The sequence below is a fragment of the Rhizobium deserti genome, from assembly GCF_004358025.1.
GTDB classification, from domain to species: Bacteria; Pseudomonadota; Alphaproteobacteria; order Rhizobiales; family Rhizobiaceae; genus Neorhizobium; species Neorhizobium deserti.
Genome location: NZ_SMTL01000001.1, coordinates 1,298,185 through 1,341,936, shown reverse-complemented (window position 1 = coordinate 1,341,936; position 43,752 = coordinate 1,298,185). Strand labels below are relative to the sequence as shown.

General features: G+C 59.1%; 36 protein-coding genes, 1 tRNA gene, 2 pseudogenes and 1 riboswitch (1 of these 40 only partly in view). Of the genes and pseudogenes, 12 read left to right on the top strand and 27 right to left on the bottom strand.

Annotation, left to right across the window (positions count from 1 at the left end; translation table 11 throughout):
* The first annotated feature begins 41 nt into the window (after nucleotides 1–41).
* Nucleotides 42–118: transfer RNA gene (locus E2F50_RS06385), tRNA-Met, on the top strand.
* A 339-nt stretch (nucleotides 119–457) separates the two neighbouring features.
* Here E2F50_RS06385 and E2F50_RS23355 read toward each other — a convergent pair.
* Nucleotides 458–562, bottom strand: a pseudogene (locus tag E2F50_RS23355) (LysR family transcriptional regulator); the annotation flags it as partial.
* Nucleotides 563–733: 171 nt separating this feature from the next.
* Here E2F50_RS23355 and E2F50_RS06375 point away from each other — a divergent pair.
* From E2F50_RS06375 to E2F50_RS06355, 5 genes are all read left to right on the top strand, one after another.
* Entirely contained in the window at nucleotides 734–2,710 is a 1,977-nt protein-coding gene (locus tag E2F50_RS06375) for a hybrid sensor histidine kinase/response regulator (protein WP_133315166.1), read from the top strand.
* Between the two features lie 747 nt (nucleotides 2,711–3,457).
* Nucleotides 3,458–3,835, top strand: coding sequence for a DUF982 domain-containing protein (locus tag E2F50_RS23645; protein WP_133315165.1), 378 nt, complete (start codon nucleotides 3,458–3,460; stop codon nucleotides 3,833–3,835).
* A gap of 11 nt (nucleotides 3,836–3,846) precedes the next feature.
* Entirely contained in the window at nucleotides 3,847–4,629 is a 783-nt protein-coding gene (locus E2F50_RS06365) for an SGNH/GDSL hydrolase family protein (protein WP_245515306.1), read from the top strand.
* Between the two features lie 407 nt (nucleotides 4,630–5,036).
* Nucleotides 5,037–5,420: a hypothetical protein gene (locus E2F50_RS06360; protein WP_342635708.1), complete on the top strand. Its 384-nt coding sequence runs from the start codon at nucleotides 5,037–5,039 to the stop codon at nucleotides 5,418–5,420.
* A gap of 26 nt (nucleotides 5,421–5,446) precedes the next feature.
* Nucleotides 5,447–5,917: a response regulator gene (locus E2F50_RS06355; protein WP_133315164.1), complete on the top strand. Its 471-nt coding sequence runs from the start codon at nucleotides 5,447–5,449 to the stop codon at nucleotides 5,915–5,917.
* 189 nt (nucleotides 5,918–6,106) lie between these two features.
* Here the strand turns inward: E2F50_RS06355 and E2F50_RS06350 are convergent, their stop codons facing one another.
* From E2F50_RS06350 to E2F50_RS06335, 4 genes are all read right to left on the bottom strand, one after another.
* Complete coding sequence (locus E2F50_RS06350) at nucleotides 6,107–7,177, bottom strand: ABC transporter ATP-binding protein (protein WP_133315163.1); 1,071 nt, start codon at nucleotides 7,175–7,177, stop codon at nucleotides 6,107–6,109.
* Between the two features lie 21 nt (nucleotides 7,178–7,198).
* Nucleotides 7,199–8,008 (bottom strand): carbohydrate ABC transporter permease, encoded by an 810-nt coding sequence (locus E2F50_RS06345; protein WP_133315268.1) that lies wholly within the window; start codon nucleotides 8,006–8,008, stop codon nucleotides 7,199–7,201.
* 67 nt (nucleotides 8,009–8,075) lie between these two features.
* A complete protein-coding gene (locus E2F50_RS06340) occupies nucleotides 8,076–8,975 on the bottom strand; it encodes a carbohydrate ABC transporter permease (RefSeq protein WP_425375367.1) in 900 nt (299 codons plus the stop codon).
* A gap of 140 nt (nucleotides 8,976–9,115) precedes the next feature.
* Nucleotides 9,116–10,411: an extracellular solute-binding protein gene (locus tag E2F50_RS06335; RefSeq protein ID WP_133315161.1), complete on the bottom strand. Its 1,296-nt coding sequence runs from the start codon at nucleotides 10,409–10,411 to the stop codon at nucleotides 9,116–9,118.
* A gap of 227 nt (nucleotides 10,412–10,638) precedes the next feature.
* Between E2F50_RS06335 and E2F50_RS06330 the strand changes: the two genes are divergently transcribed.
* From E2F50_RS06330 to E2F50_RS06320, 3 genes are read left to right on the top strand one after another with little or no spacing between them, the layout of a single operon-like run.
* Nucleotides 10,639–11,838, top strand: coding sequence for an ROK family transcriptional regulator (locus tag E2F50_RS06330; RefSeq protein ID WP_133315160.1), 1,200 nt, complete (start codon nucleotides 10,639–10,641; stop codon nucleotides 11,836–11,838).
* 33 nt (nucleotides 11,839–11,871) lie between these two features.
* Nucleotides 11,872–12,975, top strand: coding sequence for a Gfo/Idh/MocA family protein (locus tag E2F50_RS06325; RefSeq protein WP_133315159.1), 1,104 nt, complete (start codon nucleotides 11,872–11,874; stop codon nucleotides 12,973–12,975).
* 17 nt (nucleotides 12,976–12,992) lie between these two features.
* Nucleotides 12,993–13,634 (top strand): ThuA domain-containing protein, encoded by a 642-nt coding sequence (locus E2F50_RS06320; RefSeq protein ID WP_133315158.1) that lies wholly within the window; start codon nucleotides 12,993–12,995, stop codon nucleotides 13,632–13,634.
* Between the two features lie 54 nt (nucleotides 13,635–13,688).
* Here the strand turns inward: E2F50_RS06320 and E2F50_RS06315 are convergent.
* Both E2F50_RS06315 and E2F50_RS06310 read right to left on the bottom strand, forming a co-directional pair.
* Nucleotides 13,689–14,471, bottom strand: a pseudogene (locus tag E2F50_RS06315) (AAA family ATPase).
* A 127-nt stretch (nucleotides 14,472–14,598) separates the two neighbouring features.
* Complete coding sequence (locus tag E2F50_RS06310; RefSeq protein WP_133315157.1) at nucleotides 14,599–15,036, bottom strand: ester cyclase; 438 nt, start codon at nucleotides 15,034–15,036, stop codon at nucleotides 14,599–14,601.
* 132 nt (nucleotides 15,037–15,168) lie between these two features.
* On the opposite strand from E2F50_RS06310, the gene E2F50_RS06305 reads away from it, so the two are divergent.
* The gene (locus tag E2F50_RS06305; RefSeq protein WP_133315156.1) at nucleotides 15,169–15,486 is read left to right on the top strand and encodes a winged helix-turn-helix transcriptional regulator; all 318 of its coding nucleotides are present in this window, start codon (nucleotides 15,169–15,171) and stop codon (nucleotides 15,484–15,486) included.
* Between the two features lie 405 nt (nucleotides 15,487–15,891).
* Here the strand turns inward: E2F50_RS06305 and E2F50_RS06300 are convergent, their stop codons facing one another.
* From E2F50_RS06300 to E2F50_RS06285, 4 genes are all read right to left on the bottom strand, one after another.
* Nucleotides 15,892–16,887, bottom strand: coding sequence for a TRAP transporter substrate-binding protein (locus E2F50_RS06300; RefSeq protein WP_133315155.1), 996 nt, complete (start codon nucleotides 16,885–16,887; stop codon nucleotides 15,892–15,894).
* Between the two features lie 21 nt (nucleotides 16,888–16,908).
* Complete coding sequence (locus E2F50_RS06295) at nucleotides 16,909–18,711, bottom strand: TRAP transporter large permease (protein WP_245515305.1); 1,803 nt, start codon at nucleotides 18,709–18,711, stop codon at nucleotides 16,909–16,911.
* Nucleotides 18,712–18,847: 136 nt separating this feature from the next.
* Nucleotides 18,848–19,792: an ABC transporter substrate-binding protein gene (locus E2F50_RS06290; protein WP_161974012.1), complete on the bottom strand. Its 945-nt coding sequence runs from the start codon at nucleotides 19,790–19,792 to the stop codon at nucleotides 18,848–18,850.
* On the bottom strand, nucleotides 19,789–20,568 hold the full coding sequence (locus E2F50_RS06285) for an ABC transporter permease (RefSeq protein WP_133315153.1): 780 nt from the start codon (nucleotides 20,566–20,568) through the stop codon (nucleotides 19,789–19,791). The genes E2F50_RS06290 and E2F50_RS06285 overlap by 4 nt, the downstream gene beginning before the upstream one ends.
* 131 nt (nucleotides 20,569–20,699) lie before the next feature.
* A riboswitch (TPP riboswitch) is annotated at nucleotides 20,700–20,802 on the bottom strand.
* A gap of 324 nt (nucleotides 20,803–21,126) precedes the next feature.
* Between E2F50_RS06285 and E2F50_RS06280 the strand changes: the two genes are divergently transcribed.
* Nucleotides 21,127–23,226, top strand: coding sequence for a carboxy terminal-processing peptidase (locus E2F50_RS06280; RefSeq protein ID WP_133315152.1), 2,100 nt, complete (start codon nucleotides 21,127–21,129; stop codon nucleotides 23,224–23,226).
* Between the two features lie 325 nt (nucleotides 23,227–23,551).
* Here E2F50_RS06280 and E2F50_RS06275 read toward each other — a convergent pair whose 3' ends face one another.
* From E2F50_RS06275 to E2F50_RS06260, 4 genes are all read right to left on the bottom strand, one after another.
* The gene (locus E2F50_RS06275) at nucleotides 23,552–24,184 is read right to left on the bottom strand and encodes a hypothetical protein (RefSeq protein WP_133315266.1); all 633 of its coding nucleotides are present in this window, start codon (nucleotides 24,182–24,184) and stop codon (nucleotides 23,552–23,554) included.
* Nucleotides 24,185–24,315: 131 nt separating this feature from the next.
* Nucleotides 24,316–24,834, bottom strand: coding sequence for a 2'-5' RNA ligase family protein (locus tag E2F50_RS06270; RefSeq protein WP_133315151.1), 519 nt, complete (start codon nucleotides 24,832–24,834; stop codon nucleotides 24,316–24,318).
* Nucleotides 24,835–24,876: 42 nt separating this feature from the next.
* On the bottom strand, nucleotides 24,877–25,302 hold the full coding sequence (locus tag E2F50_RS06265) for a hypothetical protein (RefSeq protein WP_425375360.1): 426 nt from the start codon (nucleotides 25,300–25,302) through the stop codon (nucleotides 24,877–24,879).
* Nucleotides 25,205–25,930 carry a DNA polymerase III subunit epsilon gene (locus E2F50_RS06260; RefSeq protein ID WP_245515326.1) on the bottom strand — a complete coding sequence of 242 codons (726 nt, stop codon included), beginning with the start codon at nucleotides 25,928–25,930 and terminating at the stop codon, nucleotides 25,205–25,207. The genes E2F50_RS06265 and E2F50_RS06260 overlap by 98 nt, the downstream gene beginning before the upstream one ends.
* Nucleotides 25,931–26,263: 333 nt before the next feature.
* On the opposite strand from E2F50_RS06260, the gene E2F50_RS06255 reads away from it, so the two are divergent.
* Nucleotides 26,264–27,403, top strand: coding sequence for a polysaccharide biosynthesis/export family protein (locus E2F50_RS06255; protein WP_133315149.1), 1,140 nt, complete (start codon nucleotides 26,264–26,266; stop codon nucleotides 27,401–27,403).
* 14 nt (nucleotides 27,404–27,417) lie between these two features.
* Here the strand turns inward: E2F50_RS06255 and E2F50_RS06250 are convergent, their stop codons facing one another.
* The 12 genes from E2F50_RS06250 to tssC (E2F50_RS06195) all read right to left on the bottom strand — a co-directional run.
* A complete protein-coding gene (locus E2F50_RS06250) occupies nucleotides 27,418–28,224 on the bottom strand; it encodes a serine/threonine-protein kinase (RefSeq protein WP_133315148.1) in 807 nt (268 codons plus the stop codon).
* Between the two features lie 103 nt (nucleotides 28,225–28,327).
* Nucleotides 28,328–29,740 (bottom strand): type VI secretion system-associated protein TagF, encoded by a 1,413-nt coding sequence (gene tagF / locus E2F50_RS06245; protein ID WP_133315147.1) that lies wholly within the window; start codon nucleotides 29,738–29,740, stop codon nucleotides 28,328–28,330.
* Nucleotides 29,741–29,750: 10 nt separating this feature from the next.
* Nucleotides 29,751–33,230, bottom strand: a complete 3,480-nt coding sequence (gene tssM / locus E2F50_RS06240; RefSeq protein WP_133315146.1) for a type VI secretion system membrane subunit TssM — start codon at nucleotides 33,228–33,230, stop codon at nucleotides 29,751–29,753.
* Entirely contained in the window at nucleotides 33,227–34,765 is a 1,539-nt protein-coding gene (tssL, locus tag E2F50_RS06235; protein ID WP_133315145.1) for a type VI secretion system protein TssL, long form, read from the bottom strand. The genes tssM and tssL overlap by 4 nt, the downstream gene beginning before the upstream one ends.
* Nucleotides 34,762–36,102, bottom strand: coding sequence for a type VI secretion system baseplate subunit TssK (gene tssK / locus E2F50_RS06230; protein ID WP_133315144.1), 1,341 nt, complete (start codon nucleotides 36,100–36,102; stop codon nucleotides 34,762–34,764). The genes tssL and tssK overlap by 4 nt, the downstream gene beginning before the upstream one ends.
* Before the next feature lie 12 nt (nucleotides 36,103–36,114).
* A complete protein-coding gene (locus E2F50_RS06225; protein ID WP_133315143.1) occupies nucleotides 36,115–37,335 on the bottom strand; it encodes an FHA domain-containing protein in 1,221 nt (406 codons plus the stop codon).
* Nucleotides 37,325–38,368, bottom strand: coding sequence for a type VI secretion system baseplate subunit TssG (tssG, locus tag E2F50_RS06220; protein WP_133315142.1), 1,044 nt, complete (start codon nucleotides 38,366–38,368; stop codon nucleotides 37,325–37,327). The genes E2F50_RS06225 and tssG overlap by 11 nt, the downstream gene beginning before the upstream one ends.
* 18 nt (nucleotides 38,369–38,386) lie before the next feature.
* Complete coding sequence (gene tssF, locus E2F50_RS06215; protein WP_133315141.1) at nucleotides 38,387–40,168, bottom strand: type VI secretion system baseplate subunit TssF; 1,782 nt, start codon at nucleotides 40,166–40,168, stop codon at nucleotides 38,387–38,389.
* Nucleotides 40,161–40,670 carry a type VI secretion system baseplate subunit TssE gene (tssE, locus tag E2F50_RS06210; RefSeq protein ID WP_133315140.1) on the bottom strand — a complete coding sequence of 170 codons (510 nt, stop codon included), beginning with the start codon at nucleotides 40,668–40,670 and terminating at the stop codon, nucleotides 40,161–40,163. Before tssE ends, tssF begins: the two co-directional genes overlap by 8 nt.
* Nucleotides 40,663–41,493 (bottom strand): type VI secretion system accessory protein TagJ, encoded by an 831-nt coding sequence (locus E2F50_RS06205; protein WP_133315139.1) that lies wholly within the window; start codon nucleotides 41,491–41,493, stop codon nucleotides 40,663–40,665. The genes tssE and E2F50_RS06205 overlap by 8 nt, the downstream gene beginning before the upstream one ends.
* Nucleotides 41,490–42,875: a type VI secretion system contractile sheath large subunit gene (gene tssC / locus E2F50_RS06200; protein WP_133315138.1), complete on the bottom strand. Its 1,386-nt coding sequence runs from the start codon at nucleotides 42,873–42,875 to the stop codon at nucleotides 41,490–41,492. Before tssC (E2F50_RS06200) ends, E2F50_RS06205 begins: the two co-directional genes overlap by 4 nt.
* A 151-nt stretch (nucleotides 42,876–43,026) precedes the next feature.
* A protein-coding gene (gene tssC, locus E2F50_RS06195) for a type VI secretion system contractile sheath large subunit (RefSeq protein ID WP_133315137.1) crosses the window boundary here: on the bottom strand, nucleotides 43,027–43,752 show its final stretch. Its footprint extends 756 nt past the window's final position; 726 of the gene's 1,482 nt are visible here — the last part of the coding sequence; its start codon lies beyond the right edge, outside the window; its stop codon occupies nucleotides 43,027–43,029.

Sequence of the window (43,752 nt, the reverse complement as noted above, 5' to 3'; positions counted from 1 at the left end):
GTGCACCAAACAACTAAACTGCGTCGCAGTTACATCAATAACGCGGGGTGGAGCAGCCCGGTAGCTCGTCAGGCTCATAACCTGAAGGCCGCAGGTTCAAATCCTGCCCCCGCAACCAACAAAACTTGTAAATTCGACAAGTCCAGCTTCTTCATTCCAAGCTCCTCTGCATAACGCTCGAGGAGCTTTTTGCGTTAGGGCCTGCGTGTAATCCGCCGACCGCAGCCAAGCCACGAATGCTTTCTGCCCAGGCGAAAGGAACTGCTCCACGCCTCCTTGTTGGTTATAGCGGCAGATCATCGGGCTGCGTGGACGGGAACACGTTGTCAAAATAACATCGTCGGCGCGAAAGCAAAGAAAATGTTAGGCATCCGCCTCCGGCACCGGCTTATCCTCAACCATGACAACTAAGAGCGGACGAGCTTTGCTAGCCGTCAAAGGACGGCTGGTACAGACATTAGGAAGCCATCTGCGCACGTAGGCGCGGGGCGATCCAGTCGAGGAGGCAGCGAACCTTCAGCGGCAGCGGATTGGCTGGTAGGTAAATAACGTTCACCGGCAGAACCATGTTGTTGAAAAAGTCTTCTTGATCTTCGTCGCCTTTGCGTCACATGAACGAGAAGGCATGCTATCTTGGCGTATCTGATCTTGCAGGTGTCATTTGAATAAAGCGCGTCCGGCCCTTCTTCTTCTCCTCGTAGCCTTGATTCCAGTCGTCGCACTGGTGGGAGTCATGGGGCGCTACTTCATACAAGAAAGGCAGCATTTCCTGGACAGCGAGGTCCAAAGCAAGGCGCAGCTCCTTGCAAACGCTTTGCAGCGTGAACTGGAATCGCAGATCAAGCTTCTGACCATCATTGCGGAATCCCCCCGGCTCGATCCACCCATATCAGTACCGGCCTTCAGCGAGATCGTACGGCGCTTGCGGGATCGAGTGCCCGAGTGGGAGCAGGTTCGGGTAACAAACGCTGAAGGGGTGATCGTTATTTCGATGCCCAGTGGTGACGATAAGGGCCAGCAGGTCACTGACACAGCAAGCCACAACCACGTCGTGAAAACGGGTCATCCAACCGTCGGGAACGTGATGTTGGGGCCAAAAGGAAGGGCTGCCTTCGCGGTGAGGGTGCCCATTGAGAGGAAGGATAAATTACGCGCCGTCCTATCTGTCGTCATTCGCCCTGCGATCCTAACCAATCTTCTTCATGCAAATGGTCTTCCATCCACCTGGTCCGCCTGGGTGGTCGATGGCCAGGATCGGCTGGTTGCTTCAACAGGCAATCCGAACCTGGCTGGCGGTGAAGCCGCTATGTTTGCCAATTTTAACGGGAGCGACTTCGGGCGCGGTGAAATGAAAGACGGGTCCGAACTGCGGGTTGCCCAAGCATCACTCAAGGACGTCCCCTGGCGCGTCAGAGTGGGGCTTCCGCTTGCGGAATATCAAGCTCTTTCCCGGAAGGCGTCGCTGCTGTTCATTGGCGCAAGCTGTCTCACGCTGCTTCTGGCCGCGTCAGCCGTCTACCTATTTCTGCGGGAGGTTCGGGCGAGGAACCGGGAACTTGAGTCCATCGCGAATTGGCAGCGAATGGATGCCTTGGGAAAGCTCACTGGCCAGGCAGCACATGAGTTCAACAATCTCCTGATGGTTTTCCAGTCGGGTGTCGAAGGCATCAAGCGGCGACGGGACGATGAGCAGAGGGTCAGCAAGATGCTCGCTCATATGACCGACGGAATAGCGAGGGGAAAGGCAGTCACTCAGCGTCTGCTTTCGTTCTCGCGACGGTCGAATCAGGGAGCTGAGCGGATAGACCTAGACCTAAAGCTACCGGAAATTGTTCCTCTCCTTCGACAGGCCGCCAACGACAGCCTCGTCGTCACTCTGGAGATACCTGCGGACATATGGTCCGTTCATGCAGACCCGGCAGGACTTGAGATCGCACTGATCAATCTGGTGACCAATGCCAAGGACGCGATGCCCAATGGTGGTGAGATCCGGATCTCAGCACGCAATGTCAAAGAAGCTGGTCTTGAAGAGCCGGGACTGTCGGGCGAAGTCGTGGCGCTGGCTGTCGCAGATACGGGCAAAGGCATTGCACAAGACGATCTAAGACGCGTCTTCGAACCGTTTTTCACCGGCAAGGACGGCCGATCCGGTCTCGGACTGACGCAGGTTCACAGCTTCGCGAAAGGGAGCGGTGGCTCGGTTCGGGTAGCGAGCCTCGTGGGTCGCGGCAGTGCGTTTACCCTGTTCCTTCCTCGGTCAAAGGAGGAGCGTCAGCAACAAATTCAGGACAGGTCGGCTCAGCAGTTTCCGCGTTCCATCCTGATCGTTGATGACACGCCGGAGTCGTTGGAATCCGTTCGGATGTTGCTAGAGCCGCATATCTCAAACATCCTGGTTGCTTCGAGTGGGGATGAGGCTTTGAACCGTCTGCAGCATTCGCCGGATGTCGAGATGGTTCTCAGCGACATCATGATGCCGGGAATGTCGGGGATCGATCTGGCAAGCAGATTAGACGACATGAAGCCTAAGCTGCCGGTCGTATTGATGACTGGCTACAGCGACAAGATGGAGCAGGGGGCGGATTTAGGGCGTCCGGTCGTTGCCAAGCCATTCACAATCGAGGCCCTTATCGATGGGTTCGTCCAGGCAAGGCAAGCTGCGGATCTAAACAATGTCGTGCCGTTCAACGGGGCGGCAAAGGCGCCTTAACCCGAATGCGTGTCCTGGTAATCGGAAGACCCTGTCCGATCAACCGCCCTGGTGCAGCAGCAGAGCCAGGAAGGCTGCCAGCCGATTCGACAACCTTGCGATCCTCTTAAGCAGATTTCCGTTTGGGCTAGGGGCTTGCGATCTGTATCTTGCCACTTCAGTTTGCTAGCCCGTATCCACACATGAACCCTTTGCAGCCGAGCGGCCATGGCTAGCATCCCCTTCCCTTGTCGAGCGGCGTGATGGCCGACAGGATCAGGAATTCCCATGGGAGACAATCAGCCTCGGGCCAATCGAGATGTGGGATAGTGCTTTGAGGATCATGTTGATGCCATAGTGGCGTCGAAATTTCCTCAGTGTCTTTTCTGGGGCGCGGATCTTATTGCCATCTACAATGAAGAGTTCCTCCCGATCCTGGGGCCAAGCACGAAGCGCTGGGCCAGCCGCTACCTGTGACTGGAGCGAAATATGGAATTCACTGGGGCTTTATCGCTGGACGGGCGCTGGGAGTGAAGCGTCATCTACGAGCGGGAATGCTACCGTCAGATGTTCGAAAATGCTCCTGGTCTCATGGTGATGCTGAGTAGGACAGACTTGCTAATCGACTATGCCGATCCCTGCAATCGGACATCTCATCCTTGAAGCATCATCAGCCACAAATATGCTGTGACCTTCGTCTGCAATCGTACCGAGCGGGAACGCCACCGGCAGGAGCCTGTTTCCTTTGTCTAAGGAGACAGGGATAGGATGCATTTTCGAAAAACTCCAAGTCGTATTGAGCCACATTGGAAGACACCCGTTCGGGTGAAGGTTGCGAGATGGAGGCTGGAGACAATCGCAAGTCCCGCGCAGGCGCTTGAAAAACTTGCCAATTGCTGGCCCTCGGCACGAGGAAGGCACTACCGAAGCGCTGTCACCAATTGCGAAGCCGCTGTGAGCTGCCAGTATTCCTCTGAGCTTGCAAGAGAGGCCTTCGTTCGTGCGGCACTCGAAGCCGCTATCCTGTTAGAGGGAGACCGACCAGACCCACCCCAACGGGATGCCATCCGCGGGCGGGCGGGCCGCCATTCCCTGCCCGTAAGGCTGACGGCCGATGAGCGAGCGTACAAAGCCCACGCTCCATAAGGATGCTGTCCATGAGCTTGTCCGAAAGCGGTTTCCGCGAACCTTGTAACCCGATCCTGCTGAACAGGCGGTCTCTTCTTCTGGGTTTTTCCGCGACAACTTTGCTCAATGGAGTGCGCCCAGTGCAGGCGTATAAAGGAGAGAGGATGATTAAAGTCGCTTTAATCGGTGATTCAATCTTCGACAACGGAGCCTATGTTGCCGCCGGCGGTGAGGTCATAACCCACCTGAAGCATGAGCTTGGCGGCAAAGGTGACGCCATTCTCGTAGCGCGCGACGGTGCTGTCGTCGCGGACGTGCCTAAGCAACTGTCGGCGCTGCCTGACGATGTGACCCATCTCGCTGTCAGCGTCGGTGGAAATGACGCCCTCAGGAATATCGATGTTCTTGCCAGACCTGCGCGCTCGATAGCTGAAGCCCTTTCAACGGTTGCAGATGTGCGCGATGACTTTCTGTCCGCATACGCCCAGATGCTCGATAAGGTCGCGGAATTGGGCATCCCAACAATACTTTGCACCATATATGACGTGCAGCTACCAGATCCGGCACAGCGGCGGGCCGCCAACCTCGCTCTGGTTGTCTTCAACGACAGTATCTTACGTGAAGCCTCATCTCGAAAGCTGCCTGTCGTCGATCTGCGCGTGATATTCGATGAGCCTGATGATTACGCCAACGCGATTGAACCCTCCGGACGCGGGGCTGCCAAGATCGCTTCGGTGATCAATCAGATTTCTACGGAACACGAATTTCGAGGATCAGCATCCCTCTACAGCAAGCAGGGGAAGAGAACTTGACCACGGTTTACAAGCTCGTGAAGTTCGATAGAGCGCGGGCCGACAAGCGTTAAAGGCGTCTTCTCCGAAGCGTTCGCCCCACAGGAGGTGTTGGAATTTCCGCAAGCACAGGACATCGGCTGCCTTGAGCAGTCACGGAAAATTTGCGTTCTTGAACACGACGATACAGAGCCGGTGAACATGACGATAAGACGATCAGGTGGCGCCTTTTTCTGCACTCTGCTCGTCCTCATCAACCAGCCGAGGTACGTGCTATCGCCGTATTATGGAGATGATCTTGCCATTTCTAACAAAGATGCGGATCCTCTTCAGCTGCCGTAGCATGCTTATTCGGCAAACAGCCAAGGTTGGCAACACTTTCAAATCGTTGCGCACCCGTCTAGAGGCAGCCGCTGGTGTCGTGGAGCATGAAAATTTGCAACAAGGGGCTGGTGACCGGAAACATGAAATGCCAGATGAGGGATATCCGAGCAGAGGAGATCCGGATGAGTAGTGAATGTGGCCCGTACCTGCAGATGGGAAAGCTTGCTCAGCAATTGGCTAACCACTTCCAGAAGGATCCGAACTTGGCACTCGAGCCTCTTCTGGCCCATTTCATGGAAGAGGTGGAAGTGAACCTGGCTGCAGACACCTTTGACCACGCGGGCTTCATCCAAAGGATACAGAACCCCCTGAAGATAGCGGCCAATGCGACTGGCAAGCCGAGGCGTAAGCAGTTCCTGCTGGCGATGGTGGATGCTCTGAATGGTCGCATGGAAGAGGTGCAGGGCGGACAAGAGCTAAATGTTTAGCTGTTGTGGGGCCTGCGGCTTGACGGATGGAACAGAAGAAATCAGCTCTGCGTTCTCCGATGATGAAGAAGCAATCGCGCATGCCCTACAAGGTTCTCGTCATCGAGGATCATTTCCTCATAGCCGCGGCGGCCGAACAGGCCATCGCTGACCTCGGCTATGAAGTCATAGGTGCTGCTGCGAGCCGTAGTCACGCGCTCGACTATCTGGGTGAGGCGGATATCGCGCTGATAGACCTAAATTTGCTTGACGGTGCGAGCGGATTAGACATCGCTCGAGACTTCTCCAAACATGGGACTGCTGTCGTGATCGTGACCGCCAATCCGGAAGCGGTTCCACCGAACACTGACGTTGCTATAGGCGTCTTGGCCAAACCCGTCGATGATGCGTCTCTGTCCAGGGTCCTCAAGTATTTGGTGTCCAGGATCGAGGGTCGCGAGAGCCGCTGCCCTCGCGAGTTACATCTTCTAGCAGGCGCACCCATGTCGGAGGCTTGACGCACAAAGGCTGCGCGTGGCGACGGTTATCGGTCAACGGCCCCTGACAAGTTATGCCCCTATTGTCGGAGCCGGACGGGTTCCAGAAGCCTGGCCCTGAAGCTGCAGAGAAAGTGGCTGCGGCCAGGAGGTGCGGCAGGTTCATCCCAACTCTTTAACAGCCGTTTCTCCATATCTCATTGCAACTCGCTAAAGAGACATTCCGCTTTCCCGGTCAAAAACATACACCTGTTCAGGCGGAATAGATGCCTCAAACTGGACACCATAGCGAGCCGGATATTCGCCGTCGACAATTGCCGTTACAGACTGCCCTGCAAGATCGAAGACGACATGCGTCTGTGCGCCGGTCGGCTCCACCAAGAGCGTTTGACCAGCAAGCGTCGTGCCGCCCCTACCGGGGCTTAAGTGTTCAGGCCGCAAGCCGATTTTAATCGCTTGGCCACGCTTGACCTGGCGATTAGGTGCGATCCGGATCGCCGTACCGTCGCCAAGCCGGGCTGCCGCATATCCATCCTCGCCATCAACCATGCCGTCGAGGAGGTTCATCGCAGGTGAACCGATGAAGGCAGCAACGAATAGGTTGGCCGGCTTGCGGTAAAGCTCCATCGGCGTGCCTTCCTGCTCAACGCGGCCCTGGTTCAACACCACAATCCTGTCAGCCAGGGTCATTGCCTCGATTTGGTCATGGGTGACATAGACGGAAGTCGTTCCGACCTTCTGATGCAATTGCTTGATCTCAGAGCGCATCTGCACTCGAAGCTTGGCATCGAGGTTGGACAATGGCTCATCAAATAGAAACACAGCGGGATTTCGCACGATTGCGCGCCCCATGGCCACGCGCTGCCTTTGCCCGCCGGACAGATGCGCAGGTTTGCGGTCAAGTAGCGGCAGCAGGTCCAGCATGCGCGCAGCCTCGTTGACGCGTTCGGCGATCACCGGCTTGGGCGTGCCCGCAAGCCTCAGGTTGAAGCCCATGTTTTCCGCGACCGTCATATGCGGGTAAAGCGCATAGGACTGGAAGACCATGGCGATGTTGCGCTCGCGTGGCGTCAGATCGTTGACGACCGTGTTGCCGATAATGATGTCGCCGCCACTGATCTCTTCAAGTCCGGCGATCATGCGCAGCAGAGTGGATTTGCCGCAGCCGGAGGGACCGACGAGCGCAACGAACTCGCCGTCCTCGATCGACAGAGACACGCCATGGATGACTTCAAGTGCGCCATAGAACTTGCGGACTTGTTTCAGTTCGACGGATGCCATTGGGGATACTCCGGGTCGGGCTCAGGATTTCACTGCGCCGGCCGTCAGGCCTGCAATGATATGCTTCTGGGCCAGGAAAAAGGCGATGATGGTGGGCAGGATGGTGAGGGTGATGAAGGCGAGCACCAGCTGCCATTCCGTGCTGAACTCACCCCGGTAGATCATGATGCCGAGGGGCCATGGGTAGCGGCTTTCAGAATTCAGCATGATCAGCGGAACGATGTAGTTGTTCCAGCTGCTGACAAAGGAGATAATGCCAACCGTCGCAATGATCGGCCGCGAGAGCGGCAGGGTAACGTGCCAGAAGAAGCGCATATAGCCGCAGCCGTCCACAAAGGCTGCATCGAAAAGCTCGGAAGGCAGATTTCGGAAGTAATTGCGGAACAGCATGATGCTCATGCCCATGCCAAACGCCACCTGCGGAAGCACCACGCCCCAATAGGTATCGATAAGTCCGAGATCACGGATGCGGATATAGAGCGGCAGGATCGCAGTGGCCGCTGGAAACATCAACCCGATCAGGAAATAGTTCAACAGATAGCTCGAGCCGAAGAATCGGATATGGGCAAAGCAGAAGGCGGCCATGGCTCCAAAGGCAAGCGTCAGAAACACCGTCAACAGCGCTATGATCAGTGAATTGCTCATTTGCAGCCAGTAGCGCTTGCTGAAAATTATGTCGGTATAGTTCGACCACTGCCACTCTGTCGGAAGCCCGAACGGGTTGCCACGAAGGTCGCCGAGGGTCTTGAAGCCGCCGAGCGCGGTACTGGCTAAAGGGATGATGACGATCGCTGCCACCAAGATCAGCGACACGTACATATAGAGCTGCATGCTGGTGCGGACGCGCTGACCAGAGGTGGGAGCGCTGGCGGCATCGATCGGCTGTGCGGCAGAAAGTTCAGTCATGGCGCATGAATATCCGCTTGTAGCTGAAGGCGAGGGTCACGCAGAGCACAAAAAGCACGACGCCGACGGCGCTGCCGAAGCCGATCTGCATGCGGGTCACGCCGAAGTTGTAAAGGAAGGTTACCATGGTCTGCGTCGAGTTCGAAGGTCCGCCGCCGGTAAGCGGCATGATCATGTCGAAGAGCTGCAGAGAACCGACGACGCCGAAGAAGACGGAAAGCCGTACTGTCGAGCCAAGCAGAGGCAGCGTTACCAGCCGGAATTTTTGGAAGCCTGTGGCACCGTCAATATCGGCTGCTTCGAGCACGCTCTTGTCGATTGCCTGCAGTCCGGCAATGAACAGCATCATGTGAAATCCGAAATATTTCCAGACCACGACGCCAAGGATGGCATACATGGCGACGTCCCGGTCGGCGAGCCAGAACGGCGGGTCCGCCGCAAAGAAGCTGGCAATGCCGCCGACAAGCCCGAAATCTCCATCGTAAACGAAGCGCCAGATCATGCCGGCCGCGACATCCGCCAGAACATAAGGCAGGAAGAAAATGAGCCGAAAGACAAGCGCGCCCTTGATCCGGCTCGAGATCATCGTGGCCAACCAGAGAGCCAGGGGGATCTGGATGCAGATGGAGGCCAGCACGATCAAACCATTATTGATCAGCGCCTGCGTGAAGGCGGCATTTCGGAAAATGAGCTGGTAGTTGCGCAGACCGATCCACTGCGTCGGGCTGCCATAGCCGTTCCAGTTGTAGAAGGAATACCAGGCGGCTTCGCCCATCGGCAGGATGACAAGCACGGTGAACAGAAGAAGCGCCGGTGGCAGGAAAAGGATCAAAACCGGCCATTTACTGTGGGCGAGCGAACGTCGGCCACGTTTGGGAAGCGCGAGCGGCATGGCGGAGGACGCGGCATTGGTGGACATCAGCACATTGCTCATCGAATTTCAGGCCCCTCAGAAGCACCCAAGCTGCAGCGGGCGCTAAAACGAGTGGCGCTCCCCAAGCCGAAGCTCAGGCACGGGGAGCACCATGAGGTTTATTTGCGCTCGAGGGAGTAGGCATCCTCTATCTGCTGCGCGGCATCGGCAGGCTCCACACCGCCTGAAACGATCTCGACGCTGACATCGTTGACGATGGCACCCACATTGGGGCCGAGATCCTGATCGAGAAAATTCTGGTGCCAGGTTTCCTTTGCAAGCGCGTCGGCAACCTCTCTCAGCAGCGGCCTGGCCACTGCCTCACTGGCTCCCCTGGTCACCGGCATAATCTGTGTTTCCTTGGCGAGCGCCTTTTGGACGTCGAGGCTTCCCATGTAGCGAAGAAATTCCTCAGTTTCCGGCGGAGCATTCTTTGTCACCGCCCAGCCATTGAGACCGCCCAGGCTGTCCGTAACCACGCCGGGCGCACCTTTCACTACTGGGAAAGCGAAGCGTCCGATATTGTCGTCAGCCAGACCCTTGCGGGTCGTAGAGTTTGTGGCCTGGGTAGCCGGAGTATTCTCGAAACTCAGAATAAGCGCTGCACGCCCGTCGCCGAAAGCAGCAAGCGCATCATTCCAAGTGGCGCCGAGATAGCCGTTCTGGAAGGGCTCAAGCTTGCCGAGTTCGGCCAGATGCTGTCCTGCCTTAACGAAAGCTTCGCCTGCGAAACCTTCATTATTTCCCGACTTTGCGTCTGCGAATCCTTTTTGGCCCGCCTCGCGCATGGCAAGATAGCTCCAATAAAAATGCAGAGGCCACTTGTCGCGACCGCCACCGGCGATCGGCGTGATACCCGCCTGCTTTAGCGTCTTTACGGCGCTCAAGAACTCATCCCAAGTGGCAATCTTGTTGGCATCGATATTGGCTTTCTTGAAAAGGTCCTTGTTGTAATAGAAGGAAATAAGGCCACTCTTGGAAGGTGCCGCCCATAGCTTGCCGTCGAAGGTCAGCCCTTCGATCGCCGACGGGTTGGTCGACTTACGCCACTCGCCCTCATTCGCATCCATGGTGGCATCGAGAGGCCGCAGAGCACCGGTGACCGATTGCGCCTGAAGAACGCCGCCGCCCCAGGTGTAGAACATGCCGGGCGCATCTTGCGACTGCAGCAGCGTCGGCAGCTTTGCCTTGAAAGCCTGGTTTTCCAGGAACTGCAGTTCAATCTTGACGCCAGGGTGCTTCGCCTCGAAATCCTTGGCTATCTTATTCCACAAGGCGATTGTCGACGGCACCTGCTCGACATGCATCCAGCGGATGATGTTGTCAGCCGAGGCTGTGCCTGCCATCATCAGCACGCTGGCAAGGCCGAGGGCACTCGCTGCAAGCAAATTTTTCTTGTTCGTCGTGCTGGACATTAATTACGCTCCTCCCAAAGCTTTAATTCAGTATCCGGATTAAATATCTCGCATGACTGCGTATCCTGTCAAGGCTGATCCGCCAAACGGCTCAGAATGTGTGACCGAGACCACTGAACTGTTATCTTTATCATTGCGGATCCAGTTGAAAATGTCTTAAAGAAGCTCTTATTAATACGCGTCGCAAATTAAATCGGGCTTCGACGTCGAAGATACCGCAGGTGGAAATGAAGACTGCCGACCCAGAACTCATGCGCGCAATGAACCGTTTCAGCGTTTTGGACAGCATCCGGCGCCATGGTCCGATTTCGCGGGTGGAGATCACTGAGCGTACTGAGCTTTCCCCGACCACCGTATCGGCGATTACCGGCTCTCTTCTGGACGACGGGCTTATCCTGACGCGCCACGAGGGCGACATTCGCAGTGAAAGCGTTCGTGGACGGCCGCGGGTGATGCTGGAGCTTAATCCAGCCGCCGCCCGTGTTGTTGGCGCGAAAATTGCTGCCAACCGCATGGTCTTCGTAGTCACTGATTTCTGCGGCAGTGTGCTGGCCGCTCTCACCCTGCCGATCCGCATTGACCGCCAACCGATCAGTGTCATTGCCGATATCGTCGAGGATGGGGTTCGGCGCTGTGTGCTGGATGCAGGCTTGGCGCTGAGCGAAATACACAGCATCTGCCTAGGTTTGCCCGGCGTGATCGAACATCGCAGCGGACACATTCGCTCAAGCCCGATCCTTCGGGACGCCAATGTCGATTTTGCCGCCGAAATGTCTGCCCGCTTAAAGACCACGACGATTGTCGAAAGCGATGCGACCGCTATTACCCTTGCCCATCACTGGTTCGGCCAAGCCCGCGATCTGGAGGACATGGTGCTGGTATCGCTCGAACAAACACTTGGGCTCGGTGTCCTGCACAACAACCGCCTTTTCCGCGGCGCCGGGGGCCTTAGCCACAATCTCGGTGACCTGGTGCTTGGGATGAGCAAGGATGGCGTTATGCGGCTCGCAAGCCAAGCTGGCGAAAATGCAATTCTCGGATCCGAACAGGCGGATGGGCGTTTTGCTGAAGCCGTTCGGCTTGGCCGCGGCATGGCCCATGCACAGGCGCTGATCGAGGCCGATGACAGTCCACTGATCGGTGCGGCGATAAGAGCCGGCGAGACGATCGGCTTCACCATAGCCAATATCGTTACCCTGTTTGCACCGCCGAGAGTCATCGTGGTGGGTTCCTCGCTTGCGCTCGGCGAGCCTTTCCTCACAAGCCTTCGCAAAGCTTACGCGCTGGCCATACCACCTTCGCTACAGGACGTCAGCGAAATCGTTTTCGACGACTCTAACGACGATTTATGGGCTCGGGGTGCGGCGGCCGTAGCGCTTTATGAACTCTACGAGTCACCATGGAATACAACAGGGCCTGCGCTCTGAGACATCAAGACAAATACCATCGGGAGGAGAATGATGGAAAAGGTCGGCATCGGCATCATCGGATGCGGCAATATTTCGGGCGCCTATCTGAAGGCGATGACAAGCGATTTTCCAATCCTCGATATTCGTGGACTGGGGGACCTCAACATCGAGCTCGCAGAAGCGAGAGCGACGGAATTCGGCTTGCGGGCCAAGTCCATAGATGAACTGCTGGCCGACCCCAAGATCGAAATCATCGTCAATCTCACAATCCCTAAAGCGCATGTTGCCGTTGCCCTGCAGGCCCTGGATGCCGGCAAGAATACCTATTCGGAAAAGCCGCTCGGCATCAATTTCGCCGAAGGCAAGAAGCTTGCAGAAGTCGCGCGGGCAAGAAAGCTACGCATTGGTGCAGCACCCGATACCTTCCTGGGCGGCGGCCACCAGACTGCGCGCACGCTGATTGACAAGGGGCTTATAGGCCAGCCCGTTGGTGGCACCGCCACCTTCATGTGCCCCGGCCACGAGCGCTGGCACCCGAACCCGGCCTTCTACTACGAAGTGGGCGGTGGGCCCATGCTCGACATGGGACCTTACTACATCACCGATCTTGTGAACCTGCTTGGCCCTGTCTCGCAGGTGGCCGGATTTGCCATCACACCAAGAGCCGAGCGCATCATTACCAGCGAACCGCGCAATGGAGAGCATATCCCGGTGCATGTGCCCACCCATGTCGCGGGCGTCATGGCCTTCGATAACGGCGCCGTCGTGCAGATCGGCATGAGCTTCGACGTGGCCGGCCACAAGCATGTGCCGCTCGAAGTCTACGGAACCGAAGGCACGCTGATCGTGCCGGACCCGAACCGTTTCGGCGGTCAGGTAGAATATCTGAAGAAGGGCGGACAGTTCGAAGAGCAGTCGCTGACGTCGCCTTACTCCGACGGCAATTTCCGGTCGATCGGGGTTGCAGATATGGCCCATGCGATCCGTTCTGATCGCCCCCACCGGGCGAGTGGAGAGCTGGCCTTGCATGTACTCGAGGTCATGGAAGCCTTTCACACGGCGTCCGAAGAGGGTCGCACCATTAAGATCACCACAACCGTTGGGCGACCGGCGCCTTTGGCCGACTCGCTTGTTGATGGACGTTTAGCCAAGTAATTCCGAAGGAGGATAAAATGCGGGAAGCACTGATCGTATGGGGTGGTTGGAGCGGCCACGAACCGCAGGAATGCGCCGAGGTCATCAAGCACATGCTCGAAGGTGACGGGTTCAAGGTCTACGTGGAGCATTCCACCGAGGCCTTCGCTGATCCCTCCATCCACGACCTGAGCCTCATCGTGCCGATCATGACCATGTCGAAGATAGAGAAGGAAGAAGTGAAGAACCTTGCCGCTGCCATCGAGGGCGGCGTCGGCATCGCAGGTTACCACGGCGGCGCCGGCGATGCATTTCGGGAGTCAGTGGATTACCAGTTTATCATCGGCGGCCAGTGGGTGGCCCATCCGGGTAATATCATCGACTATACGGTCAACATCACGAAGCCGGACGATCCGCTGATGGAAGGGATTGCCGATTTTCCCTACACGTCCGAGCAGTACTACATGCATGTCGATCCGTCGAACGAAGTACTCGCAACCACCACCTTCACCGGAGAGCATGCCTACTGGATAGACGGCGTCGTAATGCCCGTGGTTTGGAAGCGTAAATACGGCAAGGGCCGCGTTTTCTATTCCGCGCTTGGCCACGTGGCCAAGGAATTTGACGTGCCGGAAATGAACGCCATCTTTCGTCGAGGCGCCAACTGGGCCGCACGATAGGCACTTAGCATTCAAGATACTCTGACATCTCGCAGCGGATGTTCGACGCTGCGATCATTCCATTAGCAGATTATCGCTTTGCTCCCGCAGCGCACGGTCCACGAAGTCATCTGGATCGACGGTGAAGTCTTGATACAGCTTGAAATGCCGCGTATCGCGCAACTCTACTCCCGCAAGGCCGGCAGGGGTGATCTCCAGCAGCCGAGCCCCAGGAAGGGCCATTAGGATAGGCGAATACGTGGCCATGATGATCTGAGCATTCGCCGATCCCTGAATGGCATGAAGAAGGCGAAGCAGTTCCAGTTGGCGCTTTGGGGAAAGCGCGCTTTCCGGTTCGTCCAGGAGATAGATCCCCTGTCTCGACATTCGTTCTTGAAAAAAGCGGACGAAGCCTTCGCCATGGCTCCATGACAAGAAATCCGGCGGTGCGGCATTGGCGTCTCGAGCGGCTTCATCGAGAAAACGTGCGACCGAAAAGAAGGATTCGGCGCGAAAAAACCAGCCTGCCGTGACCTTCGGCAACCATGCTGCGCGCAACACGCTGGCGAGAAGAGCGCCGCTGCGGTCCACCGCACGGGAATGATCGACCGGCATATAGCCCTTGCCGCCCCCGGCCTCGTCAAATCCTCACAAGGCTGCCACAGCCTCAATCAACGTTGATTTCCCGGTGCCGTTCTCCCCCACGATAATCGTTACCGGTGTCGAGAAATCGAGGACGAAATCCCGGTCCATCCAAGGCAGGTTGAATGGATACTGCTCGCTCAGGCTCGCATCCTCCCGCACCCAGAGGCGCTTCAGATATGGGGCTGGCAGGCTCGTCAATCTTGTCTTTCGCATCGCAGACACGCGTCCCTGACAATCGGTCGGAGTTCATGACATGAGAGACGCGGCCGCGCCAGGACCAGCCCTGCTGGATAAAGTGGAAGCGGCTGGGAACGTCACCCGCTCAGGATTTGTCGCCGTATCAAGCAGCCGTTGCGCTATCGGCAAGACCCAGTTGGCGCTGCAGGATGGACGCCGCGTTGTAGCAATGAAAGGAGACGACCTTTCCCTCCCGCATATGAAAGACATCGCAGCAAGGAACATCGATGGTCCTACCGGTCGGACTGACTGTGCCCATCGGCGTCACGAATGGTCCTCTGTGGGTGCCTCGAATGGCGAGTTCGACCACGATGACATCTTCCATGGCGTAGATGTCGAAGAGCTCCCGATGAATGTCTGGAAAGGCCTGAGCCATGCCGCCCGCGACCATTGCGATATCCTTGCCACGAAACTCCATGTCAGTCGGGATATCCCGCACATAGGCATCTTCGGAGAAGAAGGAGACGAATTTGCCGACATCCAGTCGGTCTCCCTCTGCTGCGGCGTATAACTCTTTGATCGTCTCAATGTTACTTCTCATTGACAGCTCCTTATCTGAACTTCCGACTATTCCGACCTCTGCCGACCGACGGACAGGAAGCATGTAGACACCCACCCACTCCATGGGTAGAACATACCAAAAGGTAAGCGCCATCTTTCTCAGGACAGACTGATGACCCAATGTGGCCTGGACGTTTCGTTGTCGATCATCGGCGGTAAGTGGAAGCCATTGATCCTTTACCATCTCCAGGATGGTCCCACGCGATTTTCCGAGATCAGAAGGCGCGTCGGAGGCATCAGCGAAAAAGTGTTGATCCAGCAGCTACGGGAGTTGGTCGCAATGAACGTTCTTGTACGCCATGATCACCAACAGGTGCCTCCCGTGGTCGATTATACGCTGACACCATTCGGTGGAACGCTCGTTCAGGCGCTGGTCCCGCTCTGCGAGTGGGGCAATCAGAACCGTGCACGGGTGGCGGACATGCTGTAGCCATTGTTGACATAAGGTGGACTGGCAGCAACGGGACAGTACGGAGGTCTTCGGCTTTACGCTCCCGTCTCAGTCATAGAAGCCGCAACGGGGCGCAGACGAAAGCAGACATCGCGGCCGCGTTATGTGGCCTGCGCGCCCTCCGCAGTTACTCTTCCTCAAGCTTGCATGCTTGATCAACGCCCAGAGGAACGCTCTCGCGGCCACGAGTTCAAAGTTGTCAGGATTGGTTGAAGCAGGCTCAAGAAGGACCGTCTAAACGGTACGCTTATCAGTCATGTTCTTTTGGCGGTCGGCCGGTGTGTTATCGGGTTGTTGCTTGGACCTTCGCATCACTAACGGCGAGCACTGTGGATCCTGCTTGATGTGTCCCTATCGCTTCCCGCTTCCGACCCACTCTGCCAGTCATATTCGCTGCACATCATTGATACGGCTCATTCCGCCAACAACGGGGGCGAAATCCTCCCAGACAAGTTGGGCGCCCTTTTGCCACGCATCGAAGGCTTCAGGCTTCAGCACCTCGCCACCGTTCCCGATCGACTGCTCAACTGACTTCGCCTCGTCCTCGACGATTAACTCGTTGAAGTAAGCTGCACCCTCACGAGAAGCTTGTTTGAACACCGTCTGTTGTTCAGTGTCCAAATGTGCCCAGAATGCGGATGCGAAGAAAATCACCCCGGAGGCCCATATATGTTGGGTTTCCGTCAGATAAGGTACTACCTCGTAAAGCTTGAAGCCGGCATAGGCGGATTTCGTCAGGTCCATCGCGTCGGCAACGCCAGTGGAGAGGGCGTTATAGGTTTCCGTAATCGGTATGCCGACCGGGGTGCTGCCGTAGGCGCTCCAAAGCTTGGCATGCAGCGGGCTCTGGATTGTCCGCATCTTCTTGCCGATCAACTGTTCAGGACGTGTAACCGGCTCCTTGGTGAGCAGATGGCGGGCACCGTAGTTGATGAAGTCGCCGATCACAAACCGCTGGGCTGCGAGCTTCTGCTTCAGGTCTTCGCCTATCGGCCCATCCAGGGTTCTGTGAACATGCGCCGCATCGCGAAACAAGAACGGCAAGTCGAGGATCTCCAGTTCAGGTACCCAGCCCGAAAGCGACGAAACCGTCGAAAGGCTGGCCTGGATCGAGCCGAGACGTGCGCCTTCCGCAACTTCCTTCTCGCCGCCGAGGGAACCATTCTTGACGATGTTGAACTTGAATCGACCCGGAAACTTGGCATCAACCAGCTCGGCAATTTTCAGCCAAACCTTAGTCTCCGGTTTGTCCGCTCCAAACAGGGAAGCAACCGTGATGGTGGTGCGTGCCGATGCAGGGCGGATGAAGGCGGGCGCCGCGTGCGCCAGTCCGGTGCCGGCGGCTGTCTTCAAGAAGCTGCGTCGATTGAAGTTCTCCATGAAATGAATCCTGACCAGGAGTTAGACGATTACCGCCAAGGCGCACATGATCGCCAGGGACAGCAATAAAGAGACGAGATAAGGGATGACGGCCCGAAACAGCAGCGTGGCTGGGATCTTCGTTACACCGCTGACCACAAAAATCAGCACGCCGAGCGGTGGCGTGAGGCCGTGGATCATGAGATTGACCACGAGGATGACGCCAAAGTGAATTGGATCGATCCCAGCCGTCACGGCTGCCGGCAAAAGAATGGGTCCCAAAAGCAAGATTGCCGCACCAATATCAAGCACAAGGCCAACAATAAGCAGGATGACGTTCGAGAGAATCAATACAGCAATCGCGCTGCCCCCAAACAGTGTGACAACCTGGGTGACAAGCACCGACACGCCGTCTACCGCCAGCAGGAAGGCAAAGGGGCTGGCGGCGCCGATTAGGAGCCCTATGGCAGCCGCTTCGGAGGCTGCCTGCTGGAAGGCGAAATAGGTTGCCGTGAAGCCGAGCCCAGACCAGATCGCCAGACCGACGGTATAGAGCGCGGCCAGCGCTGCGGCCTCCGTCGTCGTGACAATGCCGAAGCGGATGCCAGCGATGACGATGAGGCCAAGACCAAAAGCTGGGATGGCGGAAATCGCGGCCTGGAGGCGCTCCTTTCGGGTGGCGCGGCCCTGCGTCACCTTTTGGCAGACCGTCAGCTGAATGGCGATCGACAGGCAGACCGCCATAAGTGCTCCAGCAAGGAAACCGCCGACCAACAGCGAGCCGACTGAAAGATTGGTCGCAGCAGCAAGGATCAGAAATGCAATAGAAGGCGGGATGACATTGTCCAGGATGGAAGTCGCTGCGATGATCGCGCCGGCTTGTGCTGGCGGGTAACCGCGTTTGACGAGCTCCGGCTGAAAGGTCGAGGCGCCGAATGCTGCGTTGGCGACGGACGAACCGGACGTACCGGAAAACAACACGCTGGTGAGCAGAGTCGTCTGCGCCAGTCCCGCGCGGCGATGCCCGACCATGGATGCAGCAAACTGCACAAGCCGGTCTGCGCCACCGGAAGCGGTCAACAGTCCGCCGACGAGAAGGAAAAACGGAACGGCGAGCAGCAGGAACTTCGACATGCCGGACACCGTCGTTGATACAATCGCTGGTTCTGGCAGGCTGCTGCCGAAGGCAATTGCCACATATGCGGCGGCTATGAAAGAATGTGCCAGCGGCGCTGCCAGCACCACACCAACCGCGGCCGTGAGCGCTAGGAAAAGGCTCGGTGGAAAGACTGTCTCGATGCTAGTTTCCGGCACGCTTATGTAGAGGGCCGCACCGGCGATGCTTGAAGCGACCAACCCGGCGAGGCGGCCCTCGCTTATACGCTGGAGGAACAAAACGAGCAGGACGAGGCCACCACCCGCTCCTAGAAAGCCGAAGCGGACCCATTCGGGGGCGCCCAGGGTCGGCGAGACCCCGCCGAGCATGCTCATAATTTCTCTACCGCCAAACAGCAGGATCAGAGCCGTGAGCACACTGAAGACATCCCCAAGCGCTAGCGTTGCCGGCAAAAGCCGCTCGGGCAACAGCTTCACAAACACGTCAAGTCGCATGGCAAGTGCGCTGCCGAGGCTGAGGGGAGCGCCAATGGAAATCATGGCCACATGCAGCCAGATGGCTAAATCCTCTGTCCCAATGAGCCCAGATCGAAAAAGATAGCGCAAGTACACATCGGCTATGACCAAAGCCAACAAAGCCAGCAGGATCGCGGCTGCGACTGCACCGATGACCGCTTCAACCGATCGAAGCCATTGTGCCGCTGCAGATCTCGGCGTCAACGCGTCCACCGCCGATGGACGTGCGTTGCCAATATCTCGAGTGCCGTCGTATTGACGTCCGCACCGCGAAGAGGCACTCGATCGACCTTCTCCGCCAAGTCACGCCTGTGCCACGACCTCGACGCTGGTCTCGTTCGATCCGGTTTCACCGGATTTCTACTGCGATATCGTCGACCGCGGGGGCCGACTTGATCAGCCCGCTTTCCTTCATAAAGGCCCCGAAGCGTGTGTACCGCCCGCTATCAAGTGCCGCCGGGCGTTTGGTAAAACGCGGTATCGTGTCGAAAAAGGCCGTCTTGTTCAGCTCGTCGTTGAGAGCGGGATAGGCAGATATGAAAAGTTCCCAAGCTTGCTGTGGATGATTGGTCATGAAGATCGTGGCTTGTTCAACCGCGCCCAAGAATCGTTGCAGGCGGGGGTCGGCGGCCAGTTCCCGTCGGGTGACATAGATGAGTTCGTCATAGGCTGGAACGCCATGTTCTTCGGGAAAGAAGGCTCGGCCCGGATAGTTCTCCAGCTTCATCTGCGTGAGCTCAAAATTTCGGAAGCCGCCCACAGTCGCGTCCACCTTGCCACCGATCAGCGAGGGCGACAGCGAAAAGTTGACATTGACTAGTTCGACATCGTCGTTCGACAGGCCAGCGGAAGCCAGCATCTTCTTCAGCATGGCGTCTTCAAACCCGGTGACCGAGTAACCGACCTTCTTGCCCTTCAGGTCCCTGAGGCTCCTAATGGGGCCTTCAGCAAGAACGGTCACTGTATTGAGCGGCGTTTCAACCAGCGTACCGAAACGGACGAGCGGAAGGCCTGCCTCATGGTCCAAGAATAGATTGGGCTGATAGTGGATTCCGACATCCGCCTGGCCAGCCGAGACCAGACGAGGCACGGCAGATGGATCGGATGGCGGGATCAACTCAACATCGAGGTTCGCCGCGACAAAAAGGCCTTGCTGCTTGGCAATGACCATCGGGGCGTGATCGGGATTGACGAACCACTCAAGCAGCACCGAAAGCTTGTCGGTCGCCTGGCAGGAAGCGGGCGCCATGAGGCAGCCGAGCGTTGCAAAGACTGCAACAAGGAAACGGTTCATCGGGCGAAACTCCTTGATGAGGATGAAAATTCGGAATTGGTTTCGCTCGCCCAGGGGGTGAGGCCTGACGTCAGGCGGTCGACGAGAAACCGGATAAGAACGGTCATGACGGCAAGCACCAGCATGGCGGCAAAAACTGTATCGGTCTGCATGCGAGCATTGGCTTGTACCATGACGAAGCCCAGCCCGCCCGACGCTCCGACCCACTCACCAACGACGGCGCCAAGCGGGGCAAGCGGAGCTGCGACGCGCAAACCAGAGACCATGCTCGGCATTGCCAGCGGCACGCGAATGCGGGTCAAAATCTGCCAATGGCTGGCACCCTCCAGAGATACAGCATCGAGAATGTCCTGCTCGATACGGCTCAGTCCATCCCCGAAGGAGGAGGCGACAGGGAAGAAGATGATGATCGTCGTCATCGCCACTTTCGAGGCAAGTCCGAATCCGAGCCAGATAACCAGTATGGGAGCCAGCACGAAAACTGGAAACGCCTGAAGAACCAGCACCATCGGCCAAACAAGCCGTCCTAAACGCGGCCAAGCTGCCACGCAAAACGCAGTCAGGACACCAAGGGCCGATCCGCCGGCTAGCCCCACGACGATCTCCGCGAGGGTAATGAACGTGTTGCCGGTAAAGAAGCCAGGCTGGCGCAGAAAAGCAGATGCCACCGCCAGCGGAGCAGGGAGGATGTAACGGGGCGGCACGAACAACCATATGCCGGCCTGCCACAAAACGAGAAGCAGGGCGAAGCCGAAGCCCACATGAGAAAGACGCATGCAGTGTTATTGCGCAGGTTGTATCGATACATGCGGATTTTCCGCATGCAAAGGACTATAGTTGATCGTCATTGATTGACCTCCATCATCAAGGAGATCCAGGCGAAAGCGGAGAAGAGAAAGTGTCGTCGCGCGACGCCGTTTTCCGTTCCTACGCCGGCATGACCCGGATCAGGTTCAAGGGTCCGGCTCACCGCCATCTCAGCATCGTTCGATGCTCCCCTCGGAATGTCTCGACAATGCTCAAACAATTCCGGGCTGTCAACAGGTGTTAAGCTTGTTGAGCGGAGCTGCCACAGATGCATGCGACAACGATCGGAACAATCCAAGCAAGGTGTTGATTCGACGTGTGCAGTCAGTGCTAGCAGCCGCTATTGCCTGGACGCCGGTGCTGGTGAGCTGAGTTGAATGAGCCGGATACCAAATAACCCGATGGCGCGTGATGATCTCAGGTATTCGCAAAGTCATGTGCTGCGTGCCGCGGCCATTATGTTGCCCAGCAATGAGCTATAGTAACTATTAGCAATCGGCGTCGTCCTCGAATTGGAACAACAATCAATGCGCATCTCTCACGGCGTTCTCGGCCTCGTTCTTCTGGTCGCAAACCCGACCTATTCCTCGGAAGTAAAATCGCCCCCGGTCTTGTCACCACTGCAAGGCCAAGCACAGGCGGCACAGATGAGCGCTCAAATTCTAGGAAGCTACGCCTATAGGCCGGTACCGCTGGACGATGCCCTGTCGGCAACAGTGATGAATCGCTACATCAAATCCCTGGATCCGGATCGGAGCTTTTTCCGGCAATCTGACATCGATGTTTTCATGACCGATCAGGCCAAGATCGATGATGCTCTTGCAGACGAGGATCTGACGATCCCCTTTTCAATCTTCGGGATTTACACTCAGCGCGTGGTAGAACGCATGACCTATGCGCGTCGCCTTCTTGAACAGGATTTCGATTTCACCGGGCACGACGAATATTCCTTGGATCGAGATGACGAGCCTTGGCCGCAATCTATCGACCAAAGCGATGATCTTTGGCGCCAACGTGTCAAAAACGACTGGCTGCGGCTAAAGCTTGCAGGACAGCCCGATGCGGCCATTCGTCAGACGCTTGACAAGCGATATGCGAATATCCTGGCGCGTGTTTACACCTACAAAAGTGAGGACGTCTTCCAGTCGTTCATGGCTGCCTACACTGTATCGGTTGATCCCCATACAGACTATTTCGGTCCGGCGGCTGCGGCGGATTTCGAAATCTCGATGAAGCTGTCGCTGGTTGGCATAGGAGCCGTTTTGCAAGAGCGGGATGGCTTCACGACCATACGTGAACTCGTACCTGGTGGCCCGGCACAGCTTTCCGGCCAGCTTAATGTAGGAGATCGTATTGTTGGCGTTGGTCAGGGCGACAATGGTGCGGTTACTGAAGTCTTGGGTGTCCGACTGGATGAAGTTGTTCAAATGATCCGGGGCACCAGGAATTCTGTTGTGCGACTGGATATTCTGCCGGCAAGTGCCGGTGAGAGCGGACAGCACCAGCTTATCAGGCTCGTGCGCGACAAGGTCAGTCTTGAGAAACAGGCGGCAACAAAGACGATCCTGCCCGTCGAAAATCGTGGCTTGGCTCGCAAGATAGGTGTGATCACCTTACCGGCGTTTTATGAAGATTTCGAAGCGCATCGCAAAGGCGAAAAGGACTACCGCAGCGCTAGCCGCGATGTTGCAAAGCTTTTGGAAGAGCTTAAGCAGGCCAAGGTGGATGGCATCCTCATCGATTTGCGCGACAATGGCGGCGGTTCGCTCGCGGAAGCTATCGATCTCACAGGTCTTTTCGTTGGCAAGGGGCCGGTGGTGCAGCAACGAACCGCTGCCGGCAAGGTCGAGGTGGAGATGGATGAGCTCTCCGTTCCTGCCTGGTCCGGTCCGTTGGGGGTACTGATCAACCGTGGCTCAGCCTCGGCCTCGGAAATTTTCGCCGCTGCAATCCAGGATTATGGTCGCGGCGTTGTCATCGGCGAGCCCAGCTTTGGGAAAGGGACAGTACAAACGGTACTCGATCTGAACCAGGCTGCCAGGAAAAGCAAACCGGAACTCGGCCAGCTGAAACTGACCGTCGCGCAGTTTTTCCGTATCAACGGCGCCACGACGCAGTTACAGGGCGTTTCACCCGATATTACCCTGCCCGGTCTTTCCGACCCGAAAACACTCGGCGAAACGAGTTACGAAAACGCACTGCCGTCGAGCAAAATCAAACCCGCACGGTACAAGCCCTTGAACAAGGTGACGGCTTTGCTGCCGAAATTGCAAAGCCGTCATGACGACCGGGTGAAGAACGACGCTGATTTCAAGCTTTTCGTTGAAGATGTTGCAGAGTTGCAGATGCAGCGTGAAAAACGCACCATATCTCTCAACGAGGCCGAACGCCGCGCCGAACAAGCCGCCCGTGCCAGCCGATTGAAAGCGCGTGAACAGCAGGGGGCCGCTTTGGCTTCCGGTGACGATGGCCTGCAAGCAGGCGAGCGTAGCTTGACTGCGGATCTTGCCCAGGACAGCGCCCGTAAGAACGCCAAAGATGTCTTGCGGCAAGAGGCCGTTTCCATCGTTGCCGACGAAGCCGAATTGGAAGGCGCGGGAGGCACCATCCCACGCGTCTTGCAATAACCGGAAAGTGCTCGAGATCGCGTAAGGGCCGCCGCACTTCGCGCATTCGGGCATATTACTCAGAAGGTAATTCTGGCCGGTGCGTTGCGTTCAGCCGGTTGGTTGAACCGGAGTCGTACTGCATCGTCACCGCTCCATCTCGCGCACGAGCAGCCCTCCAGAGGTCATCGCACTTAGGTGAAGATAAGAGGCGCTACCAAGCACATTCACCGAGTCTTCGTTTATGTTTGGGTCGAGAGCTTCAAGCGAGGGGAGCCATCTAAAAGTCCCTACATTGCTGATGTGTCAGATTTTCCCGCTGTCACTTCGATCCTGCTCCCGTGGACTAGCGCAGCAGTCCGTCCCGCTTGAACTCGTCCCATCCTGCAAGGTTGGGGGAAGCGTCATCAGGCTTAGGACTAGATTTCACTGTCGATTTGCCCGCCTTTTTCAGCGTGCGCATTAGCTTCGCCTGGTACGCTGCTCGCCTCCTGTTCTCGAATTTGGCCGCGGCATCTTCCTCGCGCCACTCGTCCACAATGCTTTGGTTGAGCAGATCTTCAACAACCCTCGGCTCGAAAACGTGGAAGGTGATCTGCCTCGCGCGCCCTCGCAACCTCACTGTTCGGGTCCCTGCGCTGGGCAAGCGGCCGTCTTCCAGCCAGCGTCGCCGCTCTGCCGTCGAGATCGTCAAGATGTCTTCAATTTCGCGGGGAATGACGGGAAGGCTGTCGATGTTTTGCAAGGAGTTCAAAATGATCGTTCTGGCCGCGCAAAATTCATCTTCCGATCCTTCCGGCATCGAAAGTGTCAGATCCTTGCCGGTGATGTCGATCGACTTCCGCGACGCAAAGGGTAGTCGAGCGCGGAGTTCCAGGAGGATACCCTTGGCACGCACCGACGATCCCAGCGTGGCTGACGGCGGCAGCACCCAGGTCTGGATCAATCGAAAGGCTGCGGTCGTCTCGTTCTTTGCCATTGGGCGGTAGATGGTTTTCAAGCCAGCTATCGTCAACAAGCCATGTGAAATAGCTCCCTGTTGACGAGGCTCTGTTGACGAGGCTCTGCTGGCTCGGCGCAACAGACTCGGTTGCTAAAGCGCTACGCCAGCTACGGACATGTCCCGAACAAGACTGTCTGCTCGAGCTGCCACGGCCCTCCAAGATATTTCCATAGGTCCATGCCTTCGATCACGATGCGTCGAGGCTCGAACGCATTTGACAGCTCCTGATGCAAAGTGTCTGCGAGCAACCGGGAAACCTTGTTCTGGACGGTGATATGCGGCTGCCACTTCTGCATGTCCTGTCCGCCTAGCCAGGGCATGAAAGCGGAGCGAAGTTCTGTGTGGACGTGTAGGAGTTCGGAAGCGACAATCACGAAAGCGACGCCGGCACCCAGGTGACGGATGCCCGCAACGTCAGCGACGATGGCCGAGTGATCGACAGCTGTCCTCTTCAGCTCGTTCAGGATCTGGCCAACCTTTTCGCCGGGCAAACGGTGGAACATTGTCAGGTGCGCGCGAAGGAAATTGCGGTCAGGAGGAAAGTGTTGTTTTCGAAGCTCGTCAAAAGGCTCGAGATCGGGATCGGCAATGCGGGCAGTCAGAATAAGGGGATGAAGCGTCTTCAAGAATAATCGGTCCTTCAAGCATGTCGATCAGAGGGAGGGCATTCAGCCAAGCGACAGCTTTTCGTACCACGCGGCGTAAGGCGTATTTTTAACGAGATGGCGGTTGAAATCCGGTGCGTCGTCATGCCACCAGACCGGTCCCCGCTCCCCAAGCGATACCTTCGCATCATCCACCCGTTTACGGATCTGAGCCACTCTATCAGAGTCACCCTTGGCATCGCGAACTGCACGGCGCGCGGACATCAACTCCTTGACAAGACGAAGGCGCGTTTCTTCGTCAAGGGCTGGATTGCTGCACCGCCAGAGGCGACAGCGCACGACGAAATACCGGCCGTCAGGTGTCTTCGGATAATGGTCGCTCAAATTCACCTCACAGGAACGACTTCTGCGCCGGCTCGATAGTCCTCGGTTCGCTACGGTCACCTCGACATGCCAATTCGGTCTGAGCGCTGAAGCGAATGTCAGCATCCCGATCCCGCGCAAAGTCCTGAAGCGTCTCGTCGGCTAAACTGTCCCAGCGTTTCCCCCGATCCGGCCCGGAAGGCACGCGAGGAAGCAGACCGGGCTCGCTGCTCCAGGCGAGAAGTTGATCGAGCGAGGTCTCGTTCAGCATGTCGCGAAGATGATGCGCACTGACATAGGCGTCCGGCATGGCCCGATGCGCAGGCAATCCGATGTCGTGAACCAGCCCGACCGGCATGCGCTGATAGCGGAGCATCTGGTTTGAGAAACGCGGGAGATCCGGCCAGAGGCGAAGCGCGCATTTCCAGGTGCAGATCCACGGCGTGCCGCCGGTCAAGCGCGGCGTGCAATACCGTTGTTCGAAGGCAGCTCGGTGGGCGGCCAGAGCCTCGAGACAACCGGCCGGTCGGAGGACCTTGGAAGCGATTTCTTTCCAAAGTGGTGCGTCTGCGACCTGCGCATCCAGAATATGATGCACAGCCATCGTATCGGCTGAAATAGGACGACCGGGATTGACCAACAGAGCGCCGCGTTCCTCGGTAACATGCCATTTTCCATCTTTACCCATCACAACGTCCTGCCATCCGATCTCGCAGACATCGTTCAGCCCGGTGCCGCCGGTTTCAAGGTCGATTACGCGGACGGTAGGTGGAAAGGGTTCTATGGGCCACTTCCTTCTCTGATCTGGTCCATTACAAATCGAGATCCAGCTGCGATTGTTCCTCATCGTCACGTGGGGATCGTCACTCAAAGACATCGTTAATCCAGCACCCGGACCGGCTGTTCAAAGGGAAACCGTTACCACTGTAGTTGTATTTCAGGATAAAGAGTACAAGGTCAAATAGTTGCGAATTGGCCACAGCCCGCGCCTTCATCTCGTCACAATCGGCGATCTTGCCGTTTGGTGATTGCTCCTGGGAAGCCCCTTGGTACCTTACGCACGCAAACTCCTATCAAAGGATTCGTAATGCGGAAGCTTGCGCCCTTCATCCTCGTTGCGGTCCTCAGTGCCTGCGCGCGGCCTTCAGATGGTCCCTCGGCAGGCGCATTTTATAGTACGGTCGATCCCAATACCAAGGAACGGGTACCGGTGATCCGCCTGGCCGATGCGCCAATGACGCCGGTCATGCCGCAAGCGCTGTCCTACGCGCCGACCGATCAGGGCCTGAGCGAGATGCGGTCCGTTAGTGGCTATGCAGATACCCGGCTGCGCCGTGGCGACGTCATCGAGGTGACCATCCTGGACACCGGTGAAGATGGGCTGTTTTCGTCGACGCAAAGCAAGACGCTCAATCTTGGCCGTTTCACCGTGGATTCCGCCGGAACGGTGACCTTGCCTTTCGTCGGTCGCCAGCGTGTCCTGGAATCCTCCCCTGAAGCATTGCAAAGCCGCATCGTCAGCGGCCTGAAGGGCTCGGCCGTCAATCCGCAGGCGATCGTTACCGTGGTGGAAAAGCCGACCAACGGCTTTACCGTTAATGGCGATGTGCGCGCAGCCGGCCGCTTCCCGCTGACGGCGCGCAAGGAACGCGTTCTCGATGCGATCGCCCTGGCCGGCGGTGCTTCTTCCGCGCCAAGTGCGGCGACCGTAACGCTGATCCGCGGACACAAGCGTGCAACCGCTCCGATCGAGCGGGTAATGAACGACGACAGCCAGAACGTTTATCTTCTCCCGGATGACCAGGTCTATATCAGCAAGGATGCGCCGACATTCACCGCCTTCGGTGCCTTCAAGAGCGTCGGCGAGTTCGAGTTCGAGCCCGGCAAGCTGACGCTGGCGCAGGCATTCGGACGCGCCGGAGGATTGCTGGACGATCGTGCCAATGCGAGCAATGTCTACGTGCTGCGCAACCAGACGGTCTACAAGCCTTATCCTGGCGCGGGCCAGGCCAAAATGCCCAGCACCTACAGCGTAACGAGCAAGCCGGCCATCTACCGCGTCGACATGAAAGATGTCAGCAACCTGGCGCTGATGCAGCGTTTCCAGGTGGCGGACGGCGACATGCTCTACGCCACAAATTCGGGTATGGTGGATTTCGCCAAGCTCTTCACCATCTACCAGAAGAGTGCACCATCAGCGGCGGCTCCGCTTCCCGGCAGCAATTGAGACGCGATCCTGAGCTAGGTTCTGGAGCTGCCGAGAAGTGCAAGGGCCGCCTTAGCGCTGTCGGGGCGTGCATCAGGGTCAGTTGCCGATAGGGTTCTTGCCAGAGCTCTCAGCGAAGCGGCATGGTTGCTGCCGACCGTATCGGCATGGTCGAGCAGGAGCGCCAGCAGTCGCCCAGCAGCGTAGAGGTCGCAGCGTCCGTCGAGCGGTAGTCCCTTTTGTTGTTCCGGTGCCGCGAAATCCGGTTGTCCGGCAAAGGCCAGATCGACATCTGCGTGGCGCGCGCCGATGGAGATGGTGATACCGAAGTCTCCCAGGCGGGCCTCTGTGAGCTCATGCTTGGAAATGAGCAGGTTCGACGGCGACAGGTCACAGTGCACGAAGCCGACCTGGTGAATGGCTTCGAGAGCCACCAATACCTTTTCCATCACGGTACGGATGTCGTCGATCGACCAAGGCGCTTGTCCAAGCTGGTCCCCCAGACGCTTGCCGCTCCATTCGCTGACGAGCGCCGGGCGTCCGTCACCCAAGCGCAGGAGTGTCTGCATTGCGACAATATTCGGGTGACGCAGCATCAGACCGATCTCGGCTTCGCGCAGCAGAAGCCGCCTTGCGATCGGATCACGGGCATGGTCGTCTCGTAGGGTCTTGATGGCATGCCAAGTGCCGAGATCGCGGTGGCGGGCCCGGTATACCTGCGTTAATGAACCCTCGTATATCTTCTTTTCAAGGGTGAAGCTGTTCGCGATGATGTCTCTTTGCCGTCCCGATAGATGATCTTCGCCACGGTCGAGAGCATCTCGCACCTGATCGACAAGCATTTGCCGTTCCTCGGCCTGCCGCGGGAGATCACCTTCCGTGACGAGGACGTGCCAGAGCTCGGAGAAATGTCGGCCGACTTCGCCGAAAGAAGTAGGCGGGGCATCAGCCACGAGTGGCGCTCACGTCGATGACGATGGCGCTGAAATTATCGCGGCAGCCGGCGATCAGCGCCTCCTGCCCAAGAACAGCGGCGGCTTCGTCAATGTCTGCCGATATCAAGATCTGGGCAATGCTGCGCTCCGGGAGGGCCCGGCAGAGTGGATTGCTGCAAAGGAGAAAACGGTCGCGGCGGCTGACATTGTCGACAACGATCTCGGGGCTGAACTGGCCGGGCCTCCCAAGATACCTCGAAAGACCACGCTTGAGGCCGATTTCCAGATGATCGCGGGTCAGGCAGCGCATCATTCCATCGCGAATGATATAGCAGCGCACATCGCCGGCCCAGATCAGCGCTAAGCTCTGCTGGTGAACCGCTAGCACTGCGACGCTGGCGCAAGGCGGATCCCGGTCGGAGGACATTCGCGCCGCCTGCAGCAGGCCGTGGGCGCGGCCAAGCTTGCCTTTGATGTCCTGTACGGTGTCGTCGACCGTTTCCTGGGCGGTGACGTCCCCGAGTGCGGCCACTGCGGTCTTGCCGGCCTCGACTGCCGAATTGCTTTCGCCCATCCCGTCGGCCACGGCAAATATGCCCTGCTTGGCGGAAATCAGCAGATTGTCCGCATTCAATGACAGCCGCGTCCCCGGATGGGAAACGTCGCTATAAGCGAGCTTGAGTGGGGCATGCGGTTTCGCTGCCGTGGAGGGCGCGGATGGCGAAATCCTGGCGCTGCTCAGGGGGGCGGTGGCAACGGGTGGTGGTGGTGGTTGCTGAGCCGGCTTCGCCGCCTGCTTGGCGGCAGGCGTATCATCATCAAGCAGTCTGAGGATGTCGGCCGGCTGTGGTGCTCCGATCGTGCGAAACCCAACAAGCCGGCGATTGTTGTCGCTGCGCCACCAAAGGCTCCCGGCCGTGCCGCCGACCTTACCTTCAGTCTCCATATCGCCCGGCCGTGGACTCCTCAAGCGTCGCAAGGCGGCGATGAAGAGGTTGATGTCGAAGTCACGGCGGGCCGAGCTTTCGGCGATCCCTTCCGCTGCGGTAAACCAGCTGTCGTCGAGGCAAAGGCTACGGGGGTCGCTGGTAAAATTCGTGATCTGCGCGGCGATCACAAGCGGAAAGCTGCGCCCGACCCGGTCCAGGCTCGGCAGCATCACACCGGCAACAGTGGCTTGCCCCCACTGGCCGCGCTCCACGATGAAGCGCCAGGTGGGCATTGCCCTGAACCTTGGCTCCCAATCGCCCGGAAAATCCTGCTGCAGGCGCTGCAGGCCGGCCTGCATCCAGATGTCGAGCACCTCCTGCAGGCCGCGGCCGAGCCCGTCAGACACAAAGTCCCCATGGCTCGGCAACTTGCCGAAGAAGCCGATCCGGTCCGGTTCCATCGGCGTCTGGCGAAGAGCGGCGCGTTCGTTCATCTCGGCCCGATCAGAATTGTGTCGGGCAGGCAAACGCGGTCAGCGCCTGCAGCCGAAACGGGTTGAGGACGGAGCCGAACTGCACGTCGAATTCTGCGGTCTGCCCACCTTGGCTGAACGAAGCCCGGAACAGATCGCTGCCCTGCATCTCGATCTTCGCGTCATCGAACAGCCGGAACGGCGACCAGTCGCCGTTTTCGGTCAGCGCCTGCTGCCAGCCACCCGGTTGGAAGGCAAGGCGCGACAGATTAGTCGCCTCGCTGGATGGCCAGGAGATAGTTTTCGACTGCACCGGCCCGTGGAAATACACGACACGTTCTCCCTCGATCTCCAGCATGACCGCGGTGGCACCGTCCGAAAGGGAAGCCGGTTTGATATTGATGGGAACGGAAGGGCTTTCGCTTCCGGCCGGGAAGAATGCCCGGTTGATCTTGTCGGCGTTCTCGAACTGCGCGATGGCTTGGCTCGGAATGCTCTTCGAGCCGAAGGTGCCTTTCCATCCCCAAGGCGTGGAGCTGGTATCGACAAAGGCGGCAAGCCTGCTGCTGAAGAAGCTTTTGAACAGACCCTGCGGCCCGAACAGCCGAACGAAATCGCTCATCGCCACGTCGCGCGGCGACTCCCGATCAAAAGGATAGCGCCCGGCAACCACGCTTGAGCAGAAGCTCGCTCCTTCGGCCGTCCAGGCATCGCTGATCCGGGTCCGGGCGGATTTTACCGCAAGCGAGCCGACATCGGCCGCAAGACCGGCAATCCAGGTATCGACTGGAGCGGGCAGGCGGCGAGCCTGCTGCAACAGGTCCTGGTTGGCGGTGGTGAGTTGGCTGTCCACGTCGAAGACTTTCGCCACCTCCGCGGTTGAAGTCGCGGCGCGGGAAAGCTGCTCATGGACCTTCTGGAGAAGAGGCTTGATCTGCCCGATCGGCGATCTTTCCGCCTCTTTCGGAGTCTCTGAAGGGGGTGCCTGGGCGGCGGGAACCTCGAGCGCGGCGCGCAGGGGACCGAAGGGATCGGGCGCATTCGCGGCGCCGGCAAGTGCGTCCGTCGCACCCAGAGGAGTGTCACCGCCGGCAGCCGCCACTTCCATGCCGGGAGCCCGCAGATCGGTTGCAGCGACGATGGATTTGACGAGGCCTTCCACCGGGCTTGGATCGCTGGCAAGGATTCTCGTTGTTTCGGCAGCGTCGCCAATCGTCTGGGACGGCTTGACCCGCAGGTCGCTTAGAAGCGATGTCCACCTTTGTTCGAAATTGTTGAAGTAGAGCTGCAAGGCCGCCTGGGCTGTGGCATCGATTGTCACGCCAGCAGGATTGGTTTCGCCGCGAACCCATTGCTCGTCCAGCGCTTCGCGGGCCGCATTGGTAACTTCAGGCAAAACGACAGCGCGATAGCCACTGGTGGAGAAAAGGCCGGCGATGCCATCCTGCAGCGGAGCCTTGGAGGCTCGCTCGAAAGCTCGTTCGCCCAATGGACCAAGGGCGCTGGCGGCTGTCCAGGGCGGCAGAAGCCGGGAAGCCGGTGCATCAGCCAGGATGTCATAGGTGCGGCTTGCAAGACTTTGGGTGCGGATCGTGTCGCGCGCCTTGGCAATCAGAGCATTGTCGAGCTCGATCGGCGGCAGCGCGCCGCCTGCCATTGCTTCGGCATGGGCGATCAGCGCCTGGCGGGCAGCGGCTCGTCCTTCGCCGGGGTAAAGAGCGGTGAACATGCCTTCGGCTTCGGTCGCCACGAATTCGGCGTTCATCTGGCCAAGTCCGCCGAGCATGCCGTAAAGCTTCAGCGCGTTGAATGTCCTCGCTACATCCGTCGTCTCCGTCATCTGCTTTTGCAACTGCACCAGCATGCGCGGCAGAAGCAGGGCATTGAGCGCCCGCTGATAGGCGTCGCGCTGCCGGCCGGAGACCTTGCTTTCCTGATCCAGACCGAAGCTCACCGGCCAAACGCGAGTCTTGGAAAAATCGGTCGGTATGGCCGATAAATTGTCGAGGGCCGGCAGGATGCGCAGAAAATCCGCATCCGTGACATCACGCACCGGCACACCTCTGATGGCTTGCTCATAGGCATCGATGCGCCGCTCGGCGGCCGCAATGGCGCTGGTATTCTGGAAGTAAGTTGCCAGCCAGCTTGTCAGCACAACAGCAAGCACGAGCACGGCGGCGGCATAGGCGGCCCGCCGGAAGAAGAGCTGGCGACGGGACAGCCGCTTGTCGCGGGAAACGAGCGAGGCTTCCTCGAAGATGACGTCCTTGAAAAGCCGCGACAGGAAATAGCTGCGGCGCGCACGTCCGGCTGGTGCAGCTATCTCGTTTTCCTGGGTGCCGGAAGCAAAATAGATGCCGCGCAACAAGGGCGGTTCAACGAGCTTCGAGCCGAAGCAAAGCTCGGTCATCACGTCATGCAGACGCTCTTTCAGCGCTGCCAGTTCTGCAGGGAAGCGGAAGATGCGGCCGCGCAATTCCGGGTTTGGTTCCTGCTGCAACCGTTCAATCAGCATCGAGCCCACCCGTTCCTGCAGGAGGGTGAATTCCTCGAGGTAACGGTCCGGCAAGCTTTCGGCCTTGTAGCTCTCATCGAGCCCGAATGTCGTACCCCAGACCTGCTCGCGATCGGATTTGTTGAAGCCGTCAAAAAATTCGACGAAGCCGGTCAGAAGGTCCGCTTTTGTCAGCACCAGATAGACAGGGACCCGCGCCTGCAAGAACTCGTCCAGCTCGGAAAGACGCTGCCGAATAGCGCGGATTTCTTCCCGTTGTGCCTCTGTATCGCGCGTCAGAAGATCGCCGATCGACAGGGTCAGTAAGGCGCCGTTGATCGGCTGCGACCGACGATACTTGCGCAACAGGCCGAGAAAGCCCTCCCAGCCGGCCTTGGCCGTGCCGTTCAGATCGTCCTGCGTCGTATAGCGCCCAGCCGTATCGATGAGGATGGCTTCATCCGTAAACCACCAATTGCAATTGCGCGTGCCGCCGATGCCCTGCACGGAATTGCTGCCGAGCGCGTCACCCAGCGGGAACTTGAGCCCGGAATTGGTGATGGCCGTCGTCTTGCCGGAGCCGGGGGCACCGAAGATCACATACCAGGGAAGCTCGTAGACATAGCCGAAGCGTTTCTTGGTGATCCGCCGCAGGAGCTGCAGCGCTTCTTTCAGCCGGCTGTGAATTTCGCCGATCTCGGCATTCTTACTGGCGGCAGCTTCAGCGGCCGCATCCTGCTCTATACCTTCAACCAGGTTCTTGTCGCGGCGGCGGTCGCGGATCACCGTGAAGACGAGATAGATCAGCCAGGCGGCGATGATGCCGCCGATCAGCATGAGCCGGGCACTGCTGCTCGCCAGCGGCCGGAATTCGCCGTAGGCGGCAAGCGATCCATAGAACCAGATGACGACACAGATCGCCGCCACCCAAATCACCGAGATAAACCGCCGGCCGATCAGCCCGGCATAGGCCTCGACATAGGAGCGGAGGGTATAAAACAGGCCTAACGGGTTCATGGCGAAGCACCTGGCACGGATTGAGTTTCAGGCTGGTTCGGTCGCTCCGCCTCGACCGGCGGCACTTTTAGGCCAGCGTCGCTCAGCCTTTCGCTGGGATCGGTCAGCACCAGGATTTCGGTGCGGCGGTTCATCTCGCGGCCTTCCGGCGTGGAATTGTCGGCAATCGGGTCGCTGTCGGCCCGGCCTTCCGTCAAGATGGCGCCCGGCCCGGTGAACGAGGTGAGGATCTCGCCCACGGCCTTGGCGCGCGCTTGCGACAGATGCCAGTTCGAGGGAAACTGAATGGTGCGGATTGGGACATTGTCCGTATATCCGACAACCACCGCACGGAGGTTTTCCGCAGCGAGCGCGCCGCCAATGCGCTGGATCAGGTCGTTGAACTTGCTGCTGACCTCAGCGCTGCCGACTTCGAACAGGCCGGAATTGTTGATCCGTACCAAAAGCCGGCCATTGGAATCCGACAGGGTCACCAGCTTCTTTTCGACCTCCGGCTGCAGGAAGGCGAGAAGATTGTCCAGCCGGCTGGGCGGTGGCGCGGGTTTTGTCGTTACCGGCTCTATGATCTCAACTTTCTGCGCGACCTCTGCGGTTGTGGCCTGCGGCGGTTCTGGCGCCTTGATCAGCACGCTCGGCGTGTCGCGCGGTGGCAGGCTGGCGAGGCGCTGGAACGTGCCGTCCGAAGCATTGTTGAGCGACAGGGTGAAGAACAGGTAGCCAAGCGCGAAGACGAGCGTCAGCACCGACAAAAGCGTCCAAAGCGCGACGGCGGTGCGCAGCGGCTTATGGCGGGCGGAAACGCCCTTCCAATGCGGCGACAGCTCCCGCTCGAAGATGCCGTACTGGCCGAGCAGGGTCTTGTAGAGGCTGTCGCGAATGCGGCCCAGCTCTAGATTGCCGCGTGGAGAAACGCGCGTGCGTCCCTCGAAGGCGAGCGACAGGCTCAGATAAATGAGCAGCAGCAGGTCCTTGTTGGCACCAGGGCTCTGGTGAAAATGGTCGAGCAGGTCGAACACCCGGTCGCCACCCGTGACGTCCATGTGGAAGGTGGAAACAAGGCCCGAGCGGGCCCAGCCGGCACGAACCCCCCAAGGCTTGCTCAGCACCACGTCATCGACAGTGGCGCAGATCACGTAATGTGCAGCGCGAGCCCGTTCCTGGCTGATGCGGGCGCCGGCCAGATCACGCTCATAGCGGCCGACAGCCTCGACCGCGACACGTCTAAGCTGCTCGATATCCGGCTGCTCATCCGTATAACGCAGCATATGCGCCAGATTAAGAAGCGGGGCGGCGGAGCGCACCAGGGTCGGCACTTCTTCTCCCCCGAAGCGGAACTTGCTGACCAGGGTCTCAACCGACCAGCCGCCAGGATTTGCCCGCGGCGCGGCAGGCGCCGGCGCGTTTTCGGGAAAGTCGAGAACGTCGTCGAGCATTTCCGCCATTTTGCGTGCGGTCTGGGTCTTCCTGACGCCTTCTTCCGTCACTTCGACGAGAGTAGGCTGGTCTTTCCAGGTGGATGCGGGTTCGGTGTTCATTCTCTTAGCGCCCACAGTTCCATTTCGAGGCCTGGAAACTCACCGGCAAGATGCATGGCGATGGCGCCCGAGGTTTCGAGTTGCTTCCAAAGAGGGTTCTTGGTGTCGAGTTCGAAATAGATGGTACCTGACCGATAAGGGAGCTGCCGCGGCAGCACGGGCAGCGGCCTCACCGGAATGCCCGGCAGCGCGACATTGACAAGTTCGGCAATCCGTTCGACCGGACCCACCTTGATCTGCGCCGGCAGCTTGCGGCGGACGTCTTCCGCCGACATTTCGGCGCGCACGGCGAGCACGAAGCCGGCATCCTTGAGCAGGCTGCGATCGTTGATCGTGCCGACGCGTACGCCATGGCGGCGCTCCGCCAGCTCGATCGCGACGGCCGCCTGTTCCAGCACGGCCGAAAGCGAGGCACGCAGATCGTCGAAGACGGCGGCAAAGGTGGCCTTCAGATCGTCATGCCGGTAGGGCGGGAAATCACTTGCCCGTTTACGGTCCGTGGTAAATGTCGCAAGCTCGCCGGCCAGCTGGATGCAGGTCTCGTAGAACTCGATCGGGTGCATACGCGTTGCGTTGGCGCCGATGTGTTTCAGCATCGGGTCGGCCCGGTTGAGGATCTGCAACAGGAAATAATCGCCAACTTCGGCCGTGCCGCGGATAGTTGGATCGCCGATTCGCTCGGCAATCGCTTCGGCGCGGTGCCGGACGATGCCGAGCAGCTCCGTCATCAGCTCGCTCAGCCTGGCTTCGGCGGCGCAGTTGAGGCTGGGTGCGATGAATTCCGGATCGAGGATGACAGCGCGGTCGGAGCGCACCTCGATCACCCGGGCCAGCCCGATCAGCTCGTAGCCGGCCAGTTCGTCGCCCGTCTTCAGGTAACGCAGGCTCAAGCGCCCGACATCGATGGGCGCCATGAAATCGGTTTCGACATTGGCATCCGGCGCCTCGTAGTTGGAGGCGACGAGCCGCACGCTGTTCATTCGCGCGCCGCCGTTCAGCGCTACATCGGCTTTGCCCGGCTGGCGGGCCGGAAGCGCCAGGTAGATGATGGCATTCTTGGTTTCCTCGTCGAGGTCGAGGGCCGGCGGCAGGTCCGCGTCGATCGGCGCCTCGAACGGCGTGCCATCCGGCATGATGCCGCGCAGGTTCGACAGCGCGAACTGCCCAATCGCCAGAGCGCTGCGATCGATGCCGATTTCGGAGACGCCCCAGGGATAGGGCGTCAGCCCGCGGGTCGTCGTCCGCACCAGCCTTTCGGTCCAGCGGTCAGCCTGCTGGAAGTGCTGTACGCGCAGGAACATGCCCTCGCTCCAGGCCACCCGGTTCTCATTCCTCATCCTTGGACCCCATCAATGCGTCTCATCGTCGTGACGTCCTTCCTTGCCCTGCGGCAGCGCAGTTTCGCCCGCCATTGCCATGTGAAAGATTTCGCGAACCGATAGCGGTCTGCCATTCTTCTCAAACTGAAGGCGATAAGCCTGCCAATAGTCCCGGTTGCGGAGCCAGGGCAGCCGTCGAGCGCCGGCATCCACCCGTGCCTCGAGGATGCGTGGCTCCATCATCCGACCCGCCTCACGCATCAGCGCGTCAAGCCCGCTGGCAAGCCGCAGTTGCCGCGTCAGCAGTGCCTCGGCACGGGCAAGGATCGCATCGTCGCGGTTGCGGCCAAACAGGTCCGGTTCGTTATCGGGGTTCGGCGGTTCCATGTCGAAGACCTGGAAAGTCGCTTCCATGGCCTCTTCCAGGCGCGCGATCACCGCCTCCATCCGGTCGGCAAGCTGGCTGGATGGAGCGGCCGGAAGCTCGGCAAAAGCCTCGACATCTATGTCGGCTTCAGGTCCTGTTTCCTTAGCCGGAACGTCGTCTGCGGCGTCGGCGATCGGCGTAGCGGGACGGGGGCGGGAGATCGGGATCGAGACATGCGTCGCCGAGCCATGTTCGAGATGGCTGCCGAGGTTAGACTCGCCATCGGTATACCAGTCATCCGGCAGAAGCTTGGTCGGCGATTCGAGCTGCGGAGGGCCGCCCCAGCCGATTTCCACGTTGCGAGACGATGGAGCGCCTTGCCTGCTGCGATCCCGGTCTGGCACGACCCCCTTGGCCGACATGGACCATTCCTCCACCTGCCGCTCGCCCAAAATGCCGCTGGCACTGCTGCCGCCGGAGGAGATATCGGCAAGAATGGCGGAAATGGTCAGCGGTTCATCACTCAGAGCAAGGCTGGCGTCGGGATCCTCGGCGTCGCGGGCACGCTCTCCCGAAATCGACACCGAGAAGGTCAGTCCGCCGAATTCCAGACGCGAACGATCCGACAGCCGGGCCGTCTCGCCTTCGTGCACGACGACGCCATCGACCTTGGAACCATTGGCGCTTTTGTCGAGAAGAACGAAACCGTTGCTGTCCCGCTCGATGATGCAATGCAGCTTTGAAACGGCGCGCTGATCTTCCGGCAGTTGCCAGTCGCAATCGCTGGCGCGGCCAAGCGTGCGGCGCCCTTTCTCAAAGTACCATTTCCGCGTAGCGCCCGCTGGCGCGGCGTCGCTGCCAACCTGGCGCAGTTCAAGCCGCATGTGCGCCTCCCTGCATGTCAGGCGGCAGGCGCTCGCTTATGATCGCATCGCCGCTGTCCTTTGCAGCCAGCGCGACGCGGGCCCAGCTGTTCCAGCCCAAGCGTGGAGGATCTGCTTCCGCCTGGCCAAGCTGGCAGAAGGGGATGGCCTCCTTGCGCAGCACGACCTGGATATCGAAATCGAGTGCCGGACCCACGTAAAGCCTCGTCAGGGCAAAGATCTCGGTGATATTGCGTCCGCCCGGGCTGAGCGACAGATAATCGGCATAGTCGAGCGGGCCGACAATGATGCGGAAACCGCCGCTGAAATCGCGGATGGCGGCGCCCGCGGTAGCATTGACACCGAGTTGGACGCCCTGCGCATCGCCCAAACGGCTGCGCTCGGCCTGCGGTATGGTCAGCCAGCGCCCACGAAACAATTCCACATCCACCGGCAGGCCGGTAAATTCCTCCAGCATGGCGCGTAGATTGGTAGCATTGCGATTACGGGCGGCAAAGAAGCCGGAGAAGCGCAGGATGGTATCCTCGTCGACACCGCCGCTCTCGACCAGCCGTTTGGTGCCGAAGCCGGCCAGCGCCAGAAGCGACGTGACGAAGGCATTGGCGCGCCGGTCGCCGCCCCATCGCAGCCGCCGCGCAATCCTGTATTTCTCGCAGGCGTCGGCAAACAGCTCGGTCATCCGGGCGCTGAACAGGTCGAAGAAGCTCCCCAGCGCACGCGACCGGTTGCGCTCTTCACGCAAAATCTGTTCGTTATAGGCTGAAGGCATCGAGCCGAGCGGACCGGTCAGGCTGGCAAGCGCACTGCGGATCGAGACACGTCCGCCCTTCGCCTTCAGGCCGCTGACGGCAAGCGGCGCCGGCGATACACCCATATGAGCCGCGATATCGAGGTCTCCTTCAGCCGCCGCCTGGGCAATGCGCAAGGCGGTGACCGGCTCGAAGCGACCAGGATCGCGTTCGAGGAGATCGATGATGCTGCCGGTCGAATTTCCGGTGGCGGCATCAGGCTTGCGGGCGGTCGAGACGTCCATTGTCGGTGTGCGATCCTTTCAAAGAAGCGGCCGCTCGGCTGCGCGCGGCGGCCAGTTGGCGATTGGTTGTGACTGACCCTTCATGCCGATGGTCAGCCGGGTAAAGCTGTTGACGGAGGTATAAAGGCTGAAGAAGCGATCCAGCACGGCGCCGAACAGGAAGGCCGACGGCCGGTCGATCGCTGCCGGGTCGAATTCAAGCGCAATATCGGTGCCGGGAACCATGCCGCCACTGCCGAGCCTTGCCGTCGAGTGCTCGGCCCGAATGCGGATCAGCGCATCAACGAGCTGCCGTGTTTCCGGGCTGTCGCGGAAGGCATAAAGCGACAGGATGTCCTTCAACGCCGCACCCTCATTATCGAAAAGAGACAGGTGATTGAGCAGCAGATGCGACATTAGCCGCCAATTGCGGCCGTCCTGGTCATTCATACGCACCGAGGGCGTAGGGGGAGTGAGTGCTTCGACACCGGCAACCGCTTCATGGCCTGTAGCGAGTTGCAGGAAGGGATGACCACCGCCAAACGGCAATTGTTCCGGCAGATCGCGGTTGATGCAGAGCGTATCGACACTTGCAACGGCGTCGGTTGGCCCTGCGAAGCGGCGGTTGCGATCGACAAAAGCGATTTCCATATCGCTGGTGCCATCATCCTCGTCGAATCGGCGGTAGGCCTGCCAGTGGGTTGTGCTGTTGCCGGCTCGTTGCGAGCGCCCGAAGAAGGGCTGGCAGAACTCTTCCTGCCCCTGCGCGCCGGTCAGCAGTACCCGGTCTATCGAATAGATCTCCCGGGTCTTCTGGCGGCGTGCGTCCGGCAGAAGCCGGTATTCCGTCCGCGTTCCATCCACGGATATGGGCTCGCAGGTCTGGCGAAACAGGTTGACGACCGGCGACGCATTGAGGGCAAAGTCGCGAACCGAAAGCGCCCTTTCCAGCTTGGCGTCGGTTTCTTTCAGATACACGAAGATTTCTATCGTCTCGCCACTCCAGGCGCCCAGCCCCTCGATATCCAGAAACAGGAACTTCTGCGGCAATGCGAAGAATTCCGTCAACAGCCGGTAGCCGACAAAGCTCGGGGCCGGATAGGGCAGCATGGCCTCTTGCGGTTCAAACCCGACGGGTTTGATATTGCACGCCGGCAGGAAGACCGGCGACGGATCGTCGGCATGCCTGGCAAGCGCAATGCCGAGCGTGTTGTTGGCGAGCAGTTCATAAATCGCCACGGCCTGCTGCCATGGAGAGGCGATATGCAGGCGAAGGCGCTCGAGGCCCAACTCGCCGATTGGCTTGCGAGCATCGAGAGGACGAAGCGACAGCCGCAGGCAGCCAGCCGCACCACCATAAGGGGAAACCGGCGCGTCGATCGGCTGCCCTGTTAGCGAAGCGGCGGCGATCTCAACCGGCGCCATCTCGACATCCTGAGTGGTACGAAACCGGCAGGCCTCGCCGCCCACCGGCTCGGCCAGGATTTCCGTATGGCGGGGCACGGTCTGGACCGATGCCAGCGTTTCGCTTGGCTTGAAGCGCACGATGCTCATGGACGGAAGCGGCGCCAGGTAATGCGGATAAAGCGTTTCCAGCAGGCCGTCGCTCAATTCCGGAAACTCATCGTCGAGTTTTTGACGCACACGGGCTGCCGAATAGGCGAAACTCTGGATGAGCCGTTCCACATGCGGGTCGTCGGCGACCTCGCCGGTCATGCGCAAGCGGCCGGCGATCTTCGGAAAAGCGTCGGCAAAGCGCGCAGCGCGGCGGCGCAGAGCCAGAAGCTCGTCGTTATAACGGTTGAGAAAACCGTCAGCCATTTGCTGCCTCCACCAGGAAGCGCTGCGTGGAAGGGTCGATGGTCGACTCGAAGCTGATCGGCGGCATGCCTTCATGCAGGCGAAACGTCGCCTGGATCCGCATCCTCAGTGCCCGCTCGGTCATCGTCCTGCTTTTCAGGATGGTCACGCGCACATCAGATAGCCGCGTTTCGAACATGGAGATGCGACGCTCGACCATTTGAGCGAGCTTGAGTTTTGCTTCGTCGGTGGCGAGATTGGCCGAAACCATGCCGTCGACGCCATAGCTGACCAGTGCATCCCTTAGTTCGACAAGCGGAGCAGGCGGCGCTTCCGGGCAGCGGCGGGTGTTGAGCAGCGCCTCCAGATCGCGCCGTACCGATTCCCGCATATCGCGGACCTGATCCACCATGCTGACCGGTGGATCGAACATGCGATCCGGCTCATCATCGATCAGCCGGTCGAGGATCGATCGGGCGAGGACACGGTCGCGTGGCCGATAGCGTTCGAGCGGGTCAACCATGGGCGGCCTGCTTTCCCGCTGTCGTCCCCTCGGCCATTTCGAGAGTCAGTATGTCATGGAAGGACACCAGTTCGTCACCGGCGAGGAAGCAACGCTGGCCGCGGCCGGTAGTGATGCCGGTCGGCTCCTCCACCCATTCGGTTTCGCGTCCGAGCCGCAGCCTTGCCGCGTCGCCGGTTCCCGGATAGATCGCCGGGATCAGCACCGACGCGACGGCGCCGTCGTTCAAGGAAAGTTCGGCGCTGCGGAAGGCCAGGTCGCGAGGCCGGGCGATCGGCTCGACGGCGAGGGACGCGATCTTTGCAAAATCGATCCAGAGATAGCCGCCGCCGGTCATGATGACTTCAAGCGCATGCGGCATACGGTCGTCGAGATCGCGAAAATCCGAAATCGGATTGCCATTCCAGATCATCGGCCGTTCGCCGCGCGCTTCCTCTAGCTTTTCCAAGGCGCTTTTCGCGTCGCTCGCATCGCCTGACCGATGGGCGATGCCAAGGCGGAGGCCCAATTGGTCCATTTCGCTGGGGCCGCCCGGGAATTCGGGCACGGCACCTGTCGCAAACCAGGCATCTCGTGCAGCCATGCCACGCAACGTGTTGCGCAGAAGCACGAAGCCCATGGTCGCGTCGGGAGCGAAAGTGACGGCTAGGCTGCACTGGTTGTCGGCGCGCTCATAGTCGCCGGCCAAGATCAGCAGGTCGATATAAAGATGGCGCGCTTCCTGGTCGGAAGGCTTGGCTTTCAGATGCGCCTTGGCCGCCTGCAATGCCTCGTCCAGGGCGTCATTGCCGAGCGCTTGGGAAATGGTTTCGGAGAGCGTCATGCGGACATCCTTTCGGGCACGACCGGACGTGATGACGCCTCGGCAGTGTTTGCAGTTTCTGCAATAAGGTGGAAGCTGGTGGAAACGTCGTCGAGCTGGAAATGCGGCTGCAGACGGACCGTGCAGGAGAAAGTGCCGGGCTTTCCGGGGATTTCGTGGACGCTGATGCCGGCCGAGCGCAGCGGGAAGCGAGTGCGAAGCGAAAGATCGGCATCGTCATTGCCGAGCGTATAACCGGTCAGCCAGTCTTCAAGTTTGCGCTGGATCGAGATGGCATCGGCGAGTTGGCCGATCTCGTCGCGCATGATCACCTTTAGGTAATGCGAGAAACGCGAGGCGCAGAGAACATATTGCAGCATGGCTGCAAGCCGGGCGTTCTGGCGTGCATGCTCGTTAGTGTAATGCGATGGTGCGTGCAAGGACTGGTTGGAATTGAAGATCGCTGAAGCCGACAAATAGGTGGTTGCCACCGGAATAAGGCCCAGATCGCAGACCTGCTGCTCCTGGACGCTGGTCAAGCGGACTTCCACCGGCGGCTGGGCCGACAAGCCGCTGCTTTCCGTCCCCAAGTCATAGGGGCGCAGCTCCGCCGTGCTCAGCATGCCGCCGTCAATTGTATCCTGCGTGACGCCGCGTATATCTGCAAACCAGCCCGATTCGATGAAGTTGCGGATGACCACGGTTGCAAAGGCAAAGGCGCCATTACCCCACAGAAGCGAGCTGCCGTCGGCTGCGACACTTTCGCGGAACGGAAAACCGTCGTCGCGCCGTCGTGCATAGGGCTCGTGCTGGGAGCGCATCAGGACGCGGGGTGCCACCAAGCCAAGAAAGCGGGAATCGTCGCGGCCCCGAAGGCCGTTCCAGCGCAGCCTTGTCGGGTCATTGGCCAGCCAAGAGAAATCCTGCACCCGGTTGAGTTCGTTGAACTGTTCTATGCCTAGGGCTTGCGGCGAGGCGCCGGCGACAAATGGGCAAAAGGCTGCGGCAGCCACCATGCCCAGATCGGTGAGCGTGGTGATGGCGTCGCCATCCTCCGGCTCCGTAGGAGAGAAATAATAATCTCCGACCATAAGCCCGAAAGGCTCGCCGCCCGGCATGCCGAATTCGCGATTGTAAACCAGTTCGAAGAGGTGGCTTTGATCGAAATCCGAGGCTCGCTCCATGCTGCGCGCCAGTTCGCGCCAGCTGAAGCTGAGAAGCTTCACCTTGACGTCGCCGCTGCGGCCGGATTCTCGCACGAGCATGGCGAGACCGCGCCAGCGCGCTTCCATAGCCTGGAAGTCGGGATGGTGCAGGATCTCGTTCACCTGGCGGTTCAAAGCCTCGTCGATCAGTGCGATCAACTGGTCCGCCCGGCGCCTCCACTCTGTGCAAGAACCCATTGTCATCCTGATCTCAAATCCGGAGCACTTGGAGAAGCGATGCTTTTAAGGCTGGCGTCTCGAACTGCTTGAAAAACTTGAACGGTGTGAAGATGTGAAACAATGCCAGGAAAATTCACGCAGCGCGGGTTGCGCCGCGTGAAGTGGTGCATCAGGATTTGGACGGAATGCGCGCCACCATCCGAAGCGAGGTGGTCAGTTCCTCCATCTGCAGCCAAGGGCGCATCCAGGCCACGGCATTATAGGAGCCGGGCCTGCCCGGAATTTCCTGGACCGTGACCTTGGCATCGCGCAGCGGGTATTTGGCGCGTGATTCCTCGCCCGCTTCGTCGTTGGCATTGACGTAGTTGGAGATCCAGCGGTTGAGCCAGGCCTCGCAATCTTTTGCCTCCATGAACGAGCCGATCTTGTCGCGGCCCATCACCTTCAGATAATGGGCGAAGCGCGAGGTCGCCATCATATAAGGCAAGCGAGCCGACACGGCCGCATTGGCCGTGGCTTCCGGGCGGTCGTAGAGCTTAGGCTTGTGGGTGGTCTGGGCACCGAAGAACACGGCGTAATCGGTGTTCTTGTAATGGCAGAGGGGCAGGAAGCCGAGCTTGCCGAGTTCGGCGTCGCGCCGGTCGGTAATGCCGACTTCCGTCGGGCATTTCAGGTCCAGGTCTCCGTCGTCGCTGGCAAAGACATGCATCGGCAAGCCCTCTACCTTGCCGCCATTTTCGGCACCGCGGATCGCCGTGCACCAGCCGCTCTTGGCAAATGCCTCGGTCAGTCGTGTGCCCATCACATAGGCGGCATTCATCCAGCAATAGTTCTCGTGCGGCAGTTCGCCATTCTTCGAGCCGCCGGTTTCGTCATAGTTGAACTCGTCGATCTT

Coding starts and splice junctions, on each gene's coding strand:
- E2F50_RS06355 (WP_133315164.1), top strand. CDS start 5,447: ATGGAACAGAAGAAATCAGCTCTGCGTTCTCCGATGATGAAGAAGCAA.
- tssG (WP_133315142.1), bottom strand. CDS start 38,368: ATGGACGTCTCGACCGCCCGCAAGCCTGATGCCGCCACCGGAAATTCG.
- E2F50_RS06345 (WP_133315268.1), bottom strand. CDS start 8,008: ATGCAGCTCTATATGTACGTGTCGCTGATCTTGGTGGCAGCGATCGTC.
- E2F50_RS06300 (WP_133315155.1), bottom strand. CDS start 16,887: ATGGAGAACTTCAATCGACGCAGCTTCTTGAAGACAGCCGCCGGCACC.
- E2F50_RS06255 (WP_133315149.1), top strand. CDS start 26,264: ATGCGGAAGCTTGCGCCCTTCATCCTCGTTGCGGTCCTCAGTGCCTGC.
- tssE (WP_133315140.1), bottom strand. CDS start 40,670: ATGGTTGACCCGCTCGAACGCTATCGGCCACGCGACCGTGTCCTCGCC.
- tagF (WP_133315147.1), bottom strand. CDS start 29,740: ATGAACGAACGCGCCGCTCTTCGCCAGACGCCGATGGAACCGGACCGG.
- tssL (WP_133315145.1), bottom strand. CDS start 34,765: ATGAACACCGAACCCGCATCCACCTGGAAAGACCAGCCTACTCTCGTC.
- E2F50_RS06305 (WP_133315156.1), top strand. CDS start 15,169: ATGACCCAATGTGGCCTGGACGTTTCGTTGTCGATCATCGGCGGTAAG.
- tssK (WP_133315144.1), bottom strand. CDS start 36,102: ATGAGGAATGAGAACCGGGTGGCCTGGAGCGAGGGCATGTTCCTGCGC.
- E2F50_RS06360 (WP_342635708.1), top strand. CDS start 5,037: ATGAAAATTTGCAACAAGGGGCTGGTGACCGGAAACATGAAATGCCAG.
- E2F50_RS06280 (WP_133315152.1), top strand. CDS start 21,127: ATGCGCATCTCTCACGGCGTTCTCGGCCTCGTTCTTCTGGTCGCAAAC.
- E2F50_RS06205 (WP_133315139.1), bottom strand. CDS start 41,493: ATGACGCTCTCCGAAACCATTTCCCAAGCGCTCGGCAATGACGCCCTG.
- E2F50_RS06375 (WP_133315166.1), top strand. CDS start 734: ATGGGGCGCTACTTCATACAAGAAAGGCAGCATTTCCTGGACAGCGAG.
- E2F50_RS06350 (WP_133315163.1), bottom strand. CDS start 7,177: ATGGCATCCGTCGAACTGAAACAAGTCCGCAAGTTCTATGGCGCACTT.
- E2F50_RS06325 (WP_133315159.1), top strand. CDS start 11,872: ATGGAAAAGGTCGGCATCGGCATCATCGGATGCGGCAATATTTCGGGC.
- tssC (WP_133315138.1), bottom strand. CDS start 42,875: ATGGGTTCTTGCACAGAGTGGAGGCGCCGGGCGGACCAGTTGATCGCA.
- E2F50_RS06330 (WP_133315160.1), top strand. CDS start 10,639: ATGAAGACTGCCGACCCAGAACTCATGCGCGCAATGAACCGTTTCAGC.
- E2F50_RS06250 (WP_133315148.1), bottom strand. CDS start 28,224: ATGCTTGTCGATCAGGTGCGAGATGCTCTCGACCGTGGCGAAGATCAT.
- E2F50_RS06225 (WP_133315143.1), bottom strand. CDS start 37,335: ATGCGGCTTGAACTGCGCCAGGTTGGCAGCGACGCCGCGCCAGCGGGC.
- tssF (WP_133315141.1), bottom strand. CDS start 40,168: ATGGCTGACGGTTTTCTCAACCGTTATAACGACGAGCTTCTGGCTCTG.
- E2F50_RS06365 (WP_245515306.1), top strand. CDS start 3,847: ATGAGCTTGTCCGAAAGCGGTTTCCGCGAACCTTGTAACCCGATCCTG.
- E2F50_RS06335 (WP_133315161.1), bottom strand. CDS start 10,411: ATGTCCAGCACGACGAACAAGAAAAATTTGCTTGCAGCGAGTGCCCTC.
- E2F50_RS06275 (WP_133315266.1), bottom strand. CDS start 24,184: ATGGCAAAGAACGAGACGACCGCAGCCTTTCGATTGATCCAGACCTGG.
- E2F50_RS23645 (WP_133315165.1), top strand. CDS start 3,458: ATGCATTTTCGAAAAACTCCAAGTCGTATTGAGCCACATTGGAAGACA.
- tssM (WP_133315146.1), bottom strand. CDS start 33,230: ATGAACCCGTTAGGCCTGTTTTATACCCTCCGCTCCTATGTCGAGGCC.
- E2F50_RS06265 (WP_425375360.1), bottom strand. CDS start 25,302: ATGCTGACATTCGCTTCAGCGCTCAGACCGAATTGGCATGTCGAGGTG.
- E2F50_RS06310 (WP_133315157.1), bottom strand. CDS start 15,036: ATGAGAAGTAACATTGAGACGATCAAAGAGTTATACGCCGCAGCAGAG.
- E2F50_RS06340 (WP_425375367.1), bottom strand. CDS start 8,975: ATGCCGCTCGCGCTTCCCAAACGTGGCCGACGTTCGCTCGCCCACAGT.
- E2F50_RS06290 (WP_161974012.1), bottom strand. CDS start 19,792: ATGAACCGTTTCCTTGTTGCAGTCTTTGCAACGCTCGGCTGCCTCATG.
- E2F50_RS06285 (WP_133315153.1), bottom strand. CDS start 20,568: ATGCGTCTTTCTCATGTGGGCTTCGGCTTCGCCCTGCTTCTCGTTTTG.
- E2F50_RS06320 (WP_133315158.1), top strand. CDS start 12,993: ATGCGGGAAGCACTGATCGTATGGGGTGGTTGGAGCGGCCACGAACCG.